The following is a 50,897-nucleotide window of genomic DNA, read 5'->3' as shown; positions in this document are numbered from 1 at the left end:
TATGCGCTTGAGCAATTGGAAGCGGCCTTTTATACTCAGATTATTGCTACACCATATAGTGGCATGTCATCAGAAGAAGGAAAAATTATGGAAGACTTGAGAAGGCATGAAGTGGCCCATAGGGATTTCCTAAAAGCCGCCATTGGCTCAGCTGTAATACCTGACTTAGAAGTTGATTTCAGCACCGTAGATTTTACTGACCGTGCCAGTGTATTGGCAACAGCTAAGGCTGTTGAAGATTTAGGGGTATCTGCCTATAATGGAGCAGGCAGGCTCTTGCAGGATGTCAATTTACTGCTCATTGCAGGTAAAATAGTATCTGTTGAGGCAAGGCATGCCGCAGCAATCAGGGATTTAATCAATCCAAATTCAATTGATTTTGCCGGAAATGATGTAGTAAATGCGCAGGGGCTTGATGTGGTCAGAACCCCATCACAGGTTCTTGCAATTGCCTCAATTTATGTTAAAACGCCTATCAATGCGGCTAACTTACCTAAAACTTAAAAAATAAAACTATGGGAATTTTATCATTACTAGACCGATTGGACTTAGAAAACTTAAGTCCGGAAGAATATGACAATTTTGCATCCAGGAGAAACGCCTTGTCAAAATTAAGCCAATTTAGCAAAAAAGTTGCAATAGCAGCAATCCCTGCCGGTGTTTTGGCTGCAATACCTACTATGGCATCGGCAGCAGGCAACTCCGCAGTAATTGAAACATTGAATTTTGCCCTTACGCTTGAATACCTTGAGAGCGAATATTATCAGCTGGGCTTAGCTTCAAACGTAATACCGGGTGCCGAAAGGGCAATGTTTCAGCAAATAGGGCTGCATGAGGATGTACATGTTACCTTTTTAAAGGATACCATTTCCTCCCTAGGAGGAACTCCAGTTTCCAAGCCTACTTTTGACTTTACTGCTGGTGGAGCCTTTGACCCATTCAACCAATACCCGGATTTTCTTGCTTTAGCCCAGGCTTATGAAGATACTGGTGTAAGGGCTTATAAAGGACAAGCTGGAAATTTAATAAGTAGCCCTGATATACTAACGGCAGCATTGCAAATTCATTCCGTGGAAGCCAGGCACGCTTCCCAAGTTAGGAGGCTTAGGACAAAAAAAGGCTTAGATACTGTAAAAGGTTGGATTACAGGCGACAACAGAGGAACATTGCCTGCCCCTACCCAAGCTGTGTATGATGGAGAAGCAAACACAACACATGCTGGAGTGAATGCCACCACGATTACCAATATTCCTCTTGAAGGTGTGCAGGAAGCATGGGATGAGCCACTGTCAAAAGAGGAGGTATTAGCTATTGCCAGTTTATTTATTGTTTAACTTAATTTATTGCCTTATGAAATAGCCATGCACCGAACAGTGCACAAACACTAATGAATATAACATGGCGTATTCCATATGACCTTTAAAAAACAAATTATATACATATGAAATAGCCATGCTTAAAGCATGCACAAACAGGAATGAAATTTAACACAGTATTCCATATGACAATTAACAAACAAACCTTTAAATACAATTTACTTGTTTTTTTATTTCTGCTTATATCTTCAGCCTGTGAAAAGGAAATAACAATTGATATTCCCCAATCTGAAGAGAAATTAGTTGTAGAAGGGTTTATTGAACAGAATATGCCCCCAATTGTTTTTTTATCAAAAAACATTGGATATTTTGCTCCTACTGACCTTTCTACTTTGCAAAACCTGATGGTTAAAGATGCCCAGGTATCTATTGATTTTGGAGGAGAGACATATGAACTTACCCAAATTTGCATAGATAGCATTTCCGAATCCTTTTTGCCTCTTATTTCTGAATTAACCGGACTCTCAGAAGCACAGCTTAAATTATACAATTATTGTTTTTATACCAGTTTAAACCCAAATCTTTTGGGTCAGGTAAATCAGGCTTATACATTGTCGGTTAAGTACAGTGGAAAAGAATACCATTCTACTACCACAATTCCTTCCCCAGTTAATTTGGATAGTATTTGGTATAAAAAAAGAAACTCAGAAGGTAGCCATGGTGTGATATGGGCAAAATTAAGTGACCCAATTGGCTACAACGCATATCGAATTTTCACTAAAAGACTAGGTAAGGATGAAAATTATGTACCAGTTACAAATTCTGTTTATGAGGATCAGTTTTTTAACGGCAAAACCTTTGATTTTTATTTTTATAGAGGAACTAAAGCAAATTCGGATGTACCCACTGATAATAATTCAGAAAGTGCATATTACAGGGAAGCAGATACAATCGTAATAAAATTTTGTTCGATAGATCGTGAAGTTTATTTGTTTTTTCGGGATGTTGAAACTGAAATTGCAAATAATGGAAATCCTTTTGCTGCACCCTCCACAATAAGATCAAACATTTCAAAAGGAGGCCTAGGATATTGGGCCGGTTATGGAGCTGTATATGATACTATTATTGCCTTTGAATAAAAAGAAAAGCTGAAATAATATTGAAACTTTAACTTTCAATTCCAAAAACTTCCATTAAAGAAAATTATTAACACCCTATTATTAGGACATCTTCTAACCTAATCTTAATTTCAAAATCTCTTGATTGGATATTAAACCAGTATCCAATTTTTCAAATTCAATTCACTTTTTAATCAAACCCCAGAGCAAAATAATTTAGGGGGGATATAAATTGTAGATAACTTGTTAATATTATAAACAGTTAAAATCATCAATAAACCCTAATTTCGTGCTCAGTTTTAAATGTGCTATTCCAAATATTATTAAGAAAAAATGACAGAAGAATTAGAAAGAATCAAATGCCTAATAATAGGTTCCGGACCCGCTGGGTATACTGCAGCTATATATGCAGCAAGAGCAGATATGAAACCAGTTATGTATCAAGGCTTACAACCTGGAGGACAACTTACCATTACCACTGAAGTAGAAAATTATCCTGGATACCCTGATGGGACTCAAGGTCCTGAAATGATGGAGGACTTTAAAAAACAAGCTGAAAGATTTGGAACAGATATTCGTTGGGGCTTGGTTACAGAAGTTGATTTTATAAAAGCACCATACAAAATAACCATTGACGAAAATAAAACTGTACTTGCCGACACAGTTATAATTTCTACAGGAGCTTCAGCCAAATGGCTTGGCTTGGAATCAGAACAAAGACTTAATGGATTTGGAGTTTCAGCATGTGCTGTATGTGATGGGTTCTTTTTTAAAGGACAGGATGTAGCAATTGTTGGAGCTGGTGATACTGCTGCCGAAGAAGCAACTTACCTTGCAAAACTTTGCAAAAAAGTTTATATGATTGTGCGTAGAGATGAATTCAGGGCATCAAAAGCAATGCAATACAGAGTTTTGAACACTCCCAACATTGAAATTCTTTACAATTTTGATACTAAAGAAATATTAGGAGATAAAGGTGTGGATGGTGTTTTAATTACAAACAATGTAACCGGGGAAGACAAAAGACTGGATGTAACCGGATTTTTTGTTGCAATTGGTCACACTCCAAATACTGAAATTTTCAAGGATTGGCTGGATATGGATTCTACAGGCTATTTAATTGTTACCCCTGGAAGTACTAAAACAAAAGTACCAGGAGTATTTGCTTCTGGCGATGCGGCTGATAAAATATACCGACAGGCAGTTACTGCTGCAGGCACAGGATGTATGGCTGCTTTAGATGCTGAGAGGTATTTAGCTGATTTGGGACTGCATTAATCTGATTGAAAATCACCTCAATGGAAAAATCAGAAAATACACAAAAAACAAGCTCTCTTATCTAACTGATGATGCTGTTTTTAAAATCCACATTTTTATCTGTTAATGAAGCTCCAAATAAATGGACCATGCCCATCAGGGACTGGGGAATAATTTGTAATCAATTTTTAATTATTTTTGACAACAGAATGAAAATGAATTAATATTCAACTTTTTTTGTTTACACACTTTGTGGGATAGTGTCGGAAAACAAAAAATGCTTCAATCAAGGTGTTTTTTCCTTAAAAGAAGCAGTTTTTTAATCCGATATTTCTTTTGTTTGACTTTAATAATAGAAGCTTTAGCAACAACTAATATCGTGTTTCCTAACCTATTAAAAAATGGTTTTAACATGATGCAATTTTCCGTGTATATGCGCCATTGTGCCAGTAGTGAGAATACTGATGTTCATGAAAAAAGGATTCAACGTTTATTGCCTCCTTAGGAAAGGTTAGTGTTTTAAAGGATTACAGATAAACAAGATGGTAATAGTATGAATTTTTGGGGCAAAAACGAAGTCCCAAAAGAGTTTGCTCCTGCTCAATTAGAGCTGTTCTAAATTAATTATCGCAGTTTTAATTTTTTGATTAAAAAGCAATGTGCTGCAGGTCGGATGGGGACAAAAAGCGTGACAGAAAAAACAACAAAAGAGATTATTCGGTCCAAAAATGCGGAGATAACAGAAATATTCTCCGCAAATCAAAATCATTAATGAAGTATTTCATTTGAACAGTTAATCTGTCAATCAATAATTTGAAGTGCCCCAGAAAGGCTGCAATTGTAAATAAAACTGAATATATTTAAATTGAATTGTTGAAATTCCGGGAAAAAAGGTTGGTTGGTTTTGTGATGGGTTATGGGAGTATTTTAATTATAATACAAAATGTATGATACAAAATGTATGATACATTTTGTATCATAATTAAAATTTAACTATTTTTGCTGGATGGAAAAAGATTTCAATCCATTTGTATCCATAGGGTACAGGGGGCCTGCCTATTTTTGCGATAGAAAACAGGAAAGCAAACAGCTCCAGCAATTCATGCTAAACGGAGTGAATGTTACCCTGTTTGCAATCAGGCGGTTGGGAAAAACAGGTTTAATCCACCATGTTTTTTATCCCTACAAAAACAGCCTCAAAATAGCCTGCATATATGTTGATATTTTAGCAACTAACAACATATCTGACTTTACCAATCAACTGGCAACGGCAGTATATAACCGATTTCCTGCGCAAAAAACATTAGGCAGGAAATTAATGGAATTATTTCAGCGCTTTCGCCCTGTTATAAGTTTTGATGAATTAACAGGAAATCCATCCCTTAGTTTAACCATGCAAACCACAGCTCAAAAAGAAAATACAATTGGGCAAATTTTTAATTTTTTAGACCAGCAAAATGTAAAAGTAGTATTTGCCATTGATGAATTCCAGCAAATATTGGATTATCCTGAAACAAACACCGAAGCCCTTTTAAGAACCTGTATTCAAGGTTTGAAAAACATTTGCTTTGTTTTTTGCGGAAGCAACCAAAAAATGATGCACGAAATTTTCAATTCTGCCAAACGTCCTTTTTTTGCCAGTTGTTCCAACATGAATTTAACCTACATCAACCAAAAAGAATACAAGGAATTTATTGATCAAAAGTTTAAAGAAAACAATCGAAATATTGATGTAGATTGCATTGATTTTATATGTGAATTCACAAAGCTGCATACCTTTTACACACAGTATTTTTGTTTTATGCTTTTTGCGAAAAACAAGCAAAACAACACCTTGGAAGATGCGCATGAAACAGCCCTTTCTATATTAAAGCTCAATGAGAATACTTTTTTTCAATATAAGAATCTGTTGACAATTTCACAATGGAACATATTGCTTGCAATTGCAAAACAAGAAAAAGTGCATCAGCCACAGGCTAAAGAATTTATTGCAAACTATAAATTAGGAACCCCTGCCTTAGTAAAAAGAGGATTAGATGCCCTGCTCAAAAAAGAACTTGTTTTTTATAACTCCGCAGTAGAAAACCCTTATTACGAAGTTTATGACAAATATTTAATGCGGTGGATGCAATATAAGTAAAGCCTATTTGCAAATCAAAACGTAAAATATTTATTTTCAATACTTTATTAGAAAAAATGCACTTTGTTTTGGGTTTAATATGTGCTTACTGCCAAACACGAACAACTGGCAATAAAGACCTAGCTTGGAGACAGTTCCCAATGAATACATCGGTTTTATGAATATTGAACATTTGAAGGTTTATAAATTCAGGCTAACTTTAGCACAAACGAGCTCCCAAAAGAGTTTGCTCCTGCTCAAATAGAGCTGTTTTAAATTAATTATCACAGTTTTTAATTCTTTTATTTTCTCAGGATTCTTCTCTGCTATTTCTTTGAAAGTAGGTATATGAAGCCTCTTCTTTTTATTTTTTTAGTTTTCATTTTACATTATTTCTATAAATAATTTTTCAGAAAATGCTATGACCTCATTTCCGATATTGTAAAAATGAATTTCGTTTTGGCATTCAGGCCACCTATTATATTTCTTCCGAACCTGAAAAGCCAATTCAGTTTCACGAAATATAAACAGACTGATTAAACAGACTGATTTAAGGGAGGGTTAGAAGGTCAAAAGTGAAATAAAATACATTCTTAATTTCTCAATGCGCTTTTAACAAAAGGATTTTTTGTTTCAAACATTTAATAAAGGGATATATCAATACTAATATGGTGTTAAACCACTATAAATGTTGTTATTGCCACATTTGGGGCAGGCTTTTAAAAACAAATAATTATTACTAATTTCATGCTAAGTAAAACAACTAATAAATTAATTAAAAAAATAATTAACATGGAAAAAAATGTAGAAATTGTAACAAAAGCATTCAAATTATTTGAAGCTGGAAAAGTTGATCAATTCGATCAATATATGCATGAAAATATAGTAGAGCATACACCTGATCCGGCTTTTACTTCAAACAAGAAAGGGTTGGAATATTTTAAAGAGATCGGTCAAACTTATTTTGATGCTATGTCTGATTTTAAAATTGAAATTCAACAAGTATTAAATTGCGAAAATAAAGTTGTAGTACTTTCTAATTTTAAAGGAAAGCACACTGGAAATTTATTTGATATCGAGCCAACCAATAAAAATATTTCATTTACAAATATTGATATTTTTACCATTGAAAATGGCATGATAACAGAACATTGGGGAGTGGGTGATAATTTAGGTATGCTTATGCAAATGGGAGTAATTACTGAAAAGGAATTGTCCTCTCATTAATTATAAAACAAGTAACATTTTAAATGGGAACAGCCTCTTAATGGGGCTGTTTTTTTGTTTAAAGCTATCTCAAACTATGACAAAGGTATGGTTGGTGTAAACTATTTTTCATCTTGTCCAGTAAAAGTTATTGATGGTATTGAGTGATAATTATTTTTCTTCCAAAAACGAAGTAAAAAGTCTATATCGTCTAAATACATTTTGCCAACACCTTTATTAAAAAAAGGTAATTCTTTTTTACAGTTATCAATACAATACATTACCAATTCAGTAGATAAACTTTCGTCCATTAACAACCGCATAATATGGTCTTCACTGGATTCTTCTTCAAAATATGGATTGTTTGATAAAGGGAATGCCGAATTAACTGCCAAAGCTATTTCACTTCCGCTCTTCGGATTGAAAAATGCCAATCCTGTTTCAGCAACTTCAGAATAATTTTCAGGATTATCTTCAATTCCAAAAAATCCATCTTTACGGTTTCTTTTGTGGGCTTCCTCAATTTCTTTATCAGAAAGATTTAGTGAATTGTTAAAAAACTCGGTATAGGCTTTATAAAAGTCATTAATTTTATCTGATGGAATAAATGCTATTTGCGAACCATTATTAAAGTTCTTAAAAGCTTTTAGTTGTTTTTCGAGCATTTCATCAACTTCCTTTTTTTGATGGTCTAGGAAATTAACTGCCATTCTGCTTTCTAGAGAATTTTTTTCATCTAAAACTAAATCAGGGTCAAATGGAGCTTGAAATTGTATTCCCGAAAACCACCATTCGTCTTTCCATTTTACAATTCCCATAAATATTATGGTATCAATTTCTTTTAAATTATCGGAATAGTCAAATGATTTTTTTGTTAGTTTAAATTTTTTACTTGATGCAATATGCTCAAGAAAAATATCTTTATGGTCTTGTCCTTTGTAAAAAAAATACCCTCTTATTCTTTTAGAAATGTTTAAAAAATCAGCACTAAGAGGATGATTATTACCTAATATTTCCGAAACCCATTCTTTTCCGGTTAGACTAAGCAAACGAGTGTGGCTTTTATGAAGTAATGCATCTCTGTTCTCGTTTATAAACATCATTATCTCTTTGTCATTTTTACTTTCTTCAATTATCTCAAGTTCTTTTTCTTTTAAGTCGAATAAAGTATCTGTATAAAATAAATATGAATTAAATAAAATAGTGTCAATCAAATTTCTAGCAACATAAAAATCATCTTCTTTAATATCTATTTGATAAAATGATTTAAGGTACTCATTTTCGGGGGCATATTCCCATGCTTTGTCAAAAACATCCATTACCTTTTCGGCTGTTTTAACAATAAAATCATTATAAGGTGCAATGAATTTTTCTTCTTGTATTGTATTTAAGAAATACCATGTTAAAAGACTTACGTCTTGAACATTTATTTCCTCTTCGTAGTACTCGTCAATATTATAAAACGGTAGTTGTTTTTTATATAAGCGTTTGTGTACACTAATAAAACTGTTCCAAATATTAGTTCCAGAGATGATATCTTCGAAATAAGAAGTTAAAAAACAAGCCAATTGATTCACCTCTTCTTTGCCTAAATATATTTGAAGTACAAATGATTGTTTATTGGTTGTGATAGCTTGTTTAACGTCATTGCTCAGTTTTAAATAATAACTATCTGTTATTGTTTGACTGTCATATGGTTTAAACAGCAACCAGTCTTTAATGTATATTCTTTTATTCATTCCGTTTTTATGTTAATCTTTGAGGTCCGATTAGCTTTGCAGGTAATCGAGTCACGCAAGGGAATTTACAAATTTTATATTTTTTCTAATTGGTATTCGTGATTTTTAACACTTACGTTCGCACGGAACCGTGTTTGAAAGTCTCCCTCACATGGCTCTTCTTGTTTATAAAACACTAAAGTATTAAAATTATGGGTGCACCAATCTCCAGTGCGAAAATAATTTGGGATTTGCTTTGGTTTTAACCATCTTATGCTGGCATATACGTTCGATCTTTCTCCCATTTTATAACAACTTTTGGCAATGCACTACTAGCGGTTCAAGTTATTTATAAAATTATTTATGCTACTATCTTTCTGCCCATAGGTTTTAGTGACCGCACAAAATGAGACCAATACCCGTAATAAAAATAGTATTTTCCTGTAGAGATTGTTCATAATTCTAAATCCAGGTTGTGAATAAATGCTAAAAAAAGCAGCTATTTTTTAGCATTTATTATTTCACTGCCATAAAATACTATTTCTTCAATTTGCAAAGTATCAATGGTGTCATTAAAGGCAATCCAGGAGCTATAGTTATTATTCAAAAGCAGTTCCTGAATATGCCATTTGTTTTTTTGCAAAATGACTTCAGTATCGGTAATAACCATATCTTCCAATAAAATTGACAAGCCGCTACCCTCTGCTTTCAATACACTTTCTTTAATTGACCAGTATTTATAGAATTCCCTTAATGAATCTGTTGAATTTTGAATCAACGCCCATTCTTTTTCATTCATTGCCTTTTTTAAGTCATTAAAATCAATAGGTTTTATTGCTTCCACATCAACACCTATCTTTCCCTTATTGCTCCATGCGCAAATTACCAGTTCTTCGGAATGTGAAATATTAAAATCCATTGGTAAGTCAAAATAGGGGCGGTTATAATGATTGTATTTTAAATCCTGTAAACTATTTCCTGAATATCCGTTTCTTTTTAATGCTTCTTTTAGCAGTAATTTACCTATTAAAGAAGATTGCCTGTCCTGCCATCTTTTAAAAGAAGTTATTTTTTCGTGAAGGGCAACAGGAAGGCTTTGTAAATGGCGGCTCCATACCTCTTTAGAAAACGGCTCTTTACAATAAGTATAGAATATGCTTATCAATTTACTTTTGCTTTATCATTATCCAATTCAGCAGAGATTATATTACATATACTTTTAACATGGGGTATTAAAAAAAAATGATCTCCCTGGAATTGATGGATTTTTATGGGGGAACTTGTTTCCAGTTGCCAACATTTTGCAGCCTCAAGGCTTATTTTGTCTTCATCACCTAAAAAAACACTAAAGGGTACTTTCAACTTCTCCTGTTCCTTATGAAAATAAGTTTCTACAACCTGAAAATCTGCTCTTAGTATGGGTTCAAAATAATCCATTAAAACTTCATGTTCCAGCACTTCTTTTGGACTGCCTCCCAGCTCTTTTAATTTTTCTCTGAATTCCTGTTTTGGAAGCAGATAATAAATTTCCCTCTCATTAAGGTAGGATGGGCCACCTCTGCCTGAGGCAAAAAAATGAATGGGAAATGGAAGGTTGTTTAGTTTTATTTTATGTAATAAAAGATAACCAAGCAATGCCCCCATACTATGGCCAAAAATCCCATATTCCTCACCTGAATGAATAATTTCTTTAATCTGATTATAAATATCCTCCGCTATAATATGCGCATCAGTTAATAATTCTTCCTTGCTCCGCTTGCCTCTTCCTGGTAATTCAATAGGAACACAATTTATATGTGGCAGCAACAAGGATGAGAAATTACTGTAAGAGTAAGAACTCCCTCCTGCAAAGGGAAGAAAGAATAAATTAATTGTTTTTTTCACTTTTTAATATTAATTGTTTTGCAAAAATAAAAAACAAAACACACTGCTGATGCAATTCAGGGAATAAATTATATTTGCAATTAATTATGATTTTGTATTATACTTCTATTGCCCGAAAAACATTCGTGCTTTTATTTGCTTTGCTGTTCTTCACAAATCAGAATATATATGCACAGGAGCAGATACGCCCATTAAGGATAACTGAAGAAATAGAAGCAGACGGAATTTTAAATGAGCCCACCTGGAACAAGGCCCCTGTAATTTCGGAATTTATGATGATAAGTCCAGTGCCGGGAGGAAAGCCATCATTTAACACAGAGGTTAAATTGCTTTATAATGATACTTACCTCTTTGTTGGTATAAAGCTTTTTGATCCTGAACCAAAAAAAATGATAGCCACCGCTATGGAGCGTGACAGTGATGTTGAAGACGATGACAATGTTGTAGTAATCATAGACAGTTACAATGATAATCTCAATGGAATTGCATTTGCCACAAATCCACTGGGAGTAAGACAGGATATTGAAATTTCTCAAAATGGCGAAGGAATAAATGAAGATTTTAATACCTTTTGGAATGTAGCTGTTAAAATAACTGAAAACGGTTGGATAGCAGAATTTAAAATTCCTTTTTCTTCTTTAAGATTTACTGAAAAAGAAGAAGTAATAATGGGTTTTAAAGTATTAAGAACCATAAGAAGACTAAATGAAGAAATAATAGCTCCCCCTTTTGATGAGAACATTGCTGATCCACACTTTCGTCTTGATCTTGCCTTGGATATTATTTTTGAAAATCTCACCTGTAAAAAGCCGGTATATTTTACTCCATATATTGTTTCAGATATTCAGAAGAATAAAATACTTAACAGCACAGGGTCTCAATATGAGTCCAACTATTCAGCCATATCCAGGAAAAATTATTTTGAAAAATCAGTAACAGATAAAATCTTAAGTAATATTGGAGCAGATCTTAAAATGGGACTGAGTAAAAATTTAACTCTTGATGTTTCTGTTAATACCGATTTTGCTCAAGCTGAAGTAGACGACAGAATTATAAACACTACCCGCTTTAATGTATTTCTTCCAGAAAAAAGAGCCTTCTTCCTGGAATCAGAAGATTATTTCAATTTTAATATGGGTCCAACCCGGTTGTTTTTTTCTAGGAATATCGGAAGAAGCCAGGGTTTAATAGTCCCAGTATTGGGAGGAGTAAGGCTCACAGGACAGCACAAAGGTTTTCAAGTTGGGGCATTAAATATGCAAACTATGGCAATGGAAGAGGAGGGCTTACCTTCAGAGAATTTTTCTGTACTTAGGGTAAAAAAGGAGTTGTATAATAATGGTTCGTATGTAGGAGGAATTTTAACAAACCGAATTAGTATAAGCGATTTGAGTGTTTCAAATCAGGTAGCCGGAGTTGATTACCTGCACAGGATAAACAGGAAATGGTTTACCAGTGGCGCTTTTTCAGGAACTTTCAATAGTCGAGAAGAAACTTCTTTTACCAGAAATAATATGGCTGCTCAATTTAAACTTGTAAAGCAATCAAACAGAGGATTTAGCCATATTTTAGATGCTAAATATCTTGGAGAAGATTTTGATCCGGCCATGGGTTTTATGCGCTTTAATAATTTAACACAGTTTAGAAGTGGAAACAGCTATTCATGGGTAACCGAGAACAGCAAACATATTGCCGGTTATAAATTGGAAAGTGTGTTAATGAATGCCCGAAATTCTTCTACGGGAGCAAGCGAAATTTCCAATATTAATGTTTCACCATTACTGCATTTTAAAAATGGATCCATGATAAAATTAACCCCATTTGAATTTTACCAGGATACTTTTAATTTTTCCTGGAACATGAATTCAGATATTATAGTTCCGGCTGGTAATTATCCTATGTGGTTTTCATCTGTTTATATGTCTTCACCGGCAACAAAAAGATATAAATTAGAATCTTATGCAAAGAAGGGGGATTATTATGGGGGCCACATGAACAATATTTGGATTGGCGGAAAATTCAATTTAAACAAATATTTTCAGTTTGAAACTTCTTATGATTATAATCATATCCGGTTTGCTAATGATTTCCATATCCTGAATCAAGAAGCGCTTTTTGAAACGCACTTAGTAACCCTGAATTTAAACTTCCAGCTTAATTCAAAAATTAGTATGAAGGCTTTGGTTCAATATGATGATATGAGTAATAATTTTGGTTCAAACTTTCGCTTTAGATATAATCCAAGGGAGGGAACAGAATTATTTATTGTAATAAATCATGGAGTAAATACAATGCGTCAGCCTATGCAGCCTTTAAATCAGGAGTTACCATTGATTGCAAACCAATCAGTGATTGTTAAATTTATTAGGACTATGGATTTTAATCGGTTGAGGTAACTGAATTTAAAAGTGAATCAACTTTTATTATCTCCCTAAAATACTCCTCATCAATATTTCCACCGGAAACAATACATAAGCAAGCCTGATTGTTACCGGCTGTTTTTAATGCCACCGCAAGAGCTGAAGCACCCGATAATTCAGCCTTAATGCCATTGTGTTTCCAAAGCAATCTTACAGCTTCTTCCAGTTCTTTTTCACTGATTAATTTTACCTCTACCGCTTTATCTCTGCAGGCAATAAATACAGATTCCCCTACCCTGTCAACCATCATTCCGTCTGCCCTTCCAATGAGTTTGCCAAGCTGAACCCTTTCTCCTTTTTCTAATGAGATTTTTAAGGCTGGGGCATGGTCTAATTCCACTGCGTAAATTTTATGGTGGGCAATTGGATATTCTAATAAACAGGCAGATAAAAGCCCGCCTCCACCAACTGGAACAAATAGTACAGGAATATTTTCCAGTTCTTTTTTTACCTCATGGAATAAACTCCTGGTACCATCAATAATTTCAGCATCATCAAATCCGTGGATAAAAAAAGTATTTGAATTATTTAAAGCAAAAGCTTTTGCCTGTGCAACACAGGCCTGGTACTCGCCCTCTACTTCCATTAGCTGTGCATTGTAAAAATTTAGCTTTTGCTTTTTAACCGATGCGGTATGTTTTGGGACAAATATGGCAGCTTTTAATCCCAGTTTAGATGCTGCTATTGCCGTTGCTATCCCGTGGTTTCCTGTTGAAGCGGTTGTTACTGTGCTTCCCTTTGGCATATTGCCAACTTTATGCGCCACGCCCCTAAATTTAAAAGCATTTGAAACCTGCTTTGTTTCATCCTTCAGCCAGATATTTTTCCACCCCGAAACAGGCCCCTTGTATTTTACAAGAGGTGTTACGGTATGAGTAATTTTTAAAGCATTTGCTTCTTCCATAGGTCAAAAATTTACTGTTTTTCTAACTGCAGTTCTGCTTAATTTTTGTCCTTATGCAGCATTTTTAAAATCAAAGAAAAGTTGGTATTAAAATATTCTTCATTGAACATAGCAGCGTGCTCTCCAACTCCCTGGTAAACTCTTAAACCTGTTCCGGCAGTTTTCCAGCTTTCTCTGCCATTGTCTCCGGCTTTTTCGGTTTCTGAACGAAGCAATAAAATTTCTCCGTTTATCTTTCCATAGTCCGGTGTTTTGCGCAGGTAATCATAATAGCCACCAATCTTTCTTACAGCCGCCTTTTTCATAGCTTCACTGGTTAAATACCTGTTAGAGATATGATCAGAATCATCACTGATATATAGTTTTGCATATTCCTCTTTTTCTGCAGCGGTTACCGGCTCCGGCTTTTGTCGCAAATAAGAGTCTATCATAACTACATCCACTTTTTTACCTCTTTCAGAAAGCGCTTTTGCTACCTGGAAAGCCAAATTTCCTCCTGCAGAATATCCAAATAAAGTATAATCACCTTTAGGCTGAATTGCTATAATTTTATCAGCATAAATTTTAAGCCTGTCCTCGTTTTCAATAAAATTGAATCCGTAAAAAGAATACTCTTTCATCTGCCCGGCAAGGTCGCTATAGGCAATGGAATATCCTATGGCAGGCGGAAAGGCGAAAATATTCTTCTCTTTCTTCTCATTCAAAAGCGTTAGCTCTTCTGACTGTTCTGCTTGCTGATTTTTTTCTTCCAGGAATGCAGCCATTTTTTCAATGGTTGGGTAATTGAAGATGATGGTGAAAGGAATCTCCTGCTGTGTGATTTCCTTCACCTTAGAAACAAGTGCTACTGCTTTAAGAGAATTTCCTCCAAGCGTAAAGAAATTATCGCGGGTGCTTATTTTATCCACTTCAAGAATTAGTTTCCATATCCCTGCAAGGGCAATTTCTGTTGCCGATACCGGAGCGGTAAAGTCTTTGGCAGAAGTAACATTTCCAAAAGGTTCAGGAAGTTTTTTCCTGTCAAGCTTTCCGTTCTCGTTCAGCGGCATTTGCTCGAGTCTTACATAATGTGCCGGAACCATATATTCAGGCAGGGTTTTTAAAAGATGCTCATTCAGCTCTTCAATATTCACCTCATCTTTACAAACCATATAAGCTACAAGGTCTTTCGCATCTGCTTTTTCTTTAACCAATACGATTACTTCTGTAATTGCAGGATATTCAAGCAAGGTGTTTTCAATCTCTCCCAGCTCAATTCTGTAACCCCTTATTTTAACCTGGAAATCACTTCTTCCGATAAATTCCAAATGTCCATCAGGCCACCATCTGCCTAAATCTCCCGTGCGGTACATTCTTTCTCCTTGTATAAAAGGATTCTCAACAAATTTTACTTTAGAAAGAATTTGGTCAGTATATCCTCTGCCAACACCAGGCCCTGAAACACATATTTCTCCTGAAACGCCAGTAGGAACTACTTGTAGTTTATCATTTAAAACATACACATGTTCATTCAGGTGAGGCTTACCAATGGTGATTCTGTTTTCTTCAATTAAAGTACCGGTACTCCAGGTAGTAGCTTCTGTTGGACCATAAACATTGTAAACCTTTAGATGCTTGTATTGCAGCAATTTCTTATTTAAAGAAACAGGCAAAGCTTCAGCACCAACAAGAAGGATATTTACAGTATTTAAAAACTCATCTCCAACAGCACTGAACATAAGCGTAAGCCTTGATGGCGTAAACTGCATAACATTTGCTCCGGTGCGCATTATAATTTCTGAAAGCTGCTGAGGATCGTTACTTTCTTCTGTGGTTGTAATAACCATTGTAATACCGTTTATCATACTTGCAGTATGCTCGGTGTTTGACATATCAAAACTTATACGGGTAAGACTAAGCATAATGTCTTTGTCTGTATCAATGCTGTACTCCGTTTTAAAGTTCATTGCATAACTTACCACATTCTGATGCTCCAGCATAACGCCCTTAGGTTTTCCTGTAGATCCGGAAGTATAGATCATATAAACAAGATCTGTTGATTTGTTTACCAGAGCTAAGTTCGTATCTTCTGCTTTAAAAATAGCAGCATCATTTACATTGACGACAGTACCTTCAAAGTCAATAATATCAAGCAAATGCTCTTGGGTAACAATAATTTTTGTCTGGCTGTCTTCCAGCATATACAGGGTTCTATCCCAGGGATTTTTTGGATCTATAGGAACATACGCACCTCCGGCTTTAAGGATTCCCAGGATGCTAATATAAATATCAAAATTTCTGTCAATGATTAAACCTACACGATCATCTGGTTTTACACCTAAACCTCTTAATTTCCTGGCAAGTTGATTTGCTTTTTTATTGAGCTCGCCATAGGTCATTTTTTGCTCCCCGAAAACAAGTGCAATTTTTTCAGGCTCTCTTTCTACAAATTCCTCAACAAGCTGAACTATCGTTTTGTCCTTTGGCCATTTAGAAGCGGTATTATTAAACTCAACAAGGATTTTATGTTTTTCTTCAGCAGACATAAAATCAATATCTGATATTTGAGCTGTTGGATTTTTTAAAATATAATGAAGCAGGTTGATATAGCTGCTTAAAAAAGTTTCCATTGTTTGCTCCGAGAAAAGGCTAAAGGCATATTCAAGCCCAAGCTCTAATTCATCTTCTCCTTGTATAACAAGGCTTATATCGAATTTTGAAATATTGTATTCGAATTGGTAAGGCGAGAAGGACAGGCCTGCATCTGCTACTTCCATGCTGTTACGCTGGTAATTCTGATATGCAAAGAGCGTATCAAATAGCGGGTTCCTGCTCACATCTCTTTCTACCTTTAAAAGCCCCAGCAATTCCTCAAAAGGAAAATCCTGCCGTTCCATTGCATTTAAAACAGTATCCTTTACTTCAGCTATAAATTCACTAAAAGTTTTTTCGCTTTTTGGATGATTTCTCAAAACAACCGTATTTGCAAACGGCCCTACAACCGGCTCCAGGTCTGGGTGAACACGGCCAGCTACGGGACTTCCAACAATAAAATCTTCCTGTTGGGTGTACTTATGCAGCAGCACATTGTAAGCTGTTAAAAGTAAGATATAGAGCGTGCTTCCAGTGGAGTTTGCAAGCTGCTTTAACTGCTGAACAGTTTCTTTATCTATGCTTTTAAAAATATGTCCGCCCCTGAAATCCTGCACTGCCGGCCTTTGGAAATCGGTAGGGAAATTCATTACGGGTATTTCTCCTGACAATTTGTTTTTCCAGTAGTTTGCCTGCTCCTCTTTTACCAGCAACTGCTCACTTTGATTTTGCCAGTAAGCATAATCTTTATACTGAAGTGCCAACTGTTTTATTTCTTTACCCTCGTAAATTGATAAAAACTCATCAATTAAAATTGCCGTGGATGTTCCATCAGAAATTATATGATGCATATCAATGAGCAGAAGGTGCTCTGAAGGCAAAGTTGAAACGAGTGTTACCCGGAATAAAGGTGGGTAATTTAAGTTGAACGGCTTTATAAAACTATCTGCCAGGGCTTTTGCTTGTAACTCCGAACATTCAATAAATTCAACTTTAAAATCAATATTACTGATTACACGCTGAACAAACTGATTCTTTTTAAGTTCAAATGAAGTTCTTAAGCTCTCGTGTCTATTTATAAGCTCCTTAAAAGCATTTTCAAAACGTTTCTTATCAATTTTTCCTGACACTTTCATAGCCATAGGAAGATTGTAAGTAATCTCTGCTCCGTCAAACTCCTGCAAAACATACATTCTTCTCTGAACAGAGGATAAAGGATATTCCTCTAAAACTGGTGCTGGTTCAATGGATAAGAAAACCTCGTTCTCCTTGTTTTCCAAAATTTGAGCAAGTGCTTCAATGGTGGGCAGCTCAAAGATTTGTTTTAAACTAACCTTCACCTGGAATTCTTTAAAAATTTTTCCTGCAAGAACTGCGGCTTTTAGTGAATGTCCGCCAACTTCAAAAAAGTTATCATCAACAGAAATCTTTTCCTGGCCTAAAACAACTTTCCAAATTTCAGTCAGCTTTTCCTCTGTGATTGTTCTTGGTGCTATAAACTCTTTTTCTGCAATTCTTTGAAGTGTTGGCAACGGTAGCGCTCTTTTATCCACCTTACCGTGAGCTGTTACCGGGATTTTATCCAGCTGCACAAAAAATGCAGGAACCATATATTCAGGCAATATCCTGGCAAGCTCTTTTTTAATTTCTGAAATAGCTACCTCATTTTCACTTGTGAAATAAGCACACAAATATTTACTGCCTGAGGCATCTTCCCTATCAACGACAACTGCTTCAGAAATCGATTTTAAAGATAAAACAGCTTCCGTAATCTCTCCTGTTTCTATACGATATCCTCTGATTTTAACCTGTTCATCTCTCCTGCCTAAAAATAACACCCGTCCATCCGGCAGCCATTTGGCCATATCTCCTGTACGGTACATTTTCTTAGAAGAATCAAAGGGATTAACTACAAATTTTTCTAAAGTTAAATCCTCCCGGTTTAAATACCCAACACTTACACCATCTCCTGAAATACACAACTCCCCAACTACTCCCATTGGACAAAGCTGCAAGGAAGCCTCAAGAATATAAACCTGGGTATTGTCAATTGGATAACCAATGGAAGGAAGATGTTTATAATCTTCCCAACAATTAAAATCTATGGCCTGAGCTATAGAGCCAATAGTAGTTTCAGTAGGTCCGTAATGATTTACAAAAACTGTGTTACGATATTTTAAATGATATTTCTCAACATCAGCGGTACTTATAGCTTCTCCTCCAAGCATTATCATTCTTAAAGAGCTGCAATCGTATTGATTGAAGGCTTCCGAATTTACAAACACACTGAAAAGTGAAGGAGTAAATTTCATATAGGAAATCTGCTCCGTTTGAACATATTTTAGCAATTGTTCAGGATCAACAAGAAATTCTTTAGGTATAATGTGCAGCTCGTGTCCGCAAAGCAAAGCACCAAAAATATTGGTAAAGGAACCATCAAATCCAAATGAATGAATGAGTGTTGTTTTATCCTGTTTTTTTACCTGCTGATTTTCTATAAACCAGGAAACATAGTTATTGAGATTCTTATGTGTTAACTTAGTTCCTTTGGGTTTACCGGTTGAGCCGGAAGTATAAATAATATATGCTAAATCATCGGCTTTCGTGTTACATAAAAGGTTTGAATTATCTTCTTGTTGGAATGCCGCATCATCAATAAAAATAATTTTACCTGCAAAATCAGCTTTCTCCTTTAAGTGACTTTGTGTAAGTAAAATGGTGGCATTTGAATCCTTTAGAACAAAATCAATTCTTTCCTGGGGATAATCAGGATCTATTGGTAAAAAAGCACTTCCGGATTTTAAAGCTGCCAGAATTCCTGTGATCATATCCAATGATCTTTCGGTTATAATAGCTACAACCTGGTTTTTATCTGCTCCGGACCTGGTTAATTTATGAGCTAATTGATTGGCTTTTATATTTAACTCTTCAAAAGTTAAATTCTCATTTTTAAATACTATTCCCTTTGAAGTATTTCCTTCTACCTGCTCTTCAAACCACTGATGAATGGCTTTTCCGCTATCTGGATGATTCTTTAAAGTATTGTTAAACCCATTTAAAAGTAATTGTTCTTCTTCTTTAGAAATAAGTTTAAGGTCCTGAAGCTTTGAGTCCGGCTTTTGAATTACAGACTGTAGCAATTGAACAAAATGGCATTGAAGCTTTTCAATTGTTTCTTTTTTAAATAAGTCGGTGCTATAGTCAATAAAAATTTTAAAATCTTCCCCTGAATCTGCTATGGTAAAAGTGATATCAAATTTTGAAGATTTAGAAGGAAATTCTAAGGGTTTAAAATTTAAACCCGATGATGCGAAATTTGAACTCTCACCGGCACTTTGGAAAACAAAAAGCACATCAAAAAGCGGGTGGCGGCTTAAATCACGTTTTAAAGAGAGTTCACCAATTAATTCCTCAAACTGATAATCACTGTTTTCATTGGCTTCAATAAATTTTTCCTTAACATTCTTTAAAAATGATAAAAAGGAAATATCTTTTTTGGGAAAGTTTCTTAGTGCAAGCGTGTTTATGAAAACCCCTATAATTTTATCCAGGTCAGGATGATTTCTGCCGGCAATAGGTGTTCCCACAACAATGTCTTCACTACCTGAATATTTTGAAAGCAGCACATTAAAAGCTGTTAAAAATAGTTGGTAAGAAGTTGCTCCTGCCGAAAGCGCTATGTGTCTTAATTTTTGAGATGTTTCAAAATTTAAATTCAGAGAAATCCTGTTTCCTTTAAAGCTTTTAGAAGCCGGTCTTTTAAAATCGGCAGGAAGTTCAAGTACCGGAATTTCATCCTTGAACTGGCCCAACCAGAATTTTTTCTGATTATCTGAAGTACCAGAGGCTATACGATTATTCTGCCAATTGGCAAAGTCTTTATATTGGAATTTAAGAGGTTCAAGCTCTTTACCCTCATACAAAGCAGCAAATTCATTTATTAAGATATTCATTGACACTTCATCATTGATGATGTGGTGCATATCAAACAAGAAGTAATGCTTATTTTCTGCTATTTTTATCAGCTCTGCCCTAATTAAAGGTGGCTGTTCTAAATCAAAAGGTTTTACAAAATCTTTCAGTAAGTCTTTTGCCTCATTCTCAGAGGATTCGCGGCAAGAAAGATTAAACGCTACATCTTCTTTTATAATCTGTACCGGTTCTCCATTATTAAAAACAAAAGCTGTTCTTAGATTCTCGTGCCTCTGAATGACCTTTTTTATAGCTCCTTCAAACTTTTCAGTATCGAGTTGTCCTTCAATTGCTAATGCTCCAGGGATATTATAGCTTGTATTATCCTGCTGAAACTGGTTTAAAATATATAGTCTTCTTTGCGAAGCAGAAAGCGGATAAAACTCCCTTTTCTCAACATTGGAAATAGAAACAAATGCTGATTTTTCAGCAGACTCAATAAATGCCGCAAGTCCTTTAATTGTAGGGTTTCTAAAAATCTCTCTTAGCGGAACTTCTTTCTCAAACACTTTGTAAACCCGGGAAATAATTTGCGTTGCCTTTAAGGAATGTCCACCAAGTTCAAAAAAATTGTCTTCTGTGCTTGGTTTTTCAATATTTAAAGATTCACTCCAAAGTTTGGAAAGTTTTACTTCTGTTTCTGTAATAGGGGCTACATATGCTCTTGAAGTTTTTAAACTTTCATCCGGAAGCGGCAAAGCTTTTCTGTCCACCTTTCCATTTGCATTCAAAGGAATTTTTTCAAGAGAAATAAAATGAAGCGGAACCATATAATCCGGTAGCTTCGCAGCTAAATGTTCTTTTAACAAGGAAGTATCAACTGCTGTTTCACTTACTATATAAGCACATAAAAACTTCTGCGCGTCTTTTTCCTCAACATCAATAACAACAGCGTCTTTTATCCCGGAAAAACTTAGCAGTTGATTTTCAATTTCACCTAATTCTATTCTATAGCCCCTAATTTTAACTTGCGCGTCAATTCTTCCTAAAAACTCTATGTTTCCATCAGGCAACCATTTTGCAAGGTCGCCTGTTTGGTACATTTTTTCACCTGCAACAAAAGGATCAGCAACAAATTTTTGTGCTGTTAGTTCCGGTTGATTTATATATCCTCTTGCAAGATTATTTCCTGCAACACACAATTCGCCCGGCACACCCACAGGTTGTGGATTTCCTTTTTTATCCAGGATATAAACACGCGTACCATCAACAGGCTTACCTATTGGAATATTTTCATAAAACCTGTCAAGTTTAAATGAGGTACTCACAACGGTATTTTCTGTAGGACCGTAATTGTTAACCACATCATACCTCTGCTTTTTAAAGCTCCTTAATTTATCACCTCCTGTCAGCAGCAAACGCAACGATGAATTTTCCTGCTCCATAAATTGCTCTGCAATTTGTGTGGGAAGAAAACTTACACTAATTCCATTCGATTCATAGAAGTTGTTCAGCTTTCTCATATCCATCCTTATATCTTCAGGAACAATGGTAACAGAAGCTCCTGAAACCAGGTATGGAAAAATCTCCCAGACAGAGGCATCAAAGCCTAGTCCGGCATATTTTGTGGCTTTATCAGCAGCAGTTATGTTATATTGATTATTATGCCAGCTGCAAAGGTTAAACAATGCAGAATGTTCAACACCAACGCCTTTGGGTTGTCCGGTAGAACCTGAGGTGTAAATAATATAAGCAAGGTTTTCAGGAGCAATCACTGACTTAACACCCCCATTATTAATATTATTAGCTGCTTCTGTAATATCAATTACTTCACCACTAAATGCTGATTTATGAAATAGTGTTTTATCAGTTAATAAAATTTTTGCTCCACTGTCTTTAAGCATAAAATCTATTCTTTCGGCAGGATAAGCAGGATCAATTGGCAAATAAGCCCCACCTGCTTTTAAAACACCTAAAATGCTATACAGCCATTCTGCCGAAGCATTAAGAAATACCCCAACAACACCCTCTTTAACCAAGCCTTTTTTAAGAAGCAGAGCTGCAATATTTTCTGCCTTTTCATTAAGTTCATTATATAAAATTGTTCTATTACCATCTGAAATTGCAACATTATTAGGATTCTGAAGCAGATGTTTTTCAAATGCAGAAACAACAGTTTCATTTATATTTTCAGTTTTAACAGTAGGATTAAAATTAACAAGCAGCTGTTCTTTTTCTTCAGTAGATAAAAGATTAATATCAGCTAAAGCAATATTTTTATTTTCTGAAACACTTCTTATTATTTGGATAAAATGTGCGAAAAGTCTTTCAATGGTTTCTTTATTAAAGAGATGTGTACAATATTCTATCTGAAGTTTCAGTGCATCAGCTCCCTCAAAAAACTCAAAGGTTAAATCAAATTTTGACGTTTTATTTTCAAAAGGATACGGCAAAATGGATAGTTCATTTACATTAACTTTTGAATGATCATCTTTGAAAAAATTCTGATAGGTAATTAAAGTATCAAAAAGCGGATTACGGCTCATATCACGTTGCAATCCAAGATTATTAACCAATGCCTCAAAAGGGAAATCCTGGTTTGAATAAGCCTCCAGTGCAGTTGATTTAACCTCTGCAAGAAAAGCAGTAAAAGATTTTTCTGCAGAAGGATGGTTTCGCATAGCAAGCGTATTTACGAACATCCCGAGGATGTTCTCAAACTCTTTCTTTTTTCTACCTGCTATAACAGAACCTACAACTATATCTTCTTGTGAGGTATATTTATACAACAGCACATTATAGGCAGCTAACAAAGTCATATAAATTGTAGCTCCATTTTCACCTGAAAGACTGCGAATATTTGCAGTGTCTTCCTTAGATAAATTAAAACTCAGTTTCTCTCCTGAAAAATTCTGAATGGCAGGTCTGGGAAAATTTGAAACAAGATTAAGCACCGGTAATTCACCGGAGAACTTATTCAACCAATAAATTTCCTGCTTTTTAAATTCTTCACTTTGAAAAAACGAATGCTGCCATAAAGAATAATCTTTATATTGAATTTTAAGCTCAGGCAATTGCTGACCTGCGTATATCTGTACAAAGTCATTAAAGATTATTCTAAGAGAAACACCATCAGCAATAATGTGATGAATGTCCATTAACAGCAGGTGCTTTTCTTTATTTATTTCAACCAGCTCAATTCTAAATAGCGGTGCTTTCGATAAATCAAAAGGTCTTACAAAATCATTTACAATTTTATCGAGTTGGCTTTCTTCAGCTGTTTTATAAGTAATTTTAAATTCTACCTGTTGATTAACCAGCTGCACTAAATCTCCATTTTCGGTATGGAAGGAAGTACGTAAGCTCTCGTGTCTTTCAACCAACTTCTGAAAGGACTTTTTAAATTTTGGATTATCTAATTTACCCTCCAGAATCATTACCCCCGGAAGGTTGTAGGTTGTCCCTCCCCCTTCTAATTGATCTAATACCCAAAGCCTGTTTTGAGCAGCAGAAAGTGGATAGTGTAATTGAGTCGGAGAAGTTGTCGGTTCTTTTTCAGTCTCATCTTTTAACTGTACCTCCGACTGTTTTTCTACCTCCTCTGCAAGTGTTCTTATGGTAGGATAATCAAACATATCAGTGAATTCAATCTTCACCTGAAACACTTTCTCAATCCTGCTGATTATTTGTGTTGCAATAAGGGAATGCCCTCCTATATCAAAGAAATCATCATCTAAGGCAATTTCTTCTAATTTAAGAACCTCCACCCACAGTAGCGCTATTTTTTGCTCAATAGGTGTCCAGCTTTCATCAATTTTCACATTGGAAACAAATTCAGAGTTTTCTGCAACTGCTTTTTCCTGCTGATTTTTGGCATTTATATCAATTTGTAATTCTTCATCATTTTCATCTACCGGCTCTTTCACCCAGCATCGTATGGGCTCAAACTTATAGGCTGGCAATTTAATTTTTTGACCTGAATTTTGAGGATGTGCTTTTTGCCAGTTAACATTATACCCTGAAAGATAAAGTGAGCTGAAAAATTCTTTTAAAACTTCTTCATTATTGTCATTTAAATCAAAAACTTCAAAAATATTTTCCTGATTTTCTAAGTTTAAATTTTTCAATCCACCTATCAGCGTTCCGGCTGTTCCTATTTCAATAAAAGCAACTTTCTCCTTGGCAGCTTCTCTTTCAACAAGCGCTGTTAATCTTTTATTTAATTCCTCTACTGCAGTTTGTTTACAATCAACTACAGTTTTCAATGCATCTTCTAAGGTTTTACCTCCGGTAATTACGTCAATAACAGCTCTTCCCAAGCCAATACCCATTACATTTGGAGATGTTATTCCGCATTTTTCAAATAATTTGTAATAAGCAAATTGAAAAGCAAAAGTTTTAATGTTTTCATTCTCAATTCCTGATGCAGCCCTTAAACAAGCTTCATAATCTTCAGTGAAAGAAGGATATCTAGAAATAAAATGATTTATTAAACCTTCATCTGTTCCGGTATTGTCAGAGAATATAAAGAACAGTTTTTTTAATTCTTTTGATGCTTTAAACTCATTTGATAGATTTGGTAAGAAGTTCTCTATTGCCTCTTTTATAGATTCTATATTTTTGCAAAGCACCGAAAACCTGTAGTTGTAGTGTTTTCTGCCACGGTTTAAAGTATGGCTAATATCGGCAATTGAAGTAGTTGGATTTTCTTCAATAAATCTTTTTAATTCCTGAAGATTTGCTGCAAACACTTTTGTGTTTCGTGATGAAATATTTATTAACCAGGCTTTTTCATCGGTGGTTGCTGAAGCTTTTCTTTCGGGAGCTTCCTCTAAAATAATATGACAATTAGTTCCGCTAAGCCCAAATGAACTTACTCCTGCCCTTCGTGGCTGCCCCTCTGGCACATCCCACTTCTTTAACTGGGTATTTATGGCAATAACTGAGTTTTTAAAATCTATAAATGGGTTAGGTGCATCAAAATGAAGAGTTGGAAATAATTCTTTATTTTTAAGGGAAAGAACAGTTTTAATTAATCCTGATAGGCCAGCAACTGTGTCTGTGTGGCCTATATTTGACTTTAATGCAGAGGCGTAAATAAAATTCTTTTTATCGGTTAAGCCTTTAAATGCCTGGTCAATTCCTTGAATTTCTATCGGATCTCCGAGTTTAGTTCCACTTCCGTGAGGTTCAATGTAGGATATTGTTAGCGGATCAATATCCGCTTTTTTCCAGGCTTTGCAAATAACCTCAGCCTGTGCAGCACTGCTTGGTGCGGTAAGGCTACCCGATAACTGGGCATCTTGATTTAAAGCAGAACCTTTAATTACTGCATAAATAATATCATTATCGGCAAGAGCCTTATCCAAAGGTTTTAAAAGCACAGCAGCAACAGCTTCTCCTGCACTGGTGCCATCGGCTGCGGCAGAAAAAGATTTTGTTTTACCGTCCTGAGTCATGATACCCAAATCAGCACCACCTTCCTCTTCCTCGGGTTTAATTACTATTCTTACTCCACAAACAAGTGCATGACCGGCATCGCCAGCAGCAAGTTCATTACATGCCAAATGAGTTGCCACAAGAGTTGAGGAACAGTTGGTATCAATCATCATTGCACTGCCGCGAAGATTAAAAAAACGTGCTATTCGTCCTGCTGTAGCTGCATTTATATTTCCGGTGAATAGTGTAGGATCATATTTCTCTGCAAGCTCCCAATATTTCAGTATTACATCCCCTGCATAAACAGCCGTATTTGAGCCAAAAAAATGATCAATGCTATAACCGGAACTTTCGAATGTTTCATAGGCCACTTCCAGCATTAAGCGCTGGTGAGGATCCATATTCTGAGCCTCAGCAAGAGATATATTAAAAAGCTTGTGGTCAAATTTATCAACATCATCTAGCCAGGCAAAAACTTTATATTTTTTATTTACCGCTGAAGTAGTTGACTTTAACCTTTCTTTAGATAAAGGACGTGAACTGTCTTTGCCCGCTTTTAAATTATGATAAAGTTCATCAATGTTTTTTGCTTCCGGAAAACGCCCGGCTACTCCTATTATGGCTATATCTTTCATTCTTTTAGACTGTAGTCTTTTGTAAGTATTCTTATTTCAATCTCTTTCCGATTGTTATTCTTTTTGTTCTACGTTTAAAAATCAACTACTCTGATTTCCTGTTTTTCTGTTTCAGCAGAAGTATTATTTTTGCTGTCAACAAGCGCTGCAAGCTGTTCGATTGTTGATTTATCAAACAAATCACTAATTTCCACTGCTCCTGGAAATACATCCTCAATCGATTTTAATAGCTTGACAATTTTTAGCGAATTTCCTCCCAGTTCAAAGAAGTTGTCTTTGATACCGATTGTATCCATTTTAAGCACCTGCTGCCATATTTTTACCAGTTTCTCTTCTGTTTCGGTAGAAGGCGGAACAAATTCAGCGGTGGTAATAATATTCCCTTCGAGTTTGATTTCCCTGAGTTTATTAAGGTCTGTTTTCCCATTTTGAGTAAGAGGCAAATCCTCCAGTTCAATAAAATAAGCAGGAACCATATATTCCGGCAATTGTTTGCCTAGGTACTGGCGAAGGTCAGCAGGGGAAATTTCCTGATTTGCAACAATGTACGCACACAAAAATTTATTTCCTTCCTCATCTTTTCTATCCAAAACTACAGCTTTTGTAATGTAAGGATGGGTTTGCAAAATAGATTGTATTTCACCAAGCTCAATCCTGAATCCTCTTATTTTTACCTGGTGGTCGGTTCTGCCAAAAAACTCAAGGTTTCCATCAGGCAACCATCGGCCTATATCTCCTGTGCGGTACATCAACTGCCCGGGATTAAATGGATCTGGAATAAACTTTTCTGAAGTTAACTCCGGCTGATGTAAATATCCTTGGGCAAGATTGGCTCCGGAAGCAAAAATTTCTCCTTTTACGCCAATTGGTTGCGGCTTGTAATTAGCATCCAGCACATAAACCCGGGAATTGGAAACAGGCTTGCCTATTGGGATATTAGCATATGCTTGGTTAACATCATACACAGAGGTAACGCAGGTAAATTCAGATGGCCCATAATTGTTTATGATTTTATATGGGGTCGGGTTCCATTTCGACAGTTTGTCTCCTCCAATATTAAGTACCCTTAAGCTCTTATTTTCTAAAAAGATAAACTGCTCTGCCACTGGTGTGGGAAGAAAAGCGATAGTGATGTTATTGTGTTCGAAATACTGATTCAGCCTCACAAGGTCCAGGCGCAGGTTATCAGGTAGTATATGAAGCGCTGCTCCCTTCACAAAGTAAGGGAATGTTTCAATGATTGACGCATCAAATCCAAAACCAGCATATTTAGTACCCTTGTCTTGTTCTGTTAGCTGGTGATACTTGTTGTGCCAGTGAATGAGGTTGTTCAGGGCTTTATGTTGCACCACAACTCCTTTTGGAAGCCCGGTAGAACCTGAAGTATAAATTATATAAGCTGAGTCATCTACTGTATTTATATTTTTGCAAACACCATTGCCCTGGTAGATTTCCTGCTGTTTAATATTGATTAAAACGCCTTTAAAATCATCCACCATTTCTGACTCCAAATCAGTAAGCAGTACTTTTGAATTGCTATCCCTTAACATATAGGAAATTCTTTCAGCAGGATAAGATGGATCAATTGGCAAATAAGCAGCCCCGGCTTTTAAAATTGCAAAAATGCTTATCATCAGCTCGTTTGAAGGCGAGGAAATAATGGAAACAACATCGCCACGCTTTACTCCTTTTGCCCTTAAAACCTGGGCTAAATTCCCTGTTGTTTCTTTCAGTTCTTTATACGAAAGTTGTTTCTCTCCAAAAACAAGTGCAATGTTATCAGGTGTTTTTTCGGCCTGCTCATCAATTTGCTCGTGCACAGTTTTCCCTGTTGGGAAACTTGCTGCAGTCTGGTTAAAATCAACCAGCACCTGCTGTTTTTCAGCATCGGATAAAAGCGCTATGTCTTTAATTTTAATTGCAGGATTAATTGCAATCTCTGAAATTATGTTGGTGAAATGATTTGAAAATCTTTTAATTGTCGTCTCTTTAAAAAGATTTGTGCTGTATTCAATAGCTATGCAAATTTGATTTTCTTTTTCTGCTCCACCAAAGGTTATATCAAATTTCGAACTCTTGTTTTCAAAGGAATATTGATTGATTTCAAGCCCGTCAATTTTCAACTGCTGTTCATCTGCTTCACCATAAGTAAACATTGTATCAAACAATGGATTGCGGCTTGTATCACGCTTTAACTTTAACTTATCAATTAGATTTTCAAACTGATATTCCTGGTGCTCAAAATCTTTCAGTACTTTTTGCTTTAGTTCTCCTAAAAATTCTTTAAAAGATTTATCTGAAGCAACCGAATTACGCAAAGCCAGTGTGTTTATAAAAACACCTATGATATTTTGCAACTCAGGGGCAGGTCTGCCTGCTACAGGGGTACCAACTATAATATCCTCCTGGTTTGCCCAGCGGGAAAGCAAAACCTTATAAGCAGCCAAAAGAACCATATACAAAGTAGTGCCGGTTTCCCTGGCAATTTTCTTAAGTGCAGCTGTTAATTCTAAACTTAGCTGAAAATTTATATGTGCCCCATCAAATTTTTGTACTGCAGGCCGTGGAAAATCAAGGGGAAAATCAAGAAGGGTTAGATCATCAGAAAAACGTTCCAGCCAATAATTTTCGAGCTTTTCAAGCTTACCGGTATTTGTTAACTCATCCTGCCAAACAGCAAAATCTTTGTATTGTATTTCAAGCGGAGAAAGTTCTTCCTCTTTATAAAACGCAAAAAATTCCTTTACAAGAATCTCCATTGAAACTCCATCTGAAATGATATGATGCATATCAAAAAACAGGATATACTTCTCCAGCTTAATTTTCAACAACTTCACTCTCAGCAAAGGTGCTTTTGATAAATCAAAAGGCTTTACAAAATCTTTAATCAGATCTTCTATATTATCCTCACTTGCCTCTTCTACTTCAATTTTAAAATGAACATCTTCATTGATAATTTGAACCGCATTATCATCCTTAAATTCAAATGTTGTTCGGAATGCCTCTTGTCTTGCTATAAGCTGTTGAAAAGCGTTTTCAACTTTAGAGATATTAAGATTTCCTTCAATTGAAAGAACGCCCGGCATATTGTAAGTAGTCCCGGTTCCTTTAAATTCATTTAAAATGTACATTCTTCTTTGGGCTGCAGAGAGTGGGTAAAAGGCTCTTTTTTCGGCAGGACGTATGGCTGCATATTTGGTTTTTCCTGCTGAAGAAATATATTCAGCCATATTTTCAACCACAGGTGTATTAAAGATAAATGCAAAAGGCACTTCTACCTCCATCTCTTTATGGACGATGGCTATAAGTTGTGCTGCTTTTAATGAATGTCCACCTAAGTCAAAGAAATTATCCTGTACTCCTATTTTCTCTATTCCAAGAACTTCCTGCCAGATTTTCACAAGCTCCTCCTCTATTTGATTACGAGGGGCTACATAGGCTGCACCTGTGAATTGTGTTTCAGGCTGAGGAAGTGCTTTGCGATTTACCTTACCATTACCTGTTAATGGAATATTGTCCATTGGAATAAACCAGGCAGGGATAATATAATCCGGTAAGCTTTGCTTTAAGTATTCACGCAGCTCTCCACTGTTTATAGCAGATTCTGTTGATCCAACAATATACGCGCAAAGATATTTCTCTCCCTTTTCATCTGTTCGATCTATTACTACTGATTCTTTTATTGATGGGTGCTTTTGTAAGCAGTTTTCAATCTCACCAAGTTCAATTCGGAAACCCCTGATTTTTACCTGGTGATCAATTCTTCCAAGGTATTCCAGTTCACCATTAGGCAAATATTTAGCAAGATCACCTGAGCGATAAAGTTTTTCTCCCGCTACAAAAGGATTATCTATAAACTTCTCCCGGGTTAGTTCAGCCCTGTTTAGATAACCACGCGCAAGCCCTTTTCCTCCAACACAAAGCTCACCTGCAACACCTATTGGCTGCAGATTCTGAAATTTATCAAGTACAAAACAACTCAGGGTAGGAATAGGAACACCAATATTACTGATTGCAGCATCAATTTCCTTTTTGGTAATTTCTTTATAGGTTACGTGTACGGTAGTTTCTGTAATACCATACATATTAACAAGCTTTGTCTCCGGGTACTTTTTCCTCCATTGGCTTAACCTTGCCGGATGCAGAGCCTCGCCTCCAAAAATCACATAGCGTAGTTTAAGTTCTTTAGATGATGAATTTATTTCTTCATTTATAAAATTATAAAAAGAGCCGGGGGTTTGATTGAGGATTGTAACCTGCTCATTTCTTACCAACTCCACAAAATCAGAAGGATTCTGAGCAATTTGCTTTGGTACAATCACAAGCTTGCCACCAAACAACAATGCTCCATACATTTCCCATACAGAAAAATCAAAACAATAGGAATGGAACAGCGACCAAACGTCTTTCTCGTTAAAATCAAAAAGATTTTGCTCATTGAAAAGCAACCTCACCACATTGTAATGCTGAATCATCACACCCTTGGGATTTCCTGTAGATCCGGATGTATAAATGATATAGCAAAGATCATCAGGCTTATTAATATATTCAGGATTTGAAACAGGAAAAGAATGTATCTCTTCATCTTCAATACCAGCCACAGCAATGTCATTGTGAATTAGATTTTTGTACTGCTGTTTTGTTAAAACAAACTTACAACCACTGTCAGAGAGGGTATAACTAATTCTGTCTGCAGGATACGCAGGATCTATGGGAAGGTAACTTCCTCCTGCTTTTAAAACAGCAAGAATAGAAACAATCATCCCTTCACTTCTGTCTGTTAATAATCCTATTATATCATCGGCCTTAACATTAAATTTTTCTTTAATAAAATGTGCAAGCTGATTGGATTTCTCGTTAAGCTCGCGGTAAGAAAACTGTTTACCATCACAAATAAGGGCAATGTTATCCGGGGTTTTTAAAACCTGCTCCTCAAACAATTCGTGAATCAGTTTATCGGGATATTTACAGGAAGTATCATTGAATTCTTTTAAAAGCTGCACTCTTTCAGTGTTTGAAAGAAGCACAATGTCCTTTAAAAGTGTATTTAATCCGAAGAATGAAGCTAAAATGTTTTGATAATGGTTTGAGAGATTATTAATAAACCAGGATTCAAAAACATTGGTATTATATTTAAAAATTATGGATATCTCATCTCCGCTCCTCTTAATATCCAGCAACAAATCATAGTTAGTTTCATTAATATGGATTGGGTGAATATTGGTAAATGAAGCTGCAACATTAGTTAAAGCTTCTAAATTATTTCCAAGAACTGCAGCAACAGGAAAATTCTGATATTTATAACTTTCGGTGGTAATCTGCTGCATACCGATGAGCAAATCCTTAATGCTCTTTTCCTGCTCAACTTGCTTAATTAATGATATTTTATCTGAAAAGTGATCGCCATTAATATTATTGAATATCGGTGTATCAACAATAATTGTTGCCTCACCGGTATAACGGGAAAGCAAGCTGAAAAAGCCGGTTAAAAGCGTCACAAATACACCTGTGTCACTACCTTTTACAAGGCTAATTAAAAGATCAGAAGTAGTTTTATCCAATACTATCTGCTGTTCTGCATAAACAGCAGTTTCAGCAGTTGAAATTTTATTTCCAAAGGAAAATCCGTTTTCAACAAGCTTAAGTCTCCCTTGCCAGAACTCCAGGAATGGCTTATATTCTTTAGATATAAAATGTGCTTTATCGATATTTTTAATCATAATCCTTTAAAAATTGAAATCAAATGATGCTTCAGAAGTGTTTTCATTAGCCACATTAGCGGTTTTTTCTTCCAGTTCAATATCTGAAATCTGTTTATTTAAACCTGAAGCAAATTCATTTGCTATTTTAATCAGTTGTTCTGAAAGGTTCTCTACGGTAGACTTCTTGTATAAGTCTGTGTTAAATTCAAAACTGAAATCAATGCCATCCTCTGTTTCAAATCCATATAACCACAGGTCATATTTTGCAAATTTCAGCTCAGTTTCAAGGCTCGAAATAGTAATAGAATTTACCTGGTCTTTCTGTAAATCCTCATAATCCTGCCAGGTGATGCCAATATCAAAAATCGGTGAACGGCTGGCATCACGCTTAACCTTTAAATCTTCCACCATTCTGTCAAATGGATAAAGTTGGTTTTCGTAAGCCTCAATGGTAGTTTTTCCAACTCTTTCAACAACTTCCTTTAAAGTATCCGTCCAGGATATTTTATTTCTTAAAGGCAAAGTATTAATGAAAAACCCTATCTGATTTTCAAGATCTTTATGAACCCTTCCGGCCACAGGTGTTCCAATAATAATATCTTCCTCCGCAGTTTGTTTGTAAAGCATAACTTTAAATATTGACTGAACCATCACAAAAGTACTCACATTTGAATCTTTAGCTGATTTCTTAATGGCTTCAGTTAATTCATTAGAAAATACAAAGCGATGGAAAGCTCCATTAAAAGTTTTTACAGCCGGACGTGAATAATCAATATTTACCTCAAGTACAGGCAAATTATTATTCAATTTTTGTTTCCAGTAGTTTCTGTAAATTTCAATATTTCCTGCTTCCATTAAGGTTTCCTGCCAGGCAGCGTATTCTTTATAGTGCACTTTGAGGTCTTGCAGCGGATTTTCCTTTTTACTACAATAAGCATCATACAGGGTAAACAATTCTTTTGTAAGCACACCCATAGACCAGCCATCACTTATAATGTGGTGCATTGTAAAAAGGAAAATAAATTTTTCAGCTTCCATTTTAATCAGCGAAGCCCTTAATAATGGCCCTTTCTCTAAATCAAAGGCAGTTTTAACTTCATTTTCTGCATAAGCTTTTACAAGCTCATTCTTATTAAGATTTGCTGAAAGATCTTCTTCTTTGATTGCAAAATTTAGCTGCTTGTGAATTTTCTGTTTTGGTACGCCATTTACAGCAATAAAAGTGGTTCTGAGCGATTCATGACGCTGAATTAAAGTATCAAAAGCTTTTTTGAAAGCAGAGATATTTAGTTCTCCATCCAGCACATAAGCCATTGGCATATTAAAAGCAGAAGCCGCTCCTTCAATTTTATTCATCAGCCAAAGGCGCTGCTGTGCAAAAGAAGCCGAATAATACTCCTGTTCCGGCAATGAAATAATTCCCGGAATTCCCTTAACCACTCCTTTATTTTGTATAACAGAAGCAAGATCTTCGATGGTAGTATAAGTAAATAAATCTCGGAAAGTAACACCGGCATTTAATTGCTCTCTTATTCTTGCCAGCACCTGTGTTGCTTTTAGTGAATGCCCTCCCAAATCAAAGAAGTTATCTTTTACGCTGATTTTTTTAACTTTTAAAATTTCTCTCCAGATTTGCTCCAGTTGCTGTTCTGTTTTATTTCGCGGTGCAATATATTCAGCACCGGTATCAACAACTCCACCGGGTAATGGCAATTCTTTTCTTGCAACTTTTCCGTTAGAAGTAAGCGGTATTTCATCCAGTTTAATGAAGAATGATGGAACCATATAATCCGGAAGTGGACTTCTTAAATGATCTCTCATTTGTGAAGTTGTTACAGTACTTCCATCTTTTTCTACAATGTAGGCGCAAAGATATTTTTCTCCCTTTTCATCTTCCCTATCTATTACCACAGCCTGTTTAATTGCAGGATGGTTATCGATTGCCTTTTCTATTTCACCCAGCTCAATTCTAAAGCCCCTGATTTTTACCTGGTGGTCTATCCTTCCCAGGTATTCAAGTTCTCCGTTATCAAGCCATTTTGCAAGGTCACCTGAGCGGTAAAGTTTCTCTCCTTTGATGTATGGATGAGGAATGAATTTTTCCGCAGTAAGTTCTTCTCTGTTTAAATACCCTTTGGATAAGCCTTCTCCACCAACACAAAGTTCACCTGAGACACCAACTGGCTGAAGATTTTGGTGCATATCCATTATATAGCAGCTTAGTGTTGGTATAGGAATGCCAATATTACTGATACCGGCAGCTATTTCCTTTTCTCCAATTTCTTTATAAGTTACGTGAACAGTAGTTTCTGTAATTCCATACATATTCACCAGCTTTACTTCAGGATATTTTTGGTGCCAGCCTTTTAATCGTGAAGGATGCAAGGCTTCTCCGCCAAAAATTATGTATCGTAAATGGGGATCTTTTTCACCACGCTCCTGCTCTGATCTGATGAAATTATAGAAAGCACCGGGGGTTTGATTAAGCACCGTTACCTTATGTCGTGCTGCAAGCTCAACAAACTCAGGTGGATTCTGAGCCGTTTCCTTTGGAACAATTAATAATTTCCCTCCATACAATAAAGCTCCATACATTTCCCATACAGAAAAATCGAAACAGTAGGAATGGAAAAGGCTCCAGGTATCATTAGCATTAAAATCAAAAAGATTACGGTCGTTAAATAACAGTCTTACCACATTGTGGTGGCTTATCTGCACACCTTTGGGACGGCCCGTAGAACCTGAAGTATAGATAATATAGCAGCGATCATCTGGCTGATTAACCAAAGGTAAATTTTGCTCCGGCTGATCTTTGATTTCTTCAGCATCAGCAAGAACTATCTGGATTTCATTTTTTATTAAATCTTTTAAATCTGAGCGGGTAACAATTATTTTGCAACCACTGTCTTCAAGCATATAGCCGATTCTGTCTTCTGGATAATCAGGATCAATCGGAAGGTAAGTACCTCCGGCTTTAAGCACTCCCAGAATAGCCACCAGCATCCATTCACTGCGGTCCACAAGTAAACCGACTATTTCTTCTCTTTCAACTCCGCAATTGATTCTTAAATGATGAGCCAGTTTATTTGATTTTTTATTCAGCTCATCATAGCTCATACTTCCGCCATCCCAGATGATTGCAGTATCATTCCCTCTTTTTAATACCTGTTCTTCAAAAATTTCCTGAAGCATTTTTCTTGGAAATGCAGCTTTGGTATCATTGAAAGAATAAAGCAGGGTTTCTTTCTCCTGCTCTGAGAGCATTTCGAGCTTATTTAAAGCCTTTTTGGGATCAGCCAGGGAAGCGGAAAGTAAATTCGTAAAATGCCTTAGCAACTGATTAATTGTGTCTTTTTTAAAGAGTTCTGTGGCAAAAGAAAATTCAATTTCAAAATTATTTTCCTGCTCCTGAACGTCCAGCTTTAAGTCAAACTTTGCTATTTTATTTTCAAATTCCGGAACAGAAATTTCCCATCCATCTACCAAAAACTGCTCTTCCTGTTTTACCTGGTAGTTAAAGAAAACATCAAACAAAGGATTACGGCTGATGTCGCGCTTTAATTCGATTTGTTCAACAAGGTCTTCAAAGGGATAATCCTGGTTATCTAAGGCTTTTAAAGTATTTTCTTTAACAGAAATTAAAAAATCCTCAAAAACAGATGTCGAATTTGGATGGTTTCTTAAAGCAAGTGTATTTACAAACATACCTATCAAAGAATGAAGGTCAGCGTGTGAACGACCTGCAACAGCTGTACCTACAACAATATCATTTTGATTGGTGTAGCGGTGAAGCAGCACGTAGTAAATGCTTAGAAAGAACATATAAGGTGTTACACCTTTATTTTTACAGAATGCTCTTATCTCTTCTGAAGTACCTGAATCCAGCAAAACACCTGCATTATCTCCTGAAAAATTCTGTATTGCAGAACGGGCAAAATCAGTAGGCAAATCAAGCAGCGGAACATCATCTTTAAACTGTTCTACCCAATATTGCTGTTGCTTTTGAATAGCCCCGTTATTAAACTGCTCAAACTGCCAATTTGCAAAATCTTTATATTGAATTTTTAACGGCTCAAGGGCCTCATTACTGTAAAGCGAAACGAATTCCTTTACCATTATCTCCACAGAAACCCCATCAGAAATTATGTGGTGCATATCAAAAAGCAAGAGGTTATCTTCGTCTCCAATATTCACCAGTGACACTCTGACCAATTGAGCTTCAGAAAGATTGAAAGGACGAACAAAAGCATAAATTGTTTGTTCGATTTCCTTTTCAGATGCATTAAGATATTCAGGTTTTAGCAGTAAATTTTCCTGAACAAGCTGTACCGGTTCTCCATCTCTTAATTCAAAAGTTGTTCTTAATATCTCGTGTCGCTGAATCAGCTGATTTAATACCTGTTCCAGTTTGGTTTTATCAATTATTCCTTTTACTCTTAGCGCAAAAGGAATATTATAGGCTGTACCTTTATTATCTTCAAATTGATTGATAACAAACATCCTGCGCTGTGCAGCTGAAACAGGATAAAAAGGACTTTCAGGATAAGTTGGTATGCTTTCATTATTAACTTCTTCTGCTTTTTCAATAAAATTGGCAATCCCTTCTAAAGTAGGGTTTCTGAATATTTCCCTCAAGGAAATTTCCACACCCATTTGAGCCCTTATTAGTGAAACAAGTTGTGCGGCTTTAAGCGAATGTCCACCTTTATCAAAAAAATTATCTTTAATACATACCCGATCTATTTTTAAAAGCTCCTTCCATGCAGAAGCTACTTTTAACTGAATTTCTGTTGCTGGTACAATAAATTTAACCTTGCCAGTTTCTTCCATAACTGGTTCTGGAAGTGCCCGCCTGTCTAGTTTACCATTACGGGTAAGAGGAAGTTTTTCTACAGCCATAAAGTATGCAGGAATCATATATTCAGGCAGCTTATCATTTAAATATTTTTTTACCTGATCAAAATTTGCTTCTCCTCTCATAACAAGATAAGCTACCAACTGCTTATTATTGTTTTCCGGATTCCAGTCAATCACAGATGCCTGTTTTACATAAGAGCATTCCATAAGACACTGCTCTATTTCACCCAATTCAATTCTGAAGCCCCTAATTTTAACCTGGTGATCATCACGACCCAAAAATTCAATTGTTCCATCTTCCAGCCACCTGGCTATATCACCAGTAAAATATAGCTTTTTTCCGTCCTTAAATGGATGCGTAACGAATTTTTCAGAGGTAAGTTCATGTCTATTCAAGTAACCTCTGGAAAGTCCGTCTCCTCCAACATACAAATATCCTCTTACTCCTATCGGTACTGCCTTTCTTTCATCGTCCAGAATATAAACCTCAGAGTTGGCAATAGGAATACCAATGGGTACAGCACCTTGATATGTTTCAACAATATTATGCGCAGTTGAAAAAGTAGTGTTCTCCGTAGGGCCGTAGAAATGCACTAGCTGCATTCCTGGATATGCATCCCTCACTTTGTTGACAAGGTGTGTCAAACAACGGTCACCTCCAAATCCTAAATAATTTAGCCCTGAAAAAGTTTCAATATGTGCATCCGCAAGCTGATGGAAGAAAGAGGTTGTAAGCCATAGAATATCTATTTTGTTTTCATTTATGATGGACTTGAGTTTTTTAGGGTCAAGCATATCATCCAGGCTGCACAAATGAAGCTCAGCACCGTTGAGCAATGCTCCCCATATTTCAAAGGTGGAAGCATCAAAGGAAATGGATCCTGTCTGAAGCAGCTTGTCTCCCTCCTTTATGGAAATATAATTGGTATTTTTCACAAGGCGTACAACAGCCTGATTTTCTACAAGCACTCCCTTTGGCTGACCTGTTGTACCTGACGTGTAAATAGCATATGCTAAATCTCGGGGACCACTTATTGTTGATGGATTGGGATAATCCGTATCGTAAATTGATTCGGAAGAGAGGTCAATGATTGCACCTTCAAATGAAACCGAAGGAAGTTGCCCATTCACTAAAAGCGCTCGGGCATTGCAATCATGAAGAATAAATTGTATCCGTTCAGCCGGATAATCCCCATCAACCGGTACATAACCCGCTCCCGCTTTAAGAACACCTAACATTCCTATGATTGTTTCAACAGACCGGCTTGTTATTATAGCAACAAGTTCATCCATCTTAACCCCTTTTTTCAAAAGCTGTGCAGCTATCTGATTAGCACGCCTGTTGAGTTCGGCATAGCTTAGCTTATTGCCATCTAAAGAAATTGCGAAAAGGTCAGGGGTTTTCAGCACCTGTTCCTCAAATAGCTCAACAATTGTTTTTTCTTTTGGATATGGAGCCCTTATACATGAAAATTCTTCAGTTACTTTCTTTGTTTCCGCATAAGTTAACAGGTTAATAGCAGCAATTGTTTTGTTGGAATCAGTAACAACTTCAGCAATGATCTGTTCAAAATGCCTAAGCATTCTTTCTATTGTAGAATGCTTAAATAAATCGGTCGAATATTCCATGTTCAGCAGCAGGCCTTCACTCTCTTCTAATGCGGAAAGCGTTAAATCAAATTTGCTGGTATAGTTTCTAAGGTCGTATGGCTTGAATGAAATTCCCTCAATATTCTGATCCGCAGTATCCATATTCTGCAGCACGAGCGTAACATCAAAGAGAGGGTTACGACCAAGGTTTTTTTCAATCTTCAGCTTATCCACAAGCTGTTCAAAGGGGTATTCCTGATTTTCAAATGCATCAAGCGCATTTTCCTTAACCTCTGCAATTAGCTGATTAAAGGTTTTATTTTTTGCAGGCTGGTTACGAATAGCAAGCGTATTGACAAACATGCCCAGTACAGGTTCCAAACCGGGATGATTACGACCAGCCACCGGTGAACCTACAATTAGATCTTCCTGTCCGCTGTATTTCGCTAAGAGAATGTTGTACACGGCAAGCAGGCCCATGTAAAGTGTGACCTCATTCTGCTGAAGAAGGTTTTTGAATTTATTGAGCAGTTCTTTGTCAATAACCGCCTCTGCTCTGTCGCCCCGGAAACTTTGCTCTCTCGGTCGCGGCAGATCATAAGGAAGTTCGAGCACCTCGGGCAGATCTTCGAATTTATCGAGCCAGTATTTTTCCTCCTTAAGCAGCCTTTCATTTTTATATGATTCTTTTTGCCATACTGCATAGTCTTTGTATTGCACTGCAAGAGGCTCAAGTGCTTCACCGCGATATAATTTTATAAAATCTGTTGTTATTAACTGCATTGAAGTTCCATCAGAAATAATGTGATGCATGTCAAAAAGCAGCAGAAAATGATCTTCTGTGATAGAAACCAGCCCTGCCCTTAAAAGTGGGGCCTGTAACAAATCGAAAGGTCGGATAAATCTGCTAATTGCCTTCTCTGCATCTTCAACCGAGGTTTCTATCTTTTCCAGGTTGAAGGAAACTTCTTCCCCTACTTTCTGTAACAATTCAGTACCGGACATTTCAAAAGATGTACGCAGGGATTCATGTCTACTGATTAACATCTGAAATATTGCTTCCACCTTTTGCCTGTCAATCCTTCCGTGCACCTCCATCACATTCGGCATATTATAACCAGTACTTTCCGGGTCAAACTGGTTGAGCAGGAAGAGTCGCATCTGTGCGGAAGATACAGGATATTTACCGGCACCTCCTACTGAAATTAATGTATTTAAAGCACTCTTTGAGGATTTTTCAATATATGCTGCAACTCCCTCAATTGTCGGTGTTATAAAGATTTGCTTTAACGGCAGATTTCGCTGAAATTCTTTATTAACTCTTGCAACAAAAGAGGAGGCTTTAAGAGAATGTCCGCCCAATTCAAAAAAGTTATCCGTAACGCCAACCTGCTTAACATCCAGTAATTGCTGCCACATTTGAGCAAGTTTTTCTTCTGTTGTATTTCTAGGGGCAACATAAACAGTTGAGGAAGAAAGGGCCGTTTCATCAGGTGCAGGCAAAGCTTTTCTATCAACTTTACCGCTTGGTGTCATTGGAAATTTCTCCAGCTGAACAAATACTGCAGGAATCATATGCTCAGGCAAGTGCTTTGACAGGTGGTTTCTTAGCTCGGTTGAATCAAGTGATTTACTTGATATTACGTATGCTACCAATCTTTTTAATCCATCATTATTCTCAGAAATAGTAGCGGCAGCAAGTTTAACTTCCGGATAAGCAAGTAAACCTGCTTCAATTTCAGAAAGTTCAATACGCATTCCACGTATTTTTACCTGCCCGTCTTTTCTACCCAATATCTCCAGTTGTCCGGAAAGGTTTAAACGACCTATATCACCACTTTTGTAATATTTCTTATTTTCAATAGTTACAAAAATCTTATCATTTTCAACAATATTCAGATAGCCTTTTGTGAGCCCCGGACTATGCAAAATGACTTCTCCTGCTTCAAGAGCATCAGCTGTTTTCCCTGATGAATTTAAAATTATTATATCTGTATTATTAACTGCATTTCCTGCAGGCAATGCTGCTTTGGTTACAGCACTGTTGTGAGTAAATAAATTAATAGTAGTTAAACTATTTTCCGTGGAACCGTAACTTACCACAAAGGTGGCCAGAGCATTGGTTATCTTTTTAAATTTCTCAAAATCTTCCCTAGTGGATGCCTCTCCGGTCATTTTTAGTATACGAATTCCGGAAAGAACTATATTTTTTTCTGTTACCTCATCTGCAAACTGCCTGAAAACAGTTGGTACAGATTGCCATACTGTAATCTTATTTTCGTTTGTCCAATCTGACAGCTCATTTATTGTAATTCCACTTTTTAATGAAAGCGGCAGGTAAGAAGCTCCCGAGAAAAGAGCAGGAAATAATTCGTGATTGAATGAATCAAAACAAACCGAAGAAAAACCTGATAATTTATCCTCGGCTGTAATACCAATCGCTGCTGCATAAATAGAGGCAAAATGCAAAATTCCTTTATGTGTTTGTGAAACTCCTTTTGGCTGGCCGGTACTTCCGGAGGTATAAAGCACATATGCCTCATCTTCCGCATTTACTTTAACAATGAAATCTTCTGCACTTTCTAAAAGATAAGCTGCTTCTGATTCATCTAAGCAAATACTGTTTTTATTTAAAAGCTCGTTTGCAAGTGATTTATTTGCTTTATCAGTTATGATTGCAACAGGCTGCGATTCTTCAACAATAAATTTCAACCTGCTAACAGGATATGCAGGATCAATGGGCACATAAGCATTTCCTGACTTTAAAACACCCGTAATTGCAACTGCTAAAAACTCATTGTGCTCCAAACAAATAGCAACTCTTTGTTTTGTCCCAAATTTAGAAAGATGCCTTGCAAGCTGATTTGAAATTTCATTTAAATCCGAATATTTAAATTCTGTAGCAGCTGTTTTAAATGCCACATTAGATGCATACTTTTTAAAGCAATTTTGCAACACTTCAGGAACTGTTAATTCGTCCTTATACCATTCAACCTCCTGATAAGGCAATGGAGTGTTTTTAGTTATATGAGTAGAAATATCTTTTACTGCAACAGAAGAATCCTCTGCTAATTGTTCAAGTATTTGTTTAAATTTTTCAGAAAACGCCTCTATCGTCTGAGGAAGAAAAAGTTCGTTTTTATATTCCAAGGTAAGTTGCAAGCCGTTGTTATACTCTGATGCATAAACATTCAGATCAAATTTTACTTTGTTGTTGTGATGTTCAAAAGATGATTTTGATTCTGCTAAATCCCCGTGATTTTCTCCATCAAGATTTAGCATATTAAAGAATACAGAAGTAATCGGGAAACGGTTGATATCTCTTGGGATTTTCAGATCATCAACAAGCTGTTCAAAAGGATAATCCTGATTTTCTAAAGCCTGAAGCGTATTTTCTTTAACGGCTTTAAGATATTCCTCAATATTTAGCTCTGCCGAAACCTGGTTTCGAAGCACTACAGTATTTAAAAAGAAACCTATTAATCTTTTCAAATCTTCGTGGCCACGGCCTGCAACGGGCGTTCCGATAATAATATCCTGGGTATTACTCAAGCGCTGCAACAGTATGTTAAACCCTGAGAGCAGCACCATAAACAAGCTGGAATTAGAACTTAAAGCAAGTTTATTCAGCTTATTTTTTAGTTCATTGTCTAATACAAACGAATACCTGCTTCCTGAGCCTTTTTTTGCATGTGCGTAACTAAAGTCATAAGGAAGTTCCATTACTGGAAGCTCGCCCTCAAGCACTTTATGCCAATAATTTTTTAATGCATGCAGGTTGCTTCCAACGATCTGCTCCTGTTGCCAGGAGGCATAATCTTTATATTGAATGCGAAGAGGCGCTAAAGGGTTCTCCTGTTCACTTTCAAAAGCGCGGTAAAGAGCAACAAGTTCGTTTTTAAAAATATTCATCGACCAGCCATCACTCACAATATGGTGTATATTGAAGATCAGGTGCCAGGTATTTTCTTTTTCTTTTACAAGCGTAGCTCGCAGCAACAGATCCTTTGAAAGATCAAACACAAAATCACATTCGTTTTTATAAAGAAGTTCCGTCTTTGCTTTTGAATTTACTTCATTGCTAAAATCAAGCATATTGAGCTTAAAAGAAAGCGCTTGATTTATTTTCTGTTTTGGCTGCCCTTCTATCTCAACAAAATTTGTTCTGATTGCCTCATGTCTTTGTACAACTGTATCAAATGCTTTCTCCAGTATATGCGGTTTTACAGCTTCATTAAAGGTGAATAAATCAGCCATATTATAATCCACAGAATTTCCGTGGATTTTATCCAGCAACCATAATCTTGTTTGTGAAGGCGAGAGTTGGTAATATTCCTGTTCAGGTACCTGTGAAATCTCTTTATAATCAGATTTTCCAAGAGTTGCAGCAATAGCAGCTATTTCTCCTGGTGTGGGATTTTTAAAGATTACTTCAATTCCTAATTTGATGCCTAGTGCTTTATTTATCACCGAAGACAAAATCATTGCCTTTAGAGAATCTCCGCCACAATCAAAGAAATTATCCTCCACTCCAATTAAGGAGGCTTTTAGAACAGTTTTAAATGCTTCACAAGCTGCTTTTTCTAATTCTGTTGAAGGTGCTTTGTATTCTTTTCTTTTAATAACTGAAAAAGGTTCTGGAAGTGCTTTTCTATCCAGCTTATCGTTAGCCGTTTTTGGCAGTTTTTCCAAACGTACAAAATGTGCAGGAACCATATAATCAGGCAAGCTAGCTGTTAAATTTTTCCTGATTATTTCAGATGAGATTTCTTTTTCTGAAACATAATATGCAACCAGATATTTAGATCCCTCTGCATTTGTTTTATCAATTACAGCAACTTGTGAAATGTTTTCAATTGCTTCTAATTTATTCTCTATTTCGCCAAGTTCTATCCGCTGCCCTCTTATCTTAACCTGATTGTCAATTCTTCCCAAAAAAGCAAGGTTTCCATCAGGCAGCCATTTCACTAAATCTCCTGTTCTGTAAATTCTTTCATCGGTTTGTTTAAGAAAGGTAAATTTCTCTTTTGTTAATTCAGGGCTATTTAAATATTCTCTTGCAAGCCCTATGCCTCCGATGCAAAGTTCACCAATTGCACCCTCAGGCATCAGGTTAAGATTGTTGTCAACTACAAAAAGCCTGTAATTAGGAATGGGTTTTCCAATAGGTATTTCTTTTTCATCTCCATTAAGCGTATACCAGGAAGCCGTGATAGATGCCTCAGTAGGCCCGTAACCATTAATAATTTCAATTTCAGGTAAAAGTTTTTTGCAGTCACTTAATTTTAAAGTATCACCCCCAACCCAAACTTTTTTCAGATTCCCTTTAGTAATGGCATTTTCATTTATATAACTTAAAATAAGTGGTGTGCCTTCATAGAAGGTTAACTTCCCGGATTCAACAATATCTATAAGCTCATCAAGATTTTTTCTGTCATTTGGAAGAATTAAAGTAGCACCTATACCTAAAGAACAGAATATTTCATCAACACTTACATCGAAAGAAACAGAAGCGTGCTGCACAAAAGTATCCTCGGACGTTAAACCTAAAAGTTTTGGCAGAACATCAACATAATTAGCAATTCCTCTATGCTCGGTAATTACTCCCTTTGGTTTTCCTGTTGATCCTGAAGTAAAAAGAATATAAGCCATATTATCGGCTGTGCATCTTGCTTCCGGATTTTCTTTTTTGCCGTTAAATAATTCAGCATTAGCCTCTAAAGAAGAGCCACTAAAAGATATATCAGAAGCAAAATCAGGTGAGGTAATTAATACTTTGGCACCGGAATTATCAAGCATATATAAAGCCCTGTCTGCCGGGTATTCAATATCAATAGGAAGATAAGCCGCTCCGGCTTTTAAAATACCAATAACACTGTAAATAAATTCAGGCGATGATTTCATTCTCAATGCCACAACCTGTTCAGCGCCTACACCACCTTCTATAAGTTTATGTGCAAGTGCGTTGGCTTTTTCATTTAATTCCCTATATGATATTTCATTATTGTTTCTGATTAATGCAGTTTTATCAGGATAAGATTCAACCACATTATTAAAAAGATCAAGCCAGGTTAAATCAAATGGTTTTGTAGCACCACCGGAAAGAATGTTTAACTGATGCTTAATTTCACATTCAGATAATATTCCTGCTTCTGAAATCTTTAATTTTTCATCTTGTAAAAAAACTTTTAACAGGTTCAGGTAATGCGCTGCAAAATTTTCAACTGTTTGCTTTTTGAATATCCTGGTACAGAACTCCCAGCATAAAGTATAATTTTCACCTGTTTTTAAAACTTCCAGTGAAAGATCAAACATAGAAGTCTTGTGATCTGTACTTTCTAAATGCTTAACTTTAAAATCTTTTGTTGAAAAATCAGCAGTAACATCTTCCAGAAAAGAAAACATATAATCAAACAATGGATTTCGGCTGGTATCTTTTTCAAGCTGCAGTTGCAGCAGTAATTCTTCAAAAGGATAATCCTGATATTTTAAAGTATCTAAAACTTCATTTTTTGTATTTGAGAGCAATTCTTCAAAAGCCCCTGCCGGATTTACTTGATTTCTTAAAGGCAGTGTGTTTACAAACATTCCCTGTATATTTTGAAGATCCTTATGTGTACGACCGGAAACAGGGGTTCCTATACAAATATCATTTTGACGGGTATATCTGTGGATAAAGGCATAAAAGACAGAAAGAAAAAACATATATGGGGTAATCCCATTTCTTTCAGTAAGGTTTTTAATAAGCGCTGCATCATCCTGCTTTAAAGAAATTTTTAGTAAATCTCCTTCAAAACTTTGAGATGCCGGTCTTTCAAAATCTGCGGGTAAATCAGCGCGGTTAACATCTTCAGAAAATTTATTCTTCCAATATTTTTTATGCTCAGAAAAACCTTCATTTGAAAGGTTATCAAATTGCCAGCTTGAAAAATCTTTGTATTCCAAAACTTTACTTGCAGAAAATACTCCTTCATACCTTTGGCAGATTTCTTCCAGTAAAAGCTGAATAGAAACGCCATCTGAAATTATATGATGAATATCTGTGGCAAGAACATATTCTTCTTGTTCCAAATTTATCAGCGCAATTCTGATTAATGGTGCCTGCGAAAGATCAAAAGGCTGAATGAAATTATCTAATATTTCAGGAAGTTCAATTTCTGAGCAATTAATTTTAACAACTCGAAAATCTAGTTCCTGATGGATAATCTGCACAGCTTCATTTTCAATTAATTTAAAGGAAGTCCTTAGAATTTCGTGGTTATTGATGGTTTCTTTAACAGCAGTTTCAAACTGATTAATATCGATTTCACCAACAAGTTTAAAAACTCCTGAAATATTATAACTTGTTCCAACACCTTCAAAGCTGTTTAAAACAAACATTCTTTTTTGAGCAGAAGACAAGGGATAAAACTCTTTTTTTTCTGCAGGTTGAATGGAAGAAAATTTCTGAGTTCCTGAATTTTCAATAAATGCCGATAACTGGCCAATGGTAGGCAATGCAAAAACTTCTCTTAACGGAACTTCTTTATCAAGAGCTTTGTGTATACGAGATACAAGCATTGTAGCCTTAAGTGAGTGTCCGCCTAAATCAAAAAAGTTATCTTTTAAACCAATCTTCTCAACACCTAAAAGCTCCTGCCAAATAAGAGCCAGTTGCTTTTCTGTTTCCGTTGAAGGCTCAACATATTCTGTTCCTGTTGCAAGACCACCTTCCGGCTCAGGCAGAGCTCTTTTGTCCACTTTTCCGTTTGGACTAAGCGGTAATTTTTCAAGTGAGCTAAAATAAGCCGGTATCATATATTCCGGAAGGCTTTTGCCCAGGTACTTCCTTATTTCATTTAAGCTTAGTTCTTTTTGAGCAACAATATATGCTGCAAGTTCTTTAACTCCTGAGTGAATTTCCTTTACAATTACTGCTGCCTCTATTATTTCAGGATGGTTTAAAAGATTACTCTCTATCTCACCAAGCTCTATTCTAAACCCTCTGATTTTTACCTGTCCGTCAATTCTTCCAAGGAACATAATATTTCCATCCGGCAGCCATTTGGCAAGATCTCCGGTTTTATAAAATACTTCTCCCGGGGTAAATGGATTTGGCAAAAACTTCTCCGCAGTAAGGTCCTGGCGATTTAAATATCCCCTTGCTACCTGTACTCCACCTAAATATAACTCACCAGCAACTCCCACAGGAACAGGATTTCCTGCTTTGTCTAAAATATAAGCTGTAGTATTTGCGATAGGCTTTCCAATGGGTGGAAGTGTTTCAGACAAATTATCTTTTCCACAAAGGCTATAACTGGTAACTACATGCGTTTCTGATGGGCCATACTGGTTGTGCAGATACACATCAGGTCTTTTCAGTAAAAACTCTTTAATACCTGCTGATAATTGTAATTGTTCACCGGAAGTTATAATGTGCTTTAAACTCTTTATTTTATGCAGATCCTTATTTACAGAGAATAAAAGATTCAATGCAGAAAAAGGAAGTGTAAGTAATTCTATTTGTTTCTCATCCAGAAGTAATGCAAGGCGGTTCATATCCTGACGCATATCATTATCAATAACATGCATTGTTCCTCCTGAAATGACATTATAAAGCATCTCTTGCACAGAAACATCAAAACTTAAAGATGCATATTGGATAGAAGTTAAACCGCCTCCAATGCCGCTTTCCCTGAGCTGCCATTCCATAAGGTTATACAGGCAGCGGTGGGTACAGGCAACACCTTTGGGTTTTCCGGTAGAACCAGAAGTGTAAATAATATATGCTAATTGATCTGCACGAGGTAATTGAAACGGTGCAGGCTTTTCTTCATTATCAGGATAATTAGCAAGAGAAGTTATTTCAACTATTTTTCCTTTATAAAAAGAGAGTTGAGCTTTAAATTTTTCTTCAGATAAAAGCACTTTAACCCTGCTATCCTCCAGCATATGCTCTATTCTTTCCTGCGGATAATTCGGATCAATTGGAAGATAAACCCCTCCTGCTTTTAAAATTCCAAGTAAACAAACGAGCACCTGCTCTGAACGCTCAGGCATCACGCCAATAATTTCCTCAGGCTGAATTTTGTAGTTGTTCAGCAGGTATGAAGCCAGTTTATCAGATAATTTATCTACCTGCTGATAGCTCAAACTTTTATCATCAAAAACTACAGCAACTTTTCCAGGTGTTTTTAAAACCTGTTCTTCAAATAATTCAAGTACAGATTGCTTTGGATAAGTAACAGTTGTGGCATTAAAATCCTGCAGTATCTGTTGTTTTTCTTTTTCTGAGATTATACTGATTGCAGCAACTGAAACATCAGTATTGGCAAGTGCTTGGGTAACTACAGCAAAAAAATGTGTTTTAAGCTGATCCATTACAACAGTACTAAAAACTGCGGCATTGTAATCAAAATGAACGGCTATTTCTTTGCCGGGCATAATCATTACAGTAAGGTTGTAGTTGGTTTGCTCGAATAATTCTACATCACCAATTGTATAACCGGATTCCGGATCGCTTATTTGTTGAAGCTCCTGCTGAAGCGGATAATTTTCAAAAACTAAAATATGGTTGATTAAATTTTGCCTTTGAGTAGTAAATGACTGCACCTCTGCAAGTGGGAAATAAGCGTGTGCGTCTGATGCTCCGGCTTGCTGCTGCATTTTTTTCAAAAGCTGCGAAAGGGTTTCATCCTCCCCGCAGGCAACACGTACAACAAGCGTATTTATGAAAAGCCCCACCATTGATTCCACACCATCAATTTCTGTAGGTCTTCCGGAAACAACAGCTCCAAAAACTACATCATCAGAACTATTGTATTTTTGCAAAAGAATTGCCCAGCAAGCTTGTAAAAGTGTATTTAAAGTAACACCATTCTTCTTTGCCAGGCCCTCAAGCTTAGCAGTGGTTTCAGTATCAAATTTTAAAGAAACCTGTGCCCTTTGGTAAGCTGATTTAGAAGTTTTTGATAGCTCAGGAAGTACAGTTTGTCCTTCGTATCCTGCAACATATTCTTTCCAATATTCTGAAGCAGATTTCTTATCCTGCTTTTCAAGCCATTTTATATAGGTACTGTATGGTATAGGTTTGGAAAGCCGGGCTGCTCTTCCGGCTTTTTTAGCACGGTAAAGCTCCATAAATTCCTGAAGTAGAATTCCCACACACCATCCATCCATTAAAATATGGTGATGGCTCCATACAACGCGCCAGGCATCATCAGCTGTTTGCAAAACAGCAAGGCGCATCAGTACATCTTCAGATAAATTAAAACCTTTTACAACATCTTTTTCACAAAATTCACTAATTGCCTTTTTTTGTTCTTCAGGAGATTGTTGCCTTAAATCTTCAAAATAAAATGCAGCTTCTAATTCCTTTAAAACTACCTGCAGCGGACGTGCTACTTTTTTATGAACTATTACAGTTCTAAGCACATCGTGCCTTTTGAATAATTCGTTAAGACTGTATTTGAAAATTTCAATATCAAGATTACCTTTTATTAAATAAGAAGTTTGCTCAAAATAGGCAGTAGATTGAGTTTCAAGCAATGCGTGAAACAACATTCCCTCCTGCATAAGAGAAAGCGGGTAAAGGTCTTTGAGATTTTGCTTGCTGATCATTTATCCAAAAATATTTTCTAAATCGTCAAGGGCTATATCGGAATAACTTAAATCGCTTGGGGTGATCTCAGTTTCTTCTTTATTAATACAATGATTGATTATGTTCTGTAAGTGAATTTTGTAGGCATTTACCAGGCTGCTGATAGTTTGTTCCCTGTATTCTTCCGAGCTGTAGGAAAATTCCATAGTCAGTTCTCCGCCTATCACCATTCCATTTATATCTATAGAACAGCTTCTTTTGTTTTCAGGACTAACAGTTTCTGAAAGCGTTAGAGGTGTTATTTCAAAATCTGATTTCTCCTGATCGTCAAACTGCCCCAAGTAATTAAAACTAATTTCAGGCTTTTGATTTAGCTGTAGTCCTTGTTTTAAATCAGCAGATGTAATATGTTTTAAAATGCCATAACCAATGCCTTTGTTTGGAATCTTCCGTAACATTTCCTTGGTAGTTTTAATACAAAGAGAAAGATCCTCTGAAGAAGCTTCAAGCAAAACAGGATAAAGAGAAGTAAACCATCCTACAGTTCTTGTGATATCTAAATTATTAAATAAATCTTCTCTTCCGTGCCCTTCGAGGTTAATTAAAACCTTTCCTGTTCCTGACCATTCTTTAACTGCAAGCCCAAGAGCGGTTAATAAAAGATCATTTACCTCAGTGTTATATGCGTGGTTGGTGTTTTTTAGTAAATCTGCCGTCTCTTCTTTTGATAATTTAAGACTTATGTCTTTACTATGTTTATACAGATTTTCTGCCGAGGTATTATCTTTTGGAAGTTTAAATACTCCGTTTGTTTCAAGCTTTTTCCAAAAATCAATTTCTTTTAATAAATCATCACTATTGGCATAATTTAAAAGCTGATCTGCCCACTCTTTGTAAGAAGTAGTTTTTGGAAGCAATGCTACAGATTGATTTTGCATTGCAGATTGGTAGAACATCATAAAATCCTCCATCAATATTCTCCAGGAAACACCATCTATAACAAGATGATGGATAACCAGCAGCAAATGATCGCCTTCCGGAGCTTTAAAAAGAATTGCTTTTAAAAGCGGGCCTTTTTCCAGGTCTAAATTTCGCTGTACTTCCTCCGCGCTTTGCTTTATTTGCTGTTTTGTATCTAAAGAGTCGATCTCTGCAATATCTAAAGTAAAATGTTTGCCTTGCAAGCCGGTATTTATCTGTTTTACCTTCTCCCCTTCTTTTTCAAATCTCATCCTTAAAACATCATGCTGCTCCGTGAGTTTTGCAAGGGTATTTTCAAGCAACTGATGATTGAACCTGTTCTTTAAAAAAAGCACTGCACCCTGGGTATAATACTGCGGCTCAGCAAGCTGCTCCTGGAAAAACGAATGCTGAATCGGTGTTAAGAAAACCTCTCCTTCAACCGGTCCCTGCTCAGCTTTCAATTGATCCTGCTTTAACAGGGGCGCTATATTTTCAATGGTTAATTGCTGAAAAAGATCTTTCACATCCAGTTTATATCCAAACTTCTTTAGCTTAGATGCAACCTGAATTGCTTTTATTGAATCTCCTCCCAAAGAGAAAAAATTAGAATCCACACTCAATTGTTTTGCACCCAAAACTTCTTTCCAGACTTCTGTAAGAGCCTCTTCTTCTTTGTTTGATGGGGCTTTATACTCTTTATCACCGGC

General features: G+C 36.1%; 15 protein-coding genes and 1 pseudogene. 8 read left to right on the top strand and 8 right to left on the bottom strand.

Annotated features, from left to right (window positions below; genetic code table 11):
- From H0V01_04060 to H0V01_04030, 7 genes and pseudogenes are all read left to right on the top strand, one after another.
- Positions 1-504 (top strand): ferritin-like domain-containing protein (locus H0V01_04060; GenBank protein ID MBA2582546.1); only part of this gene is annotated, 504 nt, incomplete at its 5' end.
- Positions 505-515: 11 nt separating this feature from the next.
- A complete protein-coding gene (locus tag H0V01_04055; protein MBA2582545.1) occupies positions 516-1,334 on the top strand; it encodes a ferritin-like domain-containing protein in 819 nt (272 codons plus the stop codon).
- 167 nt (positions 1,335-1,501) lie between these two features.
- The gene (locus H0V01_04050) at positions 1,502-2,455 is read left to right on the top strand and encodes a DUF4249 domain-containing protein (GenBank protein ID MBA2582544.1); all 954 of its coding nucleotides are present in this window, start codon (positions 1,502-1,504) and stop codon (positions 2,453-2,455) included.
- A gap of 312 nt (positions 2,456-2,767) precedes the next feature.
- Positions 2,768-3,712 carry a thioredoxin-disulfide reductase gene (trxB, locus tag H0V01_04045; GenBank protein ID MBA2582543.1) on the top strand — a complete coding sequence of 315 codons (945 nt, stop codon included), beginning with the start codon at positions 2,768-2,770 and terminating at the stop codon, positions 3,710-3,712.
- Between the two features lie 256 nt (positions 3,713-3,968).
- Positions 3,969-4,310: pseudogene (gene cas2 / locus H0V01_04040) on the top strand (CRISPR-associated endonuclease Cas2).
- Between the two features lie 387 nt (positions 4,311-4,697).
- The gene (locus H0V01_04035; GenBank protein ID MBA2582542.1) at positions 4,698-5,831 is read left to right on the top strand and encodes an ATP-binding protein; all 1,134 of its coding nucleotides are present in this window, start codon (positions 4,698-4,700) and stop codon (positions 5,829-5,831) included.
- A 771-nt stretch (positions 5,832-6,602) separates the two neighbouring features.
- Entirely contained in the window at positions 6,603-7,037 is a 435-nt protein-coding gene (locus tag H0V01_04030; GenBank protein ID MBA2582541.1) for an ester cyclase, read from the top strand.
- A gap of 101 nt (positions 7,038-7,138) precedes the next feature.
- Here H0V01_04030 and H0V01_04025 read toward each other — a convergent pair whose 3' ends face one another.
- The 3 genes from H0V01_04025 to H0V01_04015 all read right to left on the bottom strand — a co-directional run bounded on the left by H0V01_04025 (position 7,139) and on the right by H0V01_04015 (position 10,618).
- On the bottom strand, positions 7,139-8,755 hold the full coding sequence (locus H0V01_04025) for a DUF3843 family protein (GenBank protein ID MBA2582540.1): 1,617 nt from the start codon (positions 8,753-8,755) through the stop codon (positions 7,139-7,141).
- 478 nt (positions 8,756-9,233) lie between these two features.
- Positions 9,234-9,899: a 4'-phosphopantetheinyl transferase superfamily protein gene (locus H0V01_04020; GenBank protein MBA2582539.1), complete on the bottom strand. Its 666-nt coding sequence runs from the start codon at positions 9,897-9,899 to the stop codon at positions 9,234-9,236.
- Positions 9,896-10,618 carry a thioesterase gene (locus H0V01_04015; GenBank protein ID MBA2582538.1) on the bottom strand — a complete coding sequence of 241 codons (723 nt, stop codon included), beginning with the start codon at positions 10,616-10,618 and terminating at the stop codon, positions 9,896-9,898. Before H0V01_04015 ends, H0V01_04020 begins: the two co-directional genes overlap by 4 nt.
- A gap of 86 nt (positions 10,619-10,704) precedes the next feature.
- Here H0V01_04015 and H0V01_04010 point away from each other — a divergent pair, with 86 nt between their 5' ends.
- Positions 10,705-13,014, top strand: a complete 2,310-nt coding sequence (locus H0V01_04010; GenBank protein ID MBA2582537.1) for a carbohydrate binding family 9 domain-containing protein — start codon at positions 10,705-10,707, stop codon at positions 13,012-13,014.
- On the opposite strand, the gene H0V01_04005 is transcribed toward H0V01_04010, so the two are convergent.
- The 5 genes from H0V01_04005 to H0V01_03985 form a co-directional block, all read right to left on the bottom strand.
- Entirely contained in the window at positions 12,998-13,942 is a 945-nt protein-coding gene (locus tag H0V01_04005; GenBank protein ID MBA2582536.1) for a pyridoxal-phosphate dependent enzyme, read from the bottom strand. The two genes, H0V01_04010 and H0V01_04005, sit on opposite strands and share 17 nt — an antisense overlap.
- 38 nt (positions 13,943-13,980) lie before the next feature.
- Complete coding sequence (locus H0V01_04000; protein MBA2582535.1) at positions 13,981-26,499, bottom strand: amino acid adenylation domain-containing protein; 12,519 nt, start codon at positions 26,497-26,499, stop codon at positions 13,981-13,983.
- Positions 26,500-26,573: 74 nt separating this feature from the next.
- Positions 26,574-32,219, bottom strand: a complete 5,646-nt coding sequence (locus tag H0V01_03995) for an amino acid adenylation domain-containing protein (protein MBA2582534.1) — start codon at positions 32,217-32,219, stop codon at positions 26,574-26,576.
- Between the two features lie 6 nt (positions 32,220-32,225).
- Complete coding sequence (locus H0V01_03990) at positions 32,226-49,247, bottom strand: non-ribosomal peptide synthase/polyketide synthase (protein MBA2582533.1); 17,022 nt, start codon at positions 49,245-49,247, stop codon at positions 32,226-32,228.
- The coding region (locus H0V01_03985) for a hypothetical protein (protein MBA2582532.1) at positions 49,248-50,897 on the bottom strand (1,650 nt) is incomplete at its 5' end.

This window comes from Bacteroidota bacterium, assembly GCA_013696965.1.
GTDB lineage: Bacteria > Bacteroidota > Bacteroidia > JACCXN01 > JACCXN01 > JACCXN01.
The sequence above is the reverse complement of the archived record's forward strand: the minus strand, read 5'-3'. Positions and strand labels throughout refer to the sequence as shown.

What these genes read in the sequence shown, in the direction of transcription:
- H0V01_04055 (MBA2582545.1), top strand. Translation starts at nt 516, where the DNA reads ATGGGAATTTTATCATTACTAGACCGATTGGACTTAGAAAACTTAAGT.
- H0V01_04050 (MBA2582544.1), top strand. Translation starts at nt 1,502, where the DNA reads ATGACAATTAACAAACAAACCTTTAAATACAATTTACTTGTTTTTTTA.
- trxB (MBA2582543.1), top strand. Translation starts at nt 2,768, where the DNA reads ATGACAGAAGAATTAGAAAGAATCAAATGCCTAATAATAGGTTCCGGA.
- H0V01_04035 (MBA2582542.1), top strand. Translation starts at nt 4,698, where the DNA reads ATGGAAAAAGATTTCAATCCATTTGTATCCATAGGGTACAGGGGGCCT.
- H0V01_04030 (MBA2582541.1), top strand. Translation starts at nt 6,603, where the DNA reads ATGGAAAAAAATGTAGAAATTGTAACAAAAGCATTCAAATTATTTGAA.
- H0V01_04025 (MBA2582540.1), bottom strand. Translation starts at nt 8,755, where the DNA reads ATGAATAAAAGAATATACATTAAAGACTGGTTGCTGTTTAAACCATAT.
- H0V01_04010 (MBA2582537.1), top strand. Translation starts at nt 10,705, where the DNA reads ATGATTTTGTATTATACTTCTATTGCCCGAAAAACATTCGTGCTTTTA.
- H0V01_04005 (MBA2582536.1), bottom strand. Translation starts at nt 13,942, where the DNA reads ATGGAAGAAGCAAATGCTTTAAAAATTACTCATACCGTAACACCTCTT.
- H0V01_04000 (MBA2582535.1), bottom strand. Translation starts at nt 26,499, where the DNA reads ATGAAAGATATAGCCATAATAGGAGTAGCCGGGCGTTTTCCGGAAGCA.
- H0V01_03995 (MBA2582534.1), bottom strand. Translation starts at nt 32,219, where the DNA reads ATGATTAAAAATATCGATAAAGCACATTTTATATCTAAAGAATATAAG.
- H0V01_03990 (MBA2582533.1), bottom strand. Translation starts at nt 49,247, where the DNA reads ATGATCAGCAAGCAAAATCTCAAAGACCTTTACCCGCTTTCTCTTATG.